Annotated in this window: 56 protein-coding genes and 1 pseudogene (1 of these 57 running past the window's edge); 18 read left to right on the top strand and 39 right to left on the bottom strand. The window is 60.8% G+C overall.

Features of this window, described 5'->3' with window-relative positions:
- From glmM to glgB, 20 genes are all read right to left on the bottom strand, one after another.
- Positions 1-1,297, bottom strand: partial view of a phosphoglucosamine mutase gene (glmM, locus tag VGI36_04465; protein ID HEY2484375.1) — the 5' portion only. It extends 137 nt beyond the left edge of the window; 1,297 of the gene's 1,434 nt are visible here — the first part of the coding sequence; the start codon lies at positions 1,295-1,297; the stop codon falls past the left edge of the window.
- On the bottom strand, positions 1,281-2,231 hold the full coding sequence (locus tag VGI36_04460; protein ID HEY2484374.1) for a CdaR family protein: 951 nt from the start codon (positions 2,229-2,231) through the stop codon (positions 1,281-1,283). The genes glmM and VGI36_04460 overlap by 17 nt, the downstream gene beginning before the upstream one ends.
- A 62-nt stretch (positions 2,232-2,293) precedes the next feature.
- The gene (gene cdaA / locus VGI36_04455) at positions 2,294-3,046 is read right to left on the bottom strand and encodes a diadenylate cyclase CdaA (protein HEY2484373.1); all 753 of its coding nucleotides are present in this window, start codon (positions 3,044-3,046) and stop codon (positions 2,294-2,296) included.
- A gap of 11 nt (positions 3,047-3,057) precedes the next feature.
- Entirely contained in the window at positions 3,058-3,894 is an 837-nt protein-coding gene (gene folP, locus VGI36_04450) for a dihydropteroate synthase (protein HEY2484372.1), read from the bottom strand.
- 183 nt (positions 3,895-4,077) lie between these two features.
- A complete protein-coding gene (ftsH, locus tag VGI36_04445; GenBank protein ID HEY2484371.1) occupies positions 4,078-6,012 on the bottom strand; it encodes an ATP-dependent zinc metalloprotease FtsH in 1,935 nt (644 codons plus the stop codon).
- A 37-nt stretch (positions 6,013-6,049) separates the two neighbouring features.
- The gene (gene tilS, locus VGI36_04440; GenBank protein HEY2484370.1) at positions 6,050-7,450 is read right to left on the bottom strand and encodes a tRNA lysidine(34) synthetase TilS; all 1,401 of its coding nucleotides are present in this window, start codon (positions 7,448-7,450) and stop codon (positions 6,050-6,052) included.
- Between the two features lie 45 nt (positions 7,451-7,495).
- Positions 7,496-7,798 carry a MerR family transcriptional regulator gene (locus VGI36_04435; GenBank protein HEY2484369.1) on the bottom strand — a complete coding sequence of 101 codons (303 nt, stop codon included), beginning with the start codon at positions 7,796-7,798 and terminating at the stop codon, positions 7,496-7,498.
- Between the two features lie 6 nt (positions 7,799-7,804).
- Positions 7,805-8,899 (bottom strand): J domain-containing protein, encoded by a 1,095-nt coding sequence (locus tag VGI36_04430; protein ID HEY2484368.1) that lies wholly within the window; start codon positions 8,897-8,899, stop codon positions 7,805-7,807.
- Positions 8,900-8,970: 71 nt separating this feature from the next.
- Positions 8,971-9,156: a CcmD family protein gene (locus tag VGI36_04425; protein ID HEY2484367.1), complete on the bottom strand. Its 186-nt coding sequence runs from the start codon at positions 9,154-9,156 to the stop codon at positions 8,971-8,973.
- Positions 9,157-9,171: 15 nt separating this feature from the next.
- Entirely contained in the window at positions 9,172-9,879 is a 708-nt protein-coding gene (gene ccsA / locus VGI36_04420) for a cytochrome c biogenesis protein CcsA (GenBank protein HEY2484366.1), read from the bottom strand.
- A gap of 4 nt (positions 9,880-9,883) precedes the next feature.
- Positions 9,884-10,555: a heme exporter protein CcmB gene (locus tag VGI36_04415; GenBank protein ID HEY2484365.1), complete on the bottom strand. Its 672-nt coding sequence runs from the start codon at positions 10,553-10,555 to the stop codon at positions 9,884-9,886.
- Positions 10,552-11,259, bottom strand: coding sequence for an ABC transporter ATP-binding protein (locus VGI36_04410; GenBank protein ID HEY2484364.1), 708 nt, complete (start codon positions 11,257-11,259; stop codon positions 10,552-10,554). The genes VGI36_04415 and VGI36_04410 overlap by 4 nt, the downstream gene beginning before the upstream one ends.
- 3 nt (positions 11,260-11,262) lie before the next feature.
- Positions 11,263-11,727, bottom strand: coding sequence for a zinc-ribbon domain-containing protein (locus VGI36_04405; GenBank protein HEY2484363.1), 465 nt, complete (start codon positions 11,725-11,727; stop codon positions 11,263-11,265).
- 3 nt (positions 11,728-11,730) lie between these two features.
- Positions 11,731-12,243, bottom strand: coding sequence for a cytochrome c-type biogenesis protein CcmH (locus VGI36_04400; GenBank protein HEY2484362.1), 513 nt, complete (start codon positions 12,241-12,243; stop codon positions 11,731-11,733).
- A 2-nt stretch (positions 12,244-12,245) separates the two neighbouring features.
- Complete coding sequence (locus VGI36_04395) at positions 12,246-14,261, bottom strand: heme lyase CcmF/NrfE family subunit (protein ID HEY2484361.1); 2,016 nt, start codon at positions 14,259-14,261, stop codon at positions 12,246-12,248.
- 6 nt (positions 14,262-14,267) lie between these two features.
- Positions 14,268-14,714 carry a cytochrome c maturation protein CcmE gene (locus VGI36_04390; protein HEY2484360.1) on the bottom strand — a complete coding sequence of 149 codons (447 nt, stop codon included), beginning with the start codon at positions 14,712-14,714 and terminating at the stop codon, positions 14,268-14,270.
- 147 nt (positions 14,715-14,861) lie between these two features.
- Positions 14,862-15,683: an acyl-ACP--UDP-N-acetylglucosamine O-acyltransferase gene (gene lpxA, locus VGI36_04385; GenBank protein ID HEY2484359.1), complete on the bottom strand. Its 822-nt coding sequence runs from the start codon at positions 15,681-15,683 to the stop codon at positions 14,862-14,864.
- Between the two features lie 425 nt (positions 15,684-16,108).
- Positions 16,109-16,357 carry a hypothetical protein gene (locus VGI36_04380; protein HEY2484358.1) on the bottom strand — a complete coding sequence of 83 codons (249 nt, stop codon included), beginning with the start codon at positions 16,355-16,357 and terminating at the stop codon, positions 16,109-16,111.
- Between the two features lie 105 nt (positions 16,358-16,462).
- Complete coding sequence (locus VGI36_04375; GenBank protein ID HEY2484357.1) at positions 16,463-17,140, bottom strand: hypothetical protein; 678 nt, start codon at positions 17,138-17,140, stop codon at positions 16,463-16,465.
- Between the two features lie 17 nt (positions 17,141-17,157).
- A complete protein-coding gene (glgB, locus tag VGI36_04370; GenBank protein ID HEY2484356.1) occupies positions 17,158-19,368 on the bottom strand; it encodes a 1,4-alpha-glucan branching protein GlgB in 2,211 nt (736 codons plus the stop codon).
- 243 nt (positions 19,369-19,611) lie between these two features.
- On the opposite strand from glgB, the gene VGI36_04365 reads away from it, so the two are divergent.
- Together VGI36_04365 and VGI36_04360 are read left to right on the top strand one after the other, a co-directional pair.
- The gene (locus VGI36_04365) at positions 19,612-20,859 is read left to right on the top strand and encodes an alkyl sulfatase dimerization domain-containing protein (GenBank protein HEY2484355.1); all 1,248 of its coding nucleotides are present in this window, start codon (positions 19,612-19,614) and stop codon (positions 20,857-20,859) included.
- Between the two features lie 245 nt (positions 20,860-21,104).
- The gene (locus VGI36_04360; protein HEY2484354.1) at positions 21,105-21,347 is read left to right on the top strand and encodes a hypothetical protein; all 243 of its coding nucleotides are present in this window, start codon (positions 21,105-21,107) and stop codon (positions 21,345-21,347) included.
- Positions 21,348-21,550: 203 nt separating this feature from the next.
- Here the strand turns inward: VGI36_04360 and VGI36_04355 are convergent, their stop codons facing one another.
- From VGI36_04355 to VGI36_04335, 5 genes are all read right to left on the bottom strand, one after another.
- Positions 21,551-22,012 (bottom strand): peroxiredoxin, encoded by a 462-nt coding sequence (locus VGI36_04355; protein ID HEY2484353.1) that lies wholly within the window; start codon positions 22,010-22,012, stop codon positions 21,551-21,553.
- Between the two features lie 56 nt (positions 22,013-22,068).
- Positions 22,069-23,523: an amidase gene (locus tag VGI36_04350; protein HEY2484352.1), complete on the bottom strand. Its 1,455-nt coding sequence runs from the start codon at positions 23,521-23,523 to the stop codon at positions 22,069-22,071.
- Between the two features lie 71 nt (positions 23,524-23,594).
- On the bottom strand, positions 23,595-24,818 hold the full coding sequence (locus VGI36_04345; protein HEY2484351.1) for a CoA transferase: 1,224 nt from the start codon (positions 24,816-24,818) through the stop codon (positions 23,595-23,597).
- Positions 24,819-25,011: 193 nt separating this feature from the next.
- Positions 25,012-26,259 carry an MFS transporter gene (locus tag VGI36_04340; protein HEY2484350.1) on the bottom strand — a complete coding sequence of 416 codons (1,248 nt, stop codon included), beginning with the start codon at positions 26,257-26,259 and terminating at the stop codon, positions 25,012-25,014.
- 221 nt (positions 26,260-26,480) lie between these two features.
- Positions 26,481-27,356: a phytanoyl-CoA dioxygenase family protein gene (locus tag VGI36_04335; GenBank protein HEY2484349.1), complete on the bottom strand. Its 876-nt coding sequence runs from the start codon at positions 27,354-27,356 to the stop codon at positions 26,481-26,483.
- A 111-nt stretch (positions 27,357-27,467) separates the two neighbouring features.
- Between VGI36_04335 and VGI36_04330 the strand changes: the two genes are divergently transcribed.
- From VGI36_04330 to VGI36_04285, 10 genes are all read left to right on the top strand, one after another.
- Positions 27,468-28,580 carry a cobalamin-independent methionine synthase II family protein gene (locus tag VGI36_04330; GenBank protein ID HEY2484348.1) on the top strand — a complete coding sequence of 371 codons (1,113 nt, stop codon included), beginning with the start codon at positions 27,468-27,470 and terminating at the stop codon, positions 28,578-28,580.
- 32 nt (positions 28,581-28,612) lie between these two features.
- Positions 28,613-30,145 (top strand): carboxylesterase/lipase family protein, encoded by a 1,533-nt coding sequence (locus VGI36_04325; GenBank protein ID HEY2484347.1) that lies wholly within the window; start codon positions 28,613-28,615, stop codon positions 30,143-30,145.
- 79 nt (positions 30,146-30,224) lie between these two features.
- Complete coding sequence (locus VGI36_04320; GenBank protein ID HEY2484346.1) at positions 30,225-30,707, top strand: Fe-S-containing protein; 483 nt, start codon at positions 30,225-30,227, stop codon at positions 30,705-30,707.
- 414 nt (positions 30,708-31,121) lie between these two features.
- Positions 31,122-32,048 (top strand): hypothetical protein, encoded by a 927-nt coding sequence (locus VGI36_04315; GenBank protein HEY2484345.1) that lies wholly within the window; start codon positions 31,122-31,124, stop codon positions 32,046-32,048.
- Positions 32,045-32,422 (top strand): copper resistance CopC family protein, encoded by a 378-nt coding sequence (locus VGI36_04310; protein ID HEY2484344.1) that lies wholly within the window; start codon positions 32,045-32,047, stop codon positions 32,420-32,422. Before VGI36_04315 ends, VGI36_04310 begins: the two co-directional genes overlap by 4 nt.
- Before the next feature lie 2 nt (positions 32,423-32,424).
- Complete coding sequence (locus tag VGI36_04305; GenBank protein HEY2484343.1) at positions 32,425-33,384, top strand: CopD family protein; 960 nt, start codon at positions 32,425-32,427, stop codon at positions 33,382-33,384.
- Between the two features lie 5 nt (positions 33,385-33,389).
- Complete coding sequence (locus VGI36_04300; protein ID HEY2484342.1) at positions 33,390-34,052, top strand: SCO family protein; 663 nt, start codon at positions 33,390-33,392, stop codon at positions 34,050-34,052.
- The gene (locus VGI36_04295) at positions 34,034-34,630 is read left to right on the top strand and encodes a rhodanese-like domain-containing protein (GenBank protein ID HEY2484341.1); all 597 of its coding nucleotides are present in this window, start codon (positions 34,034-34,036) and stop codon (positions 34,628-34,630) included. Before VGI36_04300 ends, VGI36_04295 begins: the two co-directional genes overlap by 19 nt.
- Positions 34,627-35,070 (top strand): MauE/DoxX family redox-associated membrane protein, encoded by a 444-nt coding sequence (locus VGI36_04290; protein HEY2484340.1) that lies wholly within the window; start codon positions 34,627-34,629, stop codon positions 35,068-35,070. Before VGI36_04295 ends, VGI36_04290 begins: the two co-directional genes overlap by 4 nt.
- 286 nt (positions 35,071-35,356) lie before the next feature.
- A complete protein-coding gene (locus tag VGI36_04285) occupies positions 35,357-36,124 on the top strand; it encodes a hypothetical protein (GenBank protein ID HEY2484339.1) in 768 nt (255 codons plus the stop codon).
- A gap of 108 nt (positions 36,125-36,232) precedes the next feature.
- On the opposite strand, the gene VGI36_04280 is transcribed toward VGI36_04285, so the two are convergent.
- The 4 genes and pseudogenes from VGI36_04280 to VGI36_04265 all read right to left on the bottom strand — a co-directional run bounded on the left by VGI36_04280 (position 36,233) and on the right by VGI36_04265 (position 40,049).
- Positions 36,233-37,525, bottom strand: coding sequence for a sulfotransferase (locus VGI36_04280; protein HEY2484338.1), 1,293 nt, complete (start codon positions 37,523-37,525; stop codon positions 36,233-36,235).
- Positions 37,526-37,792: 267 nt separating this feature from the next.
- The gene (locus tag VGI36_04275) at positions 37,793-38,653 is read right to left on the bottom strand and encodes a CoA ester lyase (GenBank protein HEY2484337.1); all 861 of its coding nucleotides are present in this window, start codon (positions 38,651-38,653) and stop codon (positions 37,793-37,795) included.
- Positions 38,654-38,660: 7 nt separating this feature from the next.
- Positions 38,661-39,125 (bottom strand): annotated as a pseudogene (locus VGI36_04270) (MaoC family dehydratase).
- A gap of 33 nt (positions 39,126-39,158) precedes the next feature.
- A complete protein-coding gene (locus VGI36_04265) occupies positions 39,159-40,049 on the bottom strand; it encodes a 3-keto-5-aminohexanoate cleavage protein (protein ID HEY2484336.1) in 891 nt (296 codons plus the stop codon).
- A 118-nt stretch (positions 40,050-40,167) separates the two neighbouring features.
- Here VGI36_04265 and VGI36_04260 point away from each other — a divergent pair, with 118 nt between their 5' ends.
- The 4 genes from VGI36_04260 to VGI36_04245 all read left to right on the top strand — a co-directional run bounded on the left by VGI36_04260 (position 40,168) and on the right by VGI36_04245 (position 42,640).
- Positions 40,168-40,608: a nuclear transport factor 2 family protein gene (locus VGI36_04260; protein ID HEY2484335.1), complete on the top strand. Its 441-nt coding sequence runs from the start codon at positions 40,168-40,170 to the stop codon at positions 40,606-40,608.
- Between the two features lie 50 nt (positions 40,609-40,658).
- Positions 40,659-41,423 (top strand): glucose 1-dehydrogenase, encoded by a 765-nt coding sequence (locus tag VGI36_04255; GenBank protein HEY2484334.1) that lies wholly within the window; start codon positions 40,659-40,661, stop codon positions 41,421-41,423.
- Positions 41,424-41,564: 141 nt separating this feature from the next.
- The gene (locus VGI36_04250; protein HEY2484333.1) at positions 41,565-42,017 is read left to right on the top strand and encodes a MaoC/PaaZ C-terminal domain-containing protein; all 453 of its coding nucleotides are present in this window, start codon (positions 41,565-41,567) and stop codon (positions 42,015-42,017) included.
- Positions 42,018-42,142: 125 nt separating this feature from the next.
- The gene (locus VGI36_04245; protein ID HEY2484332.1) at positions 42,143-42,640 is read left to right on the top strand and encodes a DUF992 domain-containing protein; all 498 of its coding nucleotides are present in this window, start codon (positions 42,143-42,145) and stop codon (positions 42,638-42,640) included.
- A gap of 63 nt (positions 42,641-42,703) precedes the next feature.
- On the opposite strand, the gene VGI36_04240 is transcribed toward VGI36_04245, so the two are convergent.
- Complete coding sequence (locus tag VGI36_04240; GenBank protein ID HEY2484331.1) at positions 42,704-44,170, bottom strand: carotenoid oxygenase family protein; 1,467 nt, start codon at positions 44,168-44,170, stop codon at positions 42,704-42,706.
- Positions 44,171-44,316: 146 nt separating this feature from the next.
- On the opposite strand from VGI36_04240, the gene VGI36_04235 reads away from it, so the two are divergent.
- Positions 44,317-45,534: an amidohydrolase family protein gene (locus VGI36_04235; GenBank protein HEY2484330.1), complete on the top strand. Its 1,218-nt coding sequence runs from the start codon at positions 44,317-44,319 to the stop codon at positions 45,532-45,534.
- Between the two features lie 119 nt (positions 45,535-45,653).
- Here the strand turns inward: VGI36_04235 and VGI36_04230 are convergent, their stop codons facing one another.
- Together VGI36_04230 and VGI36_04225 are read right to left on the bottom strand one after the other, a co-directional pair.
- Positions 45,654-46,352 (bottom strand): enoyl-CoA hydratase/isomerase family protein, encoded by a 699-nt coding sequence (locus VGI36_04230; protein HEY2484329.1) that lies wholly within the window; start codon positions 46,350-46,352, stop codon positions 45,654-45,656.
- A gap of 33 nt (positions 46,353-46,385) precedes the next feature.
- Positions 46,386-47,858, bottom strand: coding sequence for an amidohydrolase family protein (locus VGI36_04225; GenBank protein HEY2484328.1), 1,473 nt, complete (start codon positions 47,856-47,858; stop codon positions 46,386-46,388).
- A gap of 237 nt (positions 47,859-48,095) precedes the next feature.
- Here VGI36_04225 and VGI36_04220 point away from each other — a divergent pair, with 237 nt between their 5' ends.
- Entirely contained in the window at positions 48,096-49,175 is a 1,080-nt protein-coding gene (locus tag VGI36_04220; protein HEY2484327.1) for a zinc-binding dehydrogenase, read from the top strand.
- Between the two features lie 121 nt (positions 49,176-49,296).
- Here the strand turns inward: VGI36_04220 and tcuA are convergent, their stop codons facing one another.
- The 7 genes from tcuA to VGI36_04185 form a co-directional block, all read right to left on the bottom strand.
- Positions 49,297-50,805, bottom strand: coding sequence for an FAD-dependent tricarballylate dehydrogenase TcuA (tcuA, locus tag VGI36_04215; GenBank protein HEY2484326.1), 1,509 nt, complete (start codon positions 50,803-50,805; stop codon positions 49,297-49,299).
- Between the two features lie 102 nt (positions 50,806-50,907).
- Positions 50,908-52,413, bottom strand: a complete 1,506-nt coding sequence (locus VGI36_04210) for a sigma 54-interacting transcriptional regulator (protein HEY2484325.1) — start codon at positions 52,411-52,413, stop codon at positions 50,908-50,910.
- Positions 52,414-53,144: 731 nt separating this feature from the next.
- Positions 53,145-54,749, bottom strand: a complete 1,605-nt coding sequence (locus VGI36_04205; GenBank protein ID HEY2484324.1) for an AAA family ATPase — start codon at positions 54,747-54,749, stop codon at positions 53,145-53,147.
- 4 nt (positions 54,750-54,753) lie between these two features.
- Complete coding sequence (locus tag VGI36_04200; protein ID HEY2484323.1) at positions 54,754-55,560, bottom strand: universal stress protein; 807 nt, start codon at positions 55,558-55,560, stop codon at positions 54,754-54,756.
- Between the two features lie 364 nt (positions 55,561-55,924).
- Positions 55,925-56,353: a cytochrome c gene (locus tag VGI36_04195; protein ID HEY2484322.1), complete on the bottom strand. Its 429-nt coding sequence runs from the start codon at positions 56,351-56,353 to the stop codon at positions 55,925-55,927.
- On the bottom strand, positions 56,354-56,935 hold the full coding sequence (locus tag VGI36_04190) for a universal stress protein (protein ID HEY2484321.1): 582 nt from the start codon (positions 56,933-56,935) through the stop codon (positions 56,354-56,356).
- A gap of 123 nt (positions 56,936-57,058) precedes the next feature.
- Positions 57,059-57,211, bottom strand: coding sequence for a hypothetical protein (locus tag VGI36_04185; GenBank protein HEY2484320.1), 153 nt, complete (start codon positions 57,209-57,211; stop codon positions 57,059-57,061).
- Positions 57,212-57,671: the final 460 nt, after the last annotated feature.

Genomic DNA, 57,671 nt, shown 5'->3' with positions numbered 1-57,671 from the left:
CTTCGCCCTCGACCATCACGCGAGCGAGCATTTCGGTGCCCGAGTACCTGACCAGCAGTCGGCCGGTTCCATTGAGGCGCCGCTCCGCGGCGGCGATGGCACGCCGGATCTCGGAAACTTCTGCCAGAGGGCGGCGCTCGCTAACCTTGATGTTCTCGAGCACCTGCGGCACCCGATGCATCGCCCTGAGTTCGCTGAGAGGACGGCCGCTCTCAACCATCACGGTCAACACCAGCAGCGCAGTGATCAGTCCATCGCCGGTGGTCGAATGATCCATGAAGATAACGTGGCCGGATTGCTCGCCGCCGAGGTTGTAGGAGTGGTTGCGCATCTCGCGCGCGACCACGGGATCCCCGACATCGGTGCGCACCAGCGTAACCCCCGCCTTGCGTAGCGCGAGCTCTAGCCCGAAGTTGCTCATCACCGTCGCGACCACGGTGTTCGCATTAAGCTTTCCCTCGGACGCCATTTTGATTCCGAGCGTCGCCATCGCATCGTCGCCGTCGAAAATTTCGCCTTTTTCATCGACCAGAATCGCGCGGTCACCATCACCATCCAGCGCGATTCCGATGTTCGCGCGCTCGGCGACTACCGTCTTTGCGAGATTTTCCGGATGCGTCGCTCCGCAATTCAGATTGATATTCTTGCCATCCGGGTCGACCGCGAGAGTGACTACCTCCGCGCCGAGTTCGTCGAGCACTTCGGGTCCAATCTTGTAGCCCGCACCGTTGGCACAGTCGATCACGACCTTGAGGCCATCGAACATCACTGTTCGGGGCACACAGGCTTTCAGAAACACCAGATAGCGGCCGTGCGAGTCGTCAATCCGTGCCGCCTTGCCGATCGCGCCGCCCACCGCACGATGCTCGGTCAGCGCGCGATCATCGAAAACCAGGTCCTCGATGCGCGCTTCCGTTTCATCGTCGAGCTTGAACCCGTCGCGGGAGAAGAACTTTATCCCGTTGTCCTGAAACGGATTGTGGGAAGCCGAAATTACCACTCCAGCCTCCGCGCGCATGCTCCGGGTAAGAAAGGCGATCCCCGGAGTAGGCAGCGGTCCCACCAGCCAGACATCAACCCCCATCGAGCAGATGCCGGATTCCAACGCGGTTTCGAGCATGTAGCCCGACAGTCGGGTGTCCTTGCCGATGAGAATCTTGCGCCGTCGACCCGAGGAATTCCGAAACACGTGCGCCAGCGCGCGGCCCAGTTTCAGGGCAGTCTCGGAAGTGATCGGTTCGAGATTGGCGACGCCCCGCACTCCGTCGGTGCCGAATAGCTTAGGATGTCTTTCCATCGTTGATGTCAATTCGCTTCTCTTTGTAAATCCGCACCCTCACGTGGACGGGGCTCTGCTTCACCAACTGCATGCCGTCCGGCAGGTCGACCTGCACGGGGAACTCGTGCGCGCCCGGATCACCGCCCCTGGCGTCTACATAGACCAGCCCCTTGGGGTCGAGTCCGTCGAGCTTGACGGCGGGTCCGCGCAAGGTAATGTTCGCCTTCTGCGGCGAGATCCGGAACTTGAAGTCGGTATCCCGGACTTCGACCGGAATGCCCTTGAACTCGCGATTGGCAATTACTTCCGTGATGTCGAGATGAACCTGGACCCGGTTCGCGCCGAGATGGACGTTGGGATCGGGGCTCAGCAAGGTCAGGCGCGCTTCCACGTCGGTGGATTCGCCCTTCAGCTCGAGTGGTTCGGTGTCGATTTTCTGCAACGCGAGAACGTAGCGGCTGGGCCCGCTAACCGCCACCACCGACGGTCTCAGGTCGATCGCATTGATCTCGAAGTTCGGTCCGGGTTGTCCGTCAACCTCCAGATGCACCGGCAGCTCACGCATCACGATGCGATCCACGTCGACGTGGACTTCATCGGGAGTGATACGGGTGACGCTGGTCTGCCGCGGCACGCTGAAGATCGAGGGCGACAGCTTGAGGTCGGACCGTCCGGTCGGGACGTTGGCAAGATCGAGTCTCACGGTGAGGCGTTCGGGATCGAGCAAGGAAAGGAGGGTGCGGGGCCCGGCGACCTCAATTTTCACGAAGTCGGGGGGATGATTCACGATCACGAGGCCCGGCGGAATAGACCGATAGCTGATTGGCACCGAGAGCGTCTCGACCGCTCCGCGTTGACCCGCATTGACAAAAACCCATAGACCCACCGCGATCAACAGAGCGATTACGCGCGTTCCGGCGTTGCGCCGCATGCGACGCGCAAAGTCGCCCACGCGGATCGTCCGGAGCAGCTCTAGATTCGGTATACGCACGAGTCCTTTTGGTCTTCAGCTGCTCAGCTCGGCAGGCCGCGCAAGAATGACATGACCTCGTTTGGGGGAATCTCGCGTTTCAGTTCACCGCGGCGCGCGATGGAAGTCGTGCCATCCTCTTCGGAGACAACGATCACCACCGCATCGCTGTCCTCGGTCATGCCGATCGCCGCGCGATGCCGGGTGCCCAGCGCAAGGCTGACGTTCGGGTTCGAGGAAAGCGGCAGCACACACGCGCCCGCCAAAATCTGATCACCCTTGATGATCACTGCGCCGTCGTGGAGCGGCGAACCACGCATGAAGATGGTCTCGAGCAATTCGGGCGAGACCTTGCCATACACCAGTCGCCCGCTTTCGACGAAGTCGTTGAGACCATCATCCTGCTCGATGACGATGAGTGCACCGATTCGGCGCGCCGCTAGCCATGCGACTGCGGTGGTGATTTCCTCGGCCGCGCTGGCCGCGGGCGTGCGCGGGCCGAAAAAGGACTGTGCGCCGACGCGGGTTAGCGCGCGGCGAATATCCGCCTGAAAAATCACCACCAAGATGACGAACAGGGAGCCGAGAAAATTGTTCAGCAGCCAGTTGAGGGTAAACAGGCCGAGGACCTGCGAGATCACGAATGCGGCACCTACGATCACCAGGCCAACGATCATCTGCATGGTGCGCGTGCCGCGAATCAGCATCGCGATCCGATAAATGACATAGGCGACGATCAGGACATCCAGAATATCCTGCCATCGCGGCGCGGGAATCATCGGAACGTAATTCGGCATCGAGCTTGCCTCTACTTCGTGATGTTGCGCCCCCCCATCTCGACGGCCATCCGGACCGCGGCGCGCGCTGCGCCGGGATCGTGCACGCGCACAATCGCCGCTCCCGCCGCCACCGCAAGCGCATCCGCCGCCGCGCTTCCGAACTCAATTTCCCGCGGAGAGTCTCCCGCGACGCGGCGGATGAAGCTCTTGCGCGAAGTACCCACCAATACGGGATAGCCGAGGGTACACAGCACGGGCAAGGAGTTGAGGATCGCCAGGCTGTGCTGGGCGGTTTTGGCAAACCCGATGCCCGGGTCGAGGATGATGCGCGATGCGGGTATTCCCGCACGGATCGCATATTTTGCACGCGCCGCAAGGTAACCAGTCACGGCGATTACCACGTCGCGATAGCGCGCGAAGCGCATATGGTTTTCGGGAGAACCACGCATGTGCATGAGGACCACTGCGCTCCCGCTGGCGGCCGCCAGGCGCGCCATTTGAGGATCGTAGCCGAGCGCGGTCACATCGTTGATGATCGCGGCGCCATGCTCGAGCGCCGCGCGTGCCACCTCCGCCTTGCGCGTGTCGATAGAGAGCGGAACGCGCAAGCGCCCCTCCAAGCCGCGAAGCACGGGGAGCACCCGGCGCAGTTCCTCTTCAACCGGCACCTCACGAGCGCCGGAAGGACGGGCAGATTCGCCGCCCAGGTCGATGATGTCCGCGCCGTTCTCCTGCATTTCGAGAGCATGCGCGATCGCACGCTCAGGCTTGAGGTACTCGCCACCGTCGGAAAAGGAATCGGGGGTAACGTTCAGCACGCCCATGACGGCCGGGAAATGCACGACCCGTCCGTCATGCAGACGCATACGATCCGGAAACCTTGAATTGCTGGGAGTGGTTCGAGGCGCGCGTCGGTGCCGAGCGCGATTTTCAGAGGCGTCGCTCATTTCATGCGGCCCCCATGGCGTGGTACGGAGCGACTAAGCTCCCCATGCCATTCAAGAAACCTGTTCGAACCCGGAGCCGCCCCGTCGACGCCGGAGGGGTCGCTACACCAGAACTGGCTTGGCTGGGAGGCCCGGAGCCACGGGTGCCTCTGCGTCCACTGGCTTCGGCTTTCCGACTTCGGACGCGACACGGCCGTAACCGTCGGCCACGGGAGCGCTCGCAGGCATCGGGCGGCCTTCCTTGAATGCTCTCACCATCGCCTCGACTTCGGAGCCGTCCAGCACTTCCTTCTCCAGGAGCCGTTCCGCAACCGCCTGAAGTAAGGGAGCGTGATCGGAAAGAAGCTGCCGCGCCTTCTGATAGGCGTCATCGATGATGCGCCGCACCTCGCGATCGATTTCGATTGCGGTGTGCTCGGAATAGTCCTTGTGGTGCGCGATGTCGCGCCCGAGGAACACCTGTTCCTCGCGCTTGCCGAAGGTCATCGGGCCGAGCTCCTTGCTCATGCCGAACTCACAGACCATCTTGCGCGCGAGTTCGGTAGCTTTCTCGATGTCATCTCCGGCACCGGTGGTCATGTGACCGAAGACCAGTTCTTCCGCAGCCCGACCGCCAAACATCATCGCAAGTCTGGTCATCAGGTAGTCGCGCGAATAGGTGTAGCGATCGTCGAGGGGAAGTTGCTGCGTGACACCGAGGGCCATGCCGCGCGGAATGATAGTGACCTTGTGTACCGGGTCGGCCCCCGGCAGCAGCATTGCGACCAGCGCGTGTCCACCTTCGTGAAAAGCGGTGTTCTTGCGCTCGGCCAGTGACATCACCATCGAGCGCCGCTCCGCCCCCATCATGACTTTGTCCTTGGCAAGCTCGAAGTCTGCCATATCAACTTTGTCTTTGTTGCGGCGGGCGGCCAGCAGTGCGGCCTCGTTCACCAGGTTCTCGAGATCGGCGCCCGCAAAACCGGGCGTTGAGCGCGCGAGCTTGTCGACATTGACGTCGTCCGAGAGCGGGACCTTGCGGGTATGGACTTTCAGAATTCCCTCGCGGCCTCTTACGTCCGGCCGCGGAACCACTACCCGGCGATCGAATCGACCGGGACGCAGGAGAGCGGGATCGAGGACGTCAGGACGGTTGGTCGCGGCGACCAGGATGACACCCTCGTTTGCCTCAAACCCGTCCATCTCCACGAGCAGTTGGTTCAGGGTCTGCTCACGCTCGTCATGTCCGCCGCCCAGACCTGCGCCACGATGGCGTCCGACCGCATCGATCTCGTCGATGAAGATAATGCAGGGCGCGTGCTTCTTGCCCTGGACGAAAAGATCCCGCACCCGCGACGCGCCCACACCGACGAACATTTCGACGAAGTCGGAACCGGAAATCGAGAAGAATGGAACGCCGGCCTCGCCCGCTATCGCGCGCGCCAGCAGGGTTTTGCCGGTTCCGGGAGGTCCGACCAGAAGAACGCCTTTGGGAATTCTCCCTCCCAGGCGGGTGAAGCGCTTGGGGTCGCGCAGAAATTGAATTATTTCCTCAAGTTCATCCTTGGCTTCGTCGATGCCCGCAACGTCGGCAAAGGTGACCTTGTGGGTATTCTCGGTAAGCAGCTTGGCGCGGCTTTTTCCGAACGACATGGCCTTGCCGCCGCCGATCTGCATCTGACGCATGAAGAAAATCCACAGCGCCGCCAGCACCAGAACCGGAAACCACTGAACCAGCGCCACCATCCACCAAGGGTCACCCTCGGCGGGTTTGGCCGCGATGTTCACGTTTTTTTCGCGCAGCGTTTTGACGATGTCGGGATCGTAGGGCGCGTAGGTCTTGAAATGCTCGTTGGCGGTGGTCTCGCCCTTGATCAGGTTGCCCTGGATGGTGACGGACCTGACCTGGCCCTTATCAACCTGGTTTAGGAAATCGGAGAAAATTATCTCCGGCTCACGCGGCTGCTGCCTGCTGAAGATGTTGAACAACAGCAGGAACATCAGGCCCAGGACGAGCCACAGTGCAATACTGCGGGAAAACTGGTTCATTCCCTTCATAAAAAGCGTATCACGCTAGTTAATTCGCGCGCAATCATTACTCTGACGAATCAAGATGCCGAGCCCTCACATGCAAAACGGTTTCGCTGGCGGTTGAGACCAGCGCGCCGTCCCCGCGCAAGATGCCAGGCAGCCACACAATCCGCGTTCCCATGGCGACTACTGGAAACCTGCCACGCAATGGGGGCGGCAGTTTTCTATCGATGAACACGTCTTTCACCTTGCGGGTGCCAGTCATCCCAAGCGGCCGAATCCTATCTCCGGGCTTGAAGTTCCGGGCGGTTAGCCCGTCGGCGGCGATGGCCTCAATATCGAAGAGGGCCGATGAATGGTCCGCGGGCATGGCTACCTGCCCCGCCCCGACCAGGCTCGCCTCGAATGCAAGCCCCGCCTCTGCGATCTCGGTGGTGCCTTCGAAAGCCAGTGCGGTAGAAAATTTCGGGTGCAGAACCGGCGCGCGACTGGTAATCCGCAGCCGATCATATTGACGGACTGCGTGCCGTCCACCAGGAAGCGAAATTTCCCCGTTGGCGGGCCCCGCAAGGCACAGGTGGTTCAGACCCTCCAGGTGATCGCGGTTCAGACGGCGCAGACTTCCCAACTGCGTGGCCAGATACTGTCGCAATACGGGGATCCGCAGCGCAGCATCGACCCGCGCAAAGCGGGACAAGTCAAGTTCGCCTTCGACTGGCAACATTCCGGAGAGCTCCCGGGCGGCAGCGCGGGACAGGAAACTATCGACAGACTGCATCTCGGCGGCGAGCGCTGCGAGCCGCTTCGAGGTGCCCGGCACGTATTCGCGATTGAGTGTCGGCAGCAGATCGTGCCGAATGCGATTGCGCAGCAATGCAGAAGAGAAATTGCTAGCGTCGGTGACGAAGCTCGCGCCGATCTCCTCGAGGTAGCTCAAGATATCGCGGCGGCTCAGCGAGAGCAGCGGGCGGATCAAACGACCCGGGCCGGTTTCGGCCATCGCAGACAGCCCGGCAATCCCCGCGCCGCGCAGCAACCGCATCAAAACGGTTTCCGCCTGGTCATCGGCGTGATGTCCTACCGCGACATATTCGCTGCCGGTCTGGACTGCGGCACGGTCCAGAAATTCATGGCGAGCCTGGCGGGCGGCTTCCTCGAGGTTCGGCATCTGCGGCGCAAGCGCGGTTGCTCGTTCAAAAATGAAGTCAACGTTCAGTCGACTGCATAAGTCATGGCAGAAGCATTGATCGCGATCGGACTCGTCGCCGCGAAGGGCATGATTAAGATGTGCGGCCGCAAGCCGAAAGCCGCACGATACGCGTAATTCGACCAGCGCGTGCAGCAGTGAGACGGAGTCGGCCCCGCCCGACAGCGCGACCAGAATCGCCGACCCAGGACGCACACCAACGCGCTCGAGACTGTGCTTCATCTCGGCGAGGAATGCTTTCCGCTGCCGCTGACTCATCTTCTAGCAAGCCTATGCGCCGCCATCCGACCGAGCAACTTACCGCTAGCGGCTCATGCGGTCCAGCAACTGGAGGATGATACCGATACCGGGCAGGTTGACCTCAAGTTCCTGTTCCAAAGTGCGAATCAGGCGCGCGCGTTCCAGCGCGGAACGATCGTAAAGCGCCTGAGCCTTTCCCGCGGAATCGAGGAGTTGCGCTGGAACCAGCAATTCTTCCTGTTCCCAGACCGAGAGCTGGCGCTCAGTAACCCCGATCATGGTGCAGAACGCACTTCGACTGATCAGGACATGGGTGCCCTCAGCGGCGCGCGACGATTTACGATTGCGGACTCCGCGTTTGGGCATGAGCCATCAGCTCCTCGACATCATTTCCATCCGCGGATCTTTGACCGCCCGCGCGCGGCGGCTTTCGGCCAGCTGCTGCATGAGCTTGAGCTCGGCGTCGTTCAGATCGGTCGGCGCGAGTACCTTGATTTCGTACAGCAGGTCTCCCGCCGCTTCCTTGCCGCGGCCCGGAATCCCGCGACCCCGCAACCGCAGCACTCTCCCGGTTTGCGAGGCGGCGGGAATCCTGAGCGATACCCTGAGGCCGTCGGGGGTTGGTGCGGTGACTTCGGCACCCAGCGCCGCCTCGTAGTCCCATACCGGCAGCTCGCAGCGGATGTCCCGTCCGGAAATGTTGAATGGGGGACGCGGCTCGATGCGAACCATGAGAAATAGATCGCCGTTGAGCTCGGGGCGCGTGCCGCGGCCGCCCTGTCCCTTGAGGCGCAGCTGGGTGCCGTCAGTGACTCCGACCGGAATGGTCACTTCCAGGACGCGCGGGGTCGGTATGACGCCGGCGCCGCCGCAGGTTTGGCAGGCGCGCGCAGCCTGGATGATGCGGTTTTTCCCCTGCCGTTGCTCACTGGTGACGATACCGGAGCCGCCGCACGTGGAACATTCGTCCTGTGCCACCATCTCCAGCCGGCGGCGGGCACCCTTGATCGCATCATAAAGGTTTACTTGAACTTCTGCGCGGAGGTCGGGAGCCCGCACCGGCTCGGCGGAAAAGCCAAATCCGTGCACTCCGCCACCCGCGCGAAACCGTTCAGATGCACCCCCGAAAAACTGCTCAAAGAAATCGCTGAAATCGCCCGCTCCGAAGTGCGCATCGTCGCCGCGGCCGCCCGCGGCCGCCTCGCGCGCGTACCGGCGCATCATCTCCTCCTGGGAGACGCCGTGTTCCCAGTCCGCGCCGAGTTCGTCGTACTTCTTGCGCTTGGCCGGGTCGCTCAGGACCTGGTAGGCCTCGTTGATTTCCTTGAACTGTTTTTCGGCGTCCTTGTTTCCAGGATTGACGTCGGGATGATGTTTGCGGGCGAGTTTGCGATAGGCGCTCTTGATGTCGGCTTCACTGGCGGCACGCTCGACGCCCAGAACCTTGTAGTAGTCGCGGAACTCCATCCAGGTGGTCCGTATTCAAAGATGCGCACGAATCTGCGCCGCGCAAGTGTAGTTGAGAAATCGGGAGTCCGCTACGAGGAACGATCCGAGGGAGCCTCTTCGCCCGCCTTCAAGTCATTTAGGGCGTCGAGGCGCTTACGGAGCACGTCCAGCTCGCGTTCGAGGAACGACTGGCGACGCCAGATGAATGCGACGTACAGAAAGATCGCCGCGAAGATGATGCTGTACGCCACGAATAGGTAGCCGAGGTGTTCCATCGTGAGCTTCCCGGTTTACGCTGCGCCGGCGCGAAAACGAGCGAGGGCGATTTCCCGGGCCAGCGCCGCCAGGCGCGTGCGCATCCTGAGCTCGGAAAAGCGCAGCAGCAGGAGCCACGCAAAGAGCAGGGTGAAGGCCGCCAGCGAAACCAGCAGCGTCACCACCATGCGGGGATCCTCCAGACCGTGGCCACCCTGGCGGGTGACGAGCACGGCGGGATGAATAGTTCGCCACAGCCGCACCGAGACGATCACTACCGGCACGTCGAGCGCCGCCACGATTCCGATCACCGCGGCAAACCTCGCGATTTGCTGCGTGTCGTCCGCGATCGTCCGCAGCATCAAGTAGCCGCCATACATCAACCACAGCACGAAGGTGGTGGTGAGGCGGGAATCCCAGGTCCACCAGGTACCCCAAATGGGTTTTGCCCAAAGGGATCCAGTGATGAGCACCAGGGTACAGAACAGCATGCCGATTTCGACCGCGGCATAACCGAGATCGTCCCAAATTTGTGCGCCCATCCAGAGGTAGAAAATTCCTGCGATCGCGACGAGTCCGAAGGACGCGAATGCGACCCAGGCGCACGGCACGTGGAAATAGAAGATGCGCTGCACGATGCCCTGGTCCGCCTCGGTCGGCACCCACACGAACACCATGTACAGAGCGACCAGCATCGCGGTCAACGCGGACAGGCCGAGCGCACCGTAAAGACGCCGGTTCATCGCCCTACTCTTCTCCCACCACGTGTTCAAACAACAAATAGCCGGCAGCGATAAACAGCACATCGAAGGCGACAAGAATTCCGACCCACTCGCGCGCAGCGGCAAGAGGAGCACCCGACAACGCTGCCGCGCTGGCTTTTACACCCGCTATCAGAGCGGGCACAAAGAGCGGCACGATTAGCAGCGGCAACAACAACTCTCCGCCCCGCGCACGAATCGATATGGCCGCCAGTAGAGTCGCGAGCGCGGAGAACCCTAGCGCACCCAAGATCAGCGCGATCGCCAGGGTCACGAGTGAGTCGGAAAACTCAAGATTGAAAAAGAGCATCGCCATGATTGTCGCCGCCAGGGCAGCGGCGATCATGAAAGTGGTCGAAGCGGTCAGCTTGGCCGCATAGAGGATGGCGCGGTCGACCGGGCTCAAGAGCAGTGCACGAAGACACCCGTTTTCGTGTTCCGCAACCATCACCCTCGTCGCGCCAAGCATTCCGGCGAAAACCAGTGCAATCCAAAGCGCGCCCGCGGCGGTAGCGGGACCCCCGCCGGCAGTCCGGTCGAGCGCGAAGGTCAGTACCACCAGCACCAACAGGGCAAGCGACACCAGCGCCGTGGTGCTTCGCCCACCGCGCAGCTCGAGTATCAGGTCCTTGCGCAGGATTGCGAGAAACGCGTTCATGAAGGCCTGGGCCTGAGTAGCGAACGCAGGCGCCCCCTGCGGGGTAGGTCTTCTTCCTGGCAGGGCACGACCTGTCCGCGCACGATTTCGTAAACCTCGAACTCGATGCCCTCGACCGCGAACGGAGTATGCGCGGTTGCGACTATCGAGCATCCTTCCTCGAGAGCCGATTTGATAAGCGTTCGCACCCGGGCCGCTCCGTCTGGATCCAAGCCCGCGAAAGGTTCATCGAGCAACAGCAGTGATGGCCCGTGAATCATCGCGCGTGCGGCGGCCAGCCGCTGCTCCATCCCCCGGGAAAAAGTTCTTACGCGATCGCCGGCCGAATCAGCCAGCCCGAGCCGTGCAAGCCATGACTCCGCCACGTCGCGCGGCGCAGAAACTTCGTAGAGCCGCGCGTAAAATTCCAGATTCTCGCGCGCGGTGAGATTGGGATAGAGAAAGCTCTGATGCGACATCATTCCGATTCGCCGGCGATAACGCGGCGCGAAACGGCGGGGGTCTTCACCAAAGACCAAGGCATAGCCGTCGCTGGGCGCGACCAGTCCGGCGAAGATTGAGAGCAGCGTGGATTTCCCGCAGCCGTTGCCGCCGATCACAATGGCGCCCCGTCCCGGGCTGAGCTTGAACTCGGTCTCCTGCAAGACCGGAGTTAGGCCGAAAGTCTTGCCCAGGGCGTGGGTTTCGATAACCGGTGCGGCCATGCGTCAGCTCGCCCGGTCGTGGTCGCGCGGCCGCAACCTGACACCACATTCCCCGCAGAACTGGGAGTCGGCGGGGCAGCGGGCGCCGCATTGCGGACAAAAGTTGATCTCGCGCGGCGCGACACGCGGTGCGCCAACGGCACCTCGCGCGGATTCGATCCTCCGGACCGATCCTTTCCCACGCGGCGGGTCGACTCGGAATCTCTCCAGAGCGGCCATGGCCTTGAGGGCGCGTTGTTCCAGGGTGGTGTAGAGCGACTTATAGTCGGACTCGGAAAGCTTACCCATCTCGCGGTCGAATTCGAGTTCGCGCAGCCCCTGCACTGCCAGGCCGCGATCATGCTCGAGCCGTTCGCGGTCAACCTCGCTTGAGCCCCTTTGCCGCCGGGGGAAAAACCCGCCGCCTAGCGGAGCCGCGACAAACAACGCAACTCCAGCGATGATCATGGCGGCAGCCAGGTATGCCACGGCTCAAGTGCGCTCCCGAATCTCATGCGCGAGCCGATCTTTCAGCTCAGCATCGAATTGGGGGGCGGCGTCAGACTCGGGACTCGGCACCGCGCTGGTATCGCCTGCCGCGTGGAGCGAACGCCATCGATTTGCCGTATAGACGATGAGGGCGCCGCCCAGCACCACGACGAGGAACGGCATCACCCACGCCACCAGGTTGAAGCCCTCGGTGGTCGGAGCAGAGAGGATTTTTTCGCCGTACTTCTGACGATAGAAAGCGATAATTTGAGTTCCTGACTTGCCCTTGCCGATCATCGCTTCAATCTGCTCCCGCACGGGGACGGAAAAACTGCAGGTCGGATGGTTGCAGTTGGCGACGGTCAAGCCACATCCGCATTGGCAAGTGAGGCCTTGGCTGATGGCGGCTAGAGTCGGCCGCTCGGCCGCGCGAACGGCGAGATCACCACCCAAGGCAAATGAAAACACCAGCGCCAAACCGCCCAGCGGAGCGGCATAAAAGGCTAGCCGCTTCATGCTCAGTCTCCGCCTGGCGCCGGTTCGCCCGCTATTTGGGAATCAGCGGCACTACGCAGGGCCACGGCGATTGCGGCGCGCTCGCGGACGTTCGGCCACATCACGACTACCGTGCCCAACACCATCAGCAGTCCGCCTCCCCAAAGCCAGAACACCAGTGGAGTAAGAAACACCTCGAAAGTGGCCTGCCTTCCGCTGTCATCGAGGCCGGCTAAGACTACGTAAAGGTCCGCGAACGGCGTCGATCGGATTGCCACTTTGGTAGCGGGCTGTTGCTGACGCTTGTAGAAAAGCTTGGCCGGCGCCATCTGCGCGACTTCGCGCCCATCACGGCTCACGAGAAGGTTCGCCGTCGCGCTCTCCAGATGCGGTGTATCGATCGGAAGAACCCCGAGGTACTGGAGCCGGTAGGGACCCACCGCAAAGCTCTGCCCCTGAGTTACCGTCTTCTTCACTTCGGTCTTGAAGAACGCTGACCCGACGATTCCCACGAATGCGACAATCACGCCGACGTGAATGATGTATCCGCCGTAGCGGCGATTGTTCTTTGCAACCAGGTTGACCAGGGCGGTCGCAGGTGCCTCACCAATCATGTGCCGGCGTGCACTCACCCCGCGGCGGAACTCGACGATTATCGTACCCATCACGAACGCGGCTACCGACAGCGCCGCCAGCACGTACCAAGCGCGGATATGAAAGGCAAAAGCCAGCAGTCCGGCGGCCAGGCCGAGGGTGGCGGGAGCGGCGAAGCTTTGGATGAGATTGCGGGGCGTGGTGCGTCGCCAGGCGATCAAGGGGCCAACCCCCATCAGGAAGATCAGTGCGAGCGCGAGTGGTCCATTGACCTGGTTGAAGAACGGCGGCCCGACGGTGATCTTCACGCCGCGAACGGCTTCGGACAGTACCGGGAAAATCGTCCCCCAAAAAACCGCGAACGCGATGCCAACCAGGACTAGGTTGTTGAATAGAAACGCAGCCTCCCGCGAGAGGTACGATTCGAATTCGGCAGGGCTGCGCAAGTCGCGCGATCGGAAGATGAGCAGCCCCGTATACGCAACGACGACGAGAATGAGGAAGCTCAGGAAGTATGGTCCAAGGCCGGATTGCGTGAATGAATGAACCGATGAGATGACGCCGCTGCGGGTGATGAACGTGCCGAAGATGGTCAGGGCGAATGCCAGTCCGATAAGCGCGAGGTTCCACACCTTGAGCATGTCCTTGCGCTCCTGGATCATCACCGAATGCAGGTAGGCGGTCATTACCAGCCACGGCATGAAGGCGGCGTTCTCTACCGGATCCCAGGCCCAGTAGCCCCCCCACCCCAGCACCTCGTAAGCCCATCGCGCGCCGAACAGGTTGCCAAGCGTAAGAAAGAACCACGAAAAGATTGCCCATCGGCGGGTCGAGCGAATCCACGAATCGTCGAGCTTGCCGGTGATCAGGGCGGCGGCCCCGAACGCGAAAGGGACTGTTGAACTGACGTAGCCGGTGTAGAGGGACGGCGGATGAATCGCCATCCAGTAGTTCTGCAGCAGCGGGTTAAGGTCGGTCCCCTCGCTGGGCACCAGGCTAAGCGCATCGAAGGGCCGCGTGACGAAATTGAGCATCCCGAGGAAGAAGACCGCGACCAGGGCAAGTACGGCGCCTGCGTATGGAGCAATCTCTGGATTGCGCCGCCGATTCTGGAATGCCGCAATCGAAGTAAAGATTGAAAGGAGCCAGGTCCAGAACAGAAGCGAGCCCTGCTGTCCACCCCACAGCGCGGCGAACTTGTACGGGGTCGGAAGCGTGGTACTGGAGTAGGCTGCCACGTATTCGAGCGAGAAATCTGAACTGAGCAGTCCGGACCACAGAGCGATCACCGCCAGCGTGACCAGCGCACACATTGCCCACAGCGCATGCCGCGCACTGGCCAGAAAATCCGCGCGCTGTTTGCGTGCCCCGTAGAGATTGGCGCCAATCGAATAAACCGCAAGCAGCAGCGCGATAAGCAGTGATAAACTTCCCAGCTGCGACATCGGAACCTACTTGTTTCTCTTGGCCTGGTACTTGGACGGGCAGCTGGTCAGAACCTGGGTGGCGGCAATTTCGCCGGCAGGAAGGAGCTTTCCCTCCACGATAACGTCGCGGTTCTCGGCGAACATATCGGGCTTGGGTTCCCCGATTGAAGAGACTTTGAACGAAACCGGGTCGGTCGCCACTACCGGGGCCACGGCGCCGTCGGCCGCCGGCTCGGGAATTGGCACGATCGCGAATCTGAGGGTGAGCGAGGCGGGGTCCCAGGCGATGCTTCCGACCTTGACCCGACCCGCGACGCGAAGCGACTGACCTCCGAGCTCGGCCTGCCGTGCGGCTACTTCGCTGACGGTCAGATAGTATTCCGAGGTGCTGCGTATCGCCGTGATGATAAGGTAGGCGATCGCACCCACGATCAGCGCCGAGCCAATCACAAAGCGGAGCTTTAAGCGCATAAACCGCAGAGCCTGCGCAATTCTTTCAGGCGAACCCCAGACGAGCAACCAAACGGATGCCGGAAGATTACACCACTAGGGGAGAGGATCTAAAGAGACCACAAAAATCAACCCCGCGACCGCGCGGATTCGCACCCGTCGTTTATCCTACGGCTCGGATTCGCGGACCTGATGGGGGCCGAAGGCTACGCCGCGCCTGCTCGCCCGGATGAAGGCGAGCATCTCGGCGACTTCAGGTGACAACGGGCCGGAGCTCTCGAGACGGTCGACCGCGAGCTTCAGATTCTGGCGCCCTCCGAATAGCGCGAGAAACGCGCGGCGCAGGGCCGAGATCGCGGCAGTTTTGATTCCGGCGCGACGTAGTCCGATCGAATTGATTGCACGTAGGGTATGGGCCCCATCAACGATGCAGAACGGGGGAATGTCACGGCTCATTCGGCTTCCGCCACGGGTCAGAGCGAGCCGTCCGATGCGGGTGAATTGATGGACCACGCAATTGCCCGATACCAGTGCGCGATCACCGACCTCGACCCATCCCGCGAGCAGCGTTCCGCCGCCCACGATGATTTGATTGCCGATCCGGCAGTCGTGAGCGATATGCGCGTTGTGCATGACGAAGTTGTCGTCGCCGACGATGGTTATTTCGCCCTGCTCGCATCCACGATGAACAGTAGAACCTTCGCGAAACACGTTGCGATCGCCGATTCTCACCTTGCGCAGCGAACCCGTATACGCAAGGTCTTGCGGTTCATCGCCGATCACCGCGGTAGGATGAATCACATTATCGGCGCCGATCTCGGTATCGCCGAGAATCGTCACGTGGCCGATAAGCCGCGTCCGCGCGCCGATTTTGATTCTGCCCTCGAGCAGACAGAAAGGCCCAACCTCGACACCCGGCGCTAGTTCAACTTCGGCGCCGATGACCGACGACGAATGGATGCGGGGCGCAGCGTTCGTGGGGTTACTCAACTACCGGTGGTTTCCGGGCGAAGGAATCGAGCCCCGGATTGCTCGTCGGTCACAAAATTGCCGGGCATCGCTCCCCCGACCCGGCGCGAAGATGCGCCGCCTTGCTCTCAAACCCCCAATTTCGAAATGACGCACGGGTCCATCCCTCTTTAATGCAGGATCTTCGACTTCCTTCGATCGTCGGGATGTTCCTTGTCATCGACCTTTCCGCCTGCCAAGCGGTAATCGCCGCTGGCCCAGGTACCCAAGTCGACCAAGTGGCAGCGCTCGCAGCAGAAAGGACGGAATTGATTGCTCTTCGACATGTCCGTCGGCTTTTTGCAGATTGGACACCGCATACTTTCGAAACCTGCCAGATAGACGCCGCGCGCGCAACGCGACCCCTCCTGATTAATCACGGATTTAAGCTCATGCCGTTCATGTCACTACATGGCGCTGGATGGAAAAGCTTGGAGCAGGACACCATCTTTGGTGATCTTGACGCACTGGACGGCGTTGCGTTCGAAGTCGGGATCACAGAGCGGAGCGTCCAACCCGGGACATCGATAGAGGCTGGGCTCCAGAGTTTCGCATTTGGCCAGGTCGAACTGCGCGATTTCGCCCTTTTGTGCGGAAGTTTCCTTGGGCGGCGGAGCGCTCGAGCAAGCGCAAAAGCCGGCGAGCGCAGCGGCCATGCCAACCGCGCATAATCCCCGGTGAAACTTGCGGCCACTCGCGAGCATCCACCTCATGTGCTCCTAAGGAAGCGATCAATCAAGCACCGAAATGTGGGACCGAGGCTAGAAGATCTCGTTGCTTCTGCACTTGTTAGAGCCGCCTGCGTGACGGAATGTCGCGGTCCGGTAATCGTAGACGAAGCGCTTCGAGTCGCAATATTGAGTGTTCGGCGCGAGCCCCGTGTAGTCGATGCGCACTTCGACTCGAAGTCGCGATTTCCCGCTGACGACATCCTTGTACGAATCGGCGGTAAAATAACGATAGAAGAAGTGATCGACGTCAGGAGGGATGCCTCCGCTTTCGTGCACATCCATCGCACCAGGAAATGGATCCGGCGCAGGCTTTCCATCAATCCAAACATCCACCCTTACCAAACCATCGGCAGCCGGGATCCGTCCGAAGTTTTTGTACACCACCGTCAGGTGTGGATCGGGGGAATCAGTCGCTTCGAAATCTATTTTCGCGACTCCCATGAAGGGACGATCGGCGATGGCGAAAACCAGGCTGGTTACCTGGGCGGTCCGCCAAGTGGCAAAAGCGCTGAAGCCGGTCGCCGCCACCATCAGCACCGCGAAGAGGTCGGTAAGCCCGATCGCGTGCGAGACCCGCCGCTCTTCGGCGCGCTCCCAGCGTCGTTCGCGCTCCAGCTCCTCACGCAGCAGGTCACCTTCTTCTGTTAGTCCTCGCTTTCCCCCTTGAGCCGGTGCTCGGCCATCCGAATCCCCCTTGTCGGTCGTCACGCGGGGTGGGTTTAAGTCTAACGAGAGTCGGGCGCCACGAACCATAGCACGCTAAGCGGAGGGAGCTCGATCGCGATGGAATGACGGAAGCGACGATGGGGAACGGGCTGCGACTCTATCCCGCCCAGGTTTCCGCGATTGCCGCCGCCGTAAGCGGCGGCATCAGTGTTCAGGATTTCGCGGTACCATCCGGGCCGCGGCACACCTACTCGAAAACCTCTCCGCAAAACCGGCGAGAAATTGCAGACGCAGACTATGGTGCGACCGCTGGCGGGCGCGATCCGCAGAAAGGCGATCATATTGTCGTCGGCGGCGTCCGCATCGAGCCATTCGAACCCGGGTGGCTCCACGTCGGCTTCCCACAGCGCCGGTTGTTCACGATAGAGGCGGTTCAGGTCGCCAACCAGCGCGCGAAGCCCGCGATGGGACTCGTACTCCAGTAGATCCCAATCGAGGCTGGAGTCGTGATCCCATTCGCGCCATTGCCCGAGTTCGCTACCCATGAAGAGATGTTTCTTGCCGGGGCGCGCCCACATGTAGCCATAGAGCGCACGCAAATTGGCGAACTGCTGATCCATCGTACCGGGCATCTTTGCCAGCAACGCGCGCTTACCGTGCACGACTTCGTCGTGGGAAAGCGGCAACACAAAATTCTCGCTCCAGGCATACAGCATTCCGAAACTCAGGTTGCGATGGTGCCAGCGGCGATAGATTGGATCGAGTGCAAAATACTCAAGCACATCGTGCATCCAGCCCATGTCCCACTTCAGTCCGAAGCCCAGGCCGCCCATGAAGGTGGGCCGGCTGACTCCCGGCCATGCGGTAGACTCCTCGGCGACCATCATGATGCCCGGGTTCTGTGCGTAGACCTGCTCGTTCAGCGCGCGCAGAAAAGCGATCGCTTCCAGGTTCTCGCGGCCACCATAAGCGTTGGGGATCCATTCGCCGGCCCGGCGTGCGTAGTCACGATAGATCATAGACGCGACCGCATCGACCCGGAGTCCGTCGGCATGGAACTCCCCCAACCAGTAGAGCGCGCTGGCAATCAGAAAACTGCGCACTTCGTTGCGGCCGTAGTTGAAGATGTAGGTGCCCCACTCGGGATGGTCTCCGAGCCGGGGATCCTCGTGCTCGTAGAGCGCGGTCCCGTCGAAACGCCCCAGGCTGAATTCGTCCTTGGGGAAATGCGCCGGCACCCAGTCGAGAATCACGCCGATTCCCCGTCGGTGGAACTCGTCGATCATGAAGCGCAGATCGTCGGGACGGCCATAGCGCGAGGTTGGAGCGAAGTAGCCACTGACCTGGTAGCCCCACGAGCCGGTGAACGGGTGCTCCATCAACGGGAGAAACTCCACGTGCGTGAAACCCATCTCCTGCACATAATCTCCAAGCTGCACCGCCAGCTCGCGATACGTGAGGCTGCGGTTCCCTTCTTCTGGTACGCGGCGCCACGAGCCTGGATGCACCTCGTAAATCGATACCGGGGACTTGACCGGGTCGCGACTGCCGCGCGCCGTCATCCACGCTTCGTCGCGAAACTGATAGTCCGAGTGGTACACGACCGAAGCGGTGGCTGGCGGGGCCTCCATCTGCCTCGCAAAGGGATCACTCTTGAGCAGTAGATTTCCCTCGCGCGTGCGAATTTCAAATTTGTACAACGCGCCGGGCTCCAAATCGGGAACAAAGAGCTCCCATATTCCGGAACCGCCAAGCACCCGCATCAGGTGAATCCGTCCGTCCCAACGATTGAAGCTCCCGACCACGCTGACGCTGACTGCATTCGGCGCCCATACTGCAAACGCAATTCCGGCAATCTCGCTCATGTGGGTCGGACGCGCACCCAGGCGGTCCCAGGCGCGATTGTGTTTTTGCTCGCTCCAGAGATGCAGATCGAGATCGCCGAGGGTCGGTAGAAACGAATATGGATCGTGGAGGATAGTCACGGCGCCGTCATCGCGATGAATCTCCAAGCGGTATGGAAATACTTCGCGGCGATCGGGCACGATGGCTTCGAAGATGCCATGGTCGAGCTGCCCCATCTCGACTCGCGCTTCGTCGTAGAGCAAGTAGACCCGAACCGCATCGGGACGATAAGCACGGACGATGACGAGGTCATGCGCAGGATGCGCACCGAGAATGGAATGCGGATCCGGATGCTGGAGGGCGAGCAGGCGATCGAGGTTAGCCCGATCGACCGCCCAGGTTGCAACTTCTCCGCTGAGTGCCATCCTCAAAGCGATACGGCATCGCCGCCGTATCCTGAACCAGTCTAGACCATATGCTGAGGGTCCGCATCGTTTTGTAACTTAGCCTGCAGATACGCGATCCCGAATTTGGGGGGCGCAATCCGGAAGAAAGAGAATTATTGCGGAATCATAGAAGGTAGTTGTCAAGCTGCCGGCGTGGCACTGACGATCGCGCAAAGAACCGGGCCTGGCTAACCAGTGTGGCGGAGGTGGAAAAATAAGTGCATGGCAACAAACACGAGCGCGCATCCAGACCCTCTTGATCCGATGATGGGCCAGCTCGAAGTTATCGAGCCCGGTCTCGCGATGTTCCATGGCTTTGCGAACGTCGCTTTCGCTTACGGACGCGGCGACATGATCGCGGTCGACACCAGCTCGCGGCAGATGGGGGAGATGGCAGTCGCCGCGATTCGGAAGGTAACCGACGAGCCCGTCACGCTCATCGTTTACACCCATGGCCACGCCGATCACGCATTTGGCACCGCCGCCTTCATCAAGGATGCGGCAATGCGGGGCTATCCTCGACCCCGAATCTGGGCGCACGAGGACGTGACCGGCCGATTTCGGCGCTATGGACGCACCGAAGGGTGGCAAGCGCATATCAATCGGTTGCAATTCGGGATCGAGAGTCCACCGGGACTGTTCTCAGAAGCGTTCCACATCGAGCCGGACCTCACCTATCGCGGCATGCAGGTGCTGGAACTTATGGGTGAAGCGATCGAGCTGCACCATGCGATGGGCGAAACCGATGATGCGTCGTGGGTATGGATGCCACTGCGGCGAGTCGCGATGGTAGGTGATTTGATCATCTCCTCGCTTCCTAATACCGGCAATCCGAACAAGGTGCAGCGCTACACGCTGGAATGGGCCGAGGCTCTCGAACGTATCGCCGCGAGGAGGCCGCGCTACATTCTGCCCGGACACGGGTCCGCATATTGCGGTGAAGAGCGGTGCGAGGAAGTCTTGCGCGCAACAGCAGGTGCCCTGAGATTCATCCACGATGAGGTGGTGCGGAGATTGAACGACGGTCAATGGCCGGTCGAGATCGTGGAAGCCGACATTCAGCTCCCTCCGGAGTTGGCAGCTAAGCCATTCCTGGCTCCAATCTATGGATGCACGGCGTTCATCGTGCGCGATGTAATTCGCCGTTACGCCGGATGGTGGTCAGGGCAACCATCGCAATTGTTTCCAGTCACTCGGCGCGAGCACGCGCGCGACCTGCTCGCGCTCTGCGGACGTGAAGCGCTTTTGGACCGGGCTCGCTCGCTGAAAGATTCCAGCCAACTTAAACGCGCGCTGGCGATGGCCGAGCTGGCCATCGACGCGGACCCCGGAGATCAAGAGGCGCTGCGCTTGAACGCGGAGATTCTGGAGGCGATCGCACTCACCGAGCGTTCGTTCATAGCGCGAAATCTTTTCAGCGGGGCAGGGAAAAAACTGCTTCGGGGTTTGACCAAGCAAAACGCCCTGTAAAGACAAGCTGAGTAAGCAAATCGAGTTTCTGCATCTAAGCTGCGGCTGGAATCCAGGCGGTAAGCGTGAACACCGACCTCCCAGTTTCCTGCGTTATTTCCTGCCCTTTTCCCATCTCTTCGCCAAAGGAATGACGAAGCAGGGCGTATCGATCCCTAGGCACGAATCGTGAATCATCTGGCTTACGTTGGAAGCACGACACTCGGAGGGAACCTCAGAATCCCGAGGAAAGTGAGCAAAAACCGATGGAAACCTCGACTACCACGACCGGCACCGATAACCCAAAACGCAAATATTGCCGTCTGCTCGAGCCGGTGCGGGATCACGAAGGCCGTATCCGCTTTACCGAGGCCGTCGAGATAATCAAGGAAATAGACAATCTCGATCGGCACATGTACCTCGTCCGTTTTGAAGACGGATCGACTACTTTCGTATTTCCTCACGAGGTTGAAGTTCTTCCCGGGCCTCCACTCAGAAACGCCGCCTAGAACGGGGCACCTTTTCGCGAATCAAGTTATCCAGCTGTCTGCCGCCCCCCGCCGGCGGGATCGAAACGCGGCGGCGATGGGTTTGTCGCGGTCGATTGTTCTACTTTCCTCATGATTGGAGAACCGTTCGAGCGCAAAGACGTGATTCCAGGACGTCCGCTCGTCCATGCGGAACGCAATTTGTTGCAAACGCGTGGCTGTCGCTAGGCCGACTTAAGCTGCTTGATGTCGTCGAGCAGGACTCGCTCGTGACCCTGGGGCTTTACTTTCGCGTAGACCTTGCGCACGGTGCCCTGGGGATCGATCACGAAGCTGGTGCGCTCCCAGAACTTCATACCGTTCCATTCGGCCTGCCCGATTCCACAAGCGCCGATGAGTTCTCGCTTGGCGTCGGCTAGCAGATCGATCGTGAAGCTGAATTTGTTGCAGAAATTCTTGTGCGATGCGACATCGTCCTGGCTAACGCCCAGCACGCTGATTCCGGCCGCATCGAACTCCGCCTTGGAGGCCGTGAATGATTTGCCCTGGATGGTGCATCCGGGAGTATCGTCTTTGGGATAGAAGTAAACGACCAGCCACTTGCCCGCGTAGTCGTCGAGCTTGACGGTCTTGCCGTCCTGATTCGGGAGGGAAAAATGCGGGAACGATTTTCCGGCTTCAAGCATGACCTACTCCTTGTCGCCGTGAGACTAGCCAATTTCTCGGCTCGATTCACAACCGCTCAGCCAGCCAACCGCGGAGGTCGCGAGCTGACCCAGCGCGTGGCTTCATCGTACGCACAGGCGAGCTGCATGCAGGCCATTTCGGCGTGATTGGGACCCGCGATCTGAATTCCCATCGGCAGGCCGCGCGCATCGAAGCCGGCCGGTACATTCAAAGCAGGACACCCGGACATCGTGATCGGAATAGAGACTTCCATCCAACGGTGATAGGTGTCCATCGCGGTGCCGTTGATTTCCCTCGGCCATCGCAGCGAAGCGTCGAAAGGAAACACTTGCGCGGAAGGCAGAATCAGGAAGTCGTACTTTTCAAACATTGCGCGGACCGCCTGGTACCACATACTGCGTACAGCTGAGGCATCGGCGATGTCGTAGGCACTGACTTTAAATCCCCTTTCGATTTCCCACTGAGCTTCGGGTTTGATCAAAGCCTGCCGCGCAGGATCCGCATAGGCCTCCTTGAGGAACGCTCCTACCTGCCAGGCGCGGAGCTTGAGCCAGTTCTGCCAAACCCGATCGATTGGATAGACGGGACGCGCTTCTTCGACCACGCATCCAAGTTCCTCGAATGATCTCAGCGCGCGCCGGCATAGATCGAGCACCCCCGCCTCGAATGGAAGGTAGCCACCGAAATCACCAAGCCATGCCAGCCGGATGCCTTTCAGCTCGCGTTTCAACGGCTCTCTGAACCGTGACGGGTCCTGACGATTGGACAGCGGCACGCGCGCGTCATAGCCCGCTATTACGGAGAGCAGCAAGGCAAGGTCGGGAAGATTGCGTGCCATCGGGCCATGGACGGAGAGCGAGGGCATGAAGACCTCGCGCCAATCAGCAGGAACGCGGCCGAAAGAAGTGCGAAAACCGAAGACGTTGTTGAAGGCCGCTGGATTACGTAACGAGCCCGCATGATCGCTGCCATCCGCAACCGGCAACATCCTGAGAGCCAAAGCCACCGCGGCGCCACCGCTGCTGCCTCCGGCGGTTCGAGACTGATCGTAGGCATTGAAGGTTGTGCCGAAGACTGGATTAAACGTGTGCGACCCCAGCCCGAACTCGGGAACGTTGGTTTTGCCTATCAGGATCGCACCCGCGCGTTTGATCCGCTCGGCGACAATCGAATCGGTGCGCGGAACGAAATCGCGGAACAGTGGAGACCCAAGCGTGGTGCTGATACCATGGGTCGGTTCGAGGTCCTTGATTGCCGCTGGAAGACCGTGGAGCGGACCGCACGGTTCTCCCCGTGCCAGCTGCGCATCGCGCTGTTGCGCCTGCTTTCGAAGCAGGTCGCGCGGCTGCAGCGAGACGATCGCGTTGACGCTCGGGTTGAGCAGCTCGATGCGGTCGAGGAACGCGTCCATGACCTCGACGCACGAGAGCTGCCTGGATTTGACCGCGGCGCCTAAAGCCAGCGCGTCCAGGGAGGTTATTTCGGTGTCGTCGGACAATGGATCGGCCATGCCACGTTGAACAGCAGCTTAGCCGTCCTCCTGCGGTTGAGCATCTAACCGATTGTCGTATCGCTCGCTCCCTAGCCGATCGAGGCGGCAGCCCCGGAGCGGATCAGCTTTTCGATCGCTTCTTTCGAGTAGCCGATCTCGCTCAGGACTTCGCGTGTGTGCGCACCAACCTCTGGGGCGACCGTGGGCGTGCGCTTCTCGACTCCTTCCATAAACACGGGACTGTTGATCGTTTCGATGGTGCGCTTGGTGGGATGATCGATTTCTATCACGGCTTCTGCGGCTCGCAGTTGCGGGTCGGCGACCACGTCATCCAGCTGGGGGAGCAGTGACCATTTGATGTCGAATTGCTTGAACAGCTTGCGCAACGTGGGGATGTCGCGCGATTCAAATTGTGATTGCAGAAGAGCGTGGAGCTCCGCCGCGTTCTTGCTGCGGGCCGCGTCGTTGACAAACAGATCGCTGGTAGCCAAGTCCGGCATCCCGAGCGCCGTGCATAAGCGCGGAAACTCGTGTTCCGGATCGAGCTGCACCAGCATAAAGACCTTGCCATCGCCCGCCAGGTACCCTGCGGTGAGTGGGTTGGGCGGTGGTCCGTCGGCGGCCCGTTGGGGAAACTCGGCTTTGAGGAACTTCGCCTGCAAGTCGCAAGCGTTGGCCCAGGCGCCGCTCGCGATCAGCGAGGTGCCGACTTTCGAGCCGCGACCGGTGCGCTCGCGATTGTACAGCCCAAGCATGATCGCACCGAACATCGACATCGCGGTCGGATGATCGCCCATTCCCGGGCGTGCGCCGCCGGGAGTTCCATCCCGTCCGACCACGCTCATCATCAAGCCTGAGCGCGCCCAGTACGCAAGCGCATCGAAGGCCGGATCGTCCGCGTCCTCGCCGCGATCGCCATACCCGGTGAGATGCGCGTAGATGAGCCGCTCGTTCAGTGGCCGCAGGTCCTGCCAGGTTAGACGAAACTTTTTCAGAATTAGCGCCTGGTAGTTAGTCACGAAGACGTCTGACTTTTTGACCAGTTCCAGGAGCGCCTCGCGTCCGGCGGGATCAGCGAGGTCAAGCGCGACGCTGCGCTTGTTGCGATTGGTCAGGATCCAACACCAATCGAGGTCGGCCTTCGCAGTCCCGGGAAGACGTGAGAACAGGCGCCAGAGATCGCCGCCCTGCGGGCGTTCGATTTTGATCACATCGGCGCCGAAATCCGACATCACCGTCGCGGAAGCGGGGCCGGCGATGTAGGTGCCGCAATCGATGACGCGAATTCCGGAAAGAAGACCTTTGCTCTCCATATTGAGACCTCGACGCAAAAACTACATGGTCACTTAGTACAAAGTGCCGATTTTGGAAACGCCCAGAACTGGGGAAGCTTGAAGATCGGAGCACTGGGTGAATGCCCTGGCATGACCCTAACCGGCCTTCGCGCCTCCACCCTTCAGGTCCCACTCGGATCGGGGCAGCGGATCATCGGACCGGCCCAGGGAGTCAGGCGGCGACAGATGCGGAGGCCGTGAACTGGGCTTCTTCGCCGGCAAGCGTTCGGCAGCCGAGTAGTGCGACCGCACTCGCGATAAACATCACTACAAAAGAAGCGATCGCGATCTCGTAGCTGCCTCTGACATCGAAGATACGGCCGGCAACGATCGGACTAATGAAGGCACCCATCGTATAGAAGACACCCGTGACCCCCATCAGCGAGCCGAAGCGCTTTACGCCGAGCGACTCGATTATGACCAGCGGCATTTGCACGCCGTACGCACCGAGCGCGAATCCACCAGCGAGGATCGTCACCATCAAGCCGAGCGCGTGAGATGCGCCCATCAATCCAGCAGCGCCCAGGGCACCGAGAATGCAGGTCCCGGTCATTGCGATGCGCGCGCCGACCCGATCGGAAAAGGGACCACCGAGTAAAGCGCCTAGCGTAGTCATGACGAGAAACATGCTCACTACGGTTGCGGCAAAAGCCGCGCTGTAACCCAGTCCGGTCAAATAAGCCACATAGTGAGGACCCATGCCCAGGGTACTTCCGACCAGTATTTGCACGGCGCAGATCAGCCAAAACGAACGTGTTTTCCGTGCTTGCCCAAGCTCGAAGCCGGAGACCTGGATGGGAGCTGGCTCCGGAGCATCGGCGGTTGCAGCAGACGCACCATCGTCGCGCGAATTTGCAGGTCGAACGAGCAGAACAACTAGCGGCACCACAACCACCAGAATCGGCAGCGCGAGCGCGAAGTAGCCGGCGCGCCATCCTGCCACCGTGATGATGTAGTTAGCCAGCGGTGTCATCCCGGCGCCGCCGATCGGCGCGGCTGCGAAAGCGATTCCGATAGCCAGTCCGCGCTGGCGCTCAAACCAGCTCGCGATGAGGATCGAACATGGGATAGTCGTCGACGCGCCGACGCATATGCCGAAGAGTCCATTGATGGCGAGAAACTCCCCGAAGGTCGTGGCACGGCTCAGGAGGATATAAAGAACCCCTGTGATGGTCGCACCGACGACTATCATCCTCTTCGGGTTGACGCGGTCGGCCAGCCATCCGATGAGCGGGCCAGTCGCACCACCGGTGACCCAACCGATCGACATTGCAACGGAGAACTTCGCCCTCGTCCATCCGAAATGCTTCAGCACCGGCACGAAGAAAACCGCGGAACTGTTAATCGCACCCCAGATAAAAAACATCGTGACGCAGATCGCGCCCACGATAATCCATCCCCCCCGATCTCGATCGGTCATGCGAAGCTCCGCCTGGTGCCGGACTTGTGCGACGCGCGCATACTATCCGGAAGCTGCTGGCCAGCGCCAGCGAGTCTTGTGAACGTTGCGCGAAAACCGCTCCGGGCTTGGCACCGATTGGCGCGCTTCACACCCCCGCTCGCCTCGTCGCGGGCCGGCTTTTTCGCGCGGACCAGGCCGTTGAGACGAAATTCGGTCAACACTCGGGTTTTCCGCAGATCCTACTTAATCTCCGGGAGGGCACCGTGAATGTTCAACCGCTCCAGGACGGGGGTCAGCGGCATGCGTGGAGGCTTTGGGAAATCACCGGCCGCGCGGGGCCACACGATCGGTGTAAGATCGCTCTGGATCACTTGACCCACCTCGATTCCAGGGCGATCCACGCTCGGATGCACGTAGGGCTTGGTGCGGGTCGCGCCGTCGCGGAAGTAAATCATGGTATGCACCCGACGTGCGCGATTGCTTCGGTTGGGTTTTGCCAGGTGGACAGTGAGTCCGTGATGAAACGCCACCGAGCCGCGCGGAACCTCGACGTAAACCGGGGGAATTCCGGAGATGCTGGGGTCCTCAAGAATCTTCACTTTTTCGTCGGCAGTGAAAATGTTCACGAATTTGCGCAGCCCCGCCCGATGCGACCCGGGTATGTAACCCATGCAGCCGGTCTCCTGCGTGGAGCCATCGAACGGCACCCACGCGGTTAGCGTTTGGGTCTCGTCCATGGGCCAATACGGTTGATCCTGATGCGCCTCCGTATAGCGCCCGCCCGAATCCTTGTACAACGCCTGGTCGTGCCACAGACGCAACGCCGAAACACCGATCAGCGTCGCGGCGGCTTGAGAAATCTTCGGATGAAAGGTCAACGGCAACACGTCGGGGTGGTCTTCCCAGAGATTGATGCACTGGGTGAAGGACTGTTCGTAGGGGGACTTCTCTTCCAGCTTGCGATGATCTTTGCGGCCGCGATCGCGGACCGCGCGATCAACCGCCGCGCCAAATTTCGCCAACTCGTCTTCATTAAGCAGCTTCGGCACGACCACGAATCCGTCGCGGCGGAAGTTCTCGACCAAGGTCGGACTAACAATCTGTTTCTCGTCCACCCTCTTCGCCCTGCACACTTTTACTATGCGCGCTTCGGCATGTCATACGCGCCCGTTACCACCAACCCGCAGGGCTGAGCTAACAATCAAGATGCTTGGAGGCGGATGACGATGGGGAATACCTACCGCGCGGAAGTAATCGGCTCGATGCTGCGGCCCGGCTATCTCAAGCAGGCACGCCAGCGATGGGAAACGAAGGGCATCGCTACCCGCGAGTTCAAGGAGGTCGAGGACCGCGCAGTCGACGAGACCATCGCCCTGCAAGAACAGTGCGGCGTCGACGTGGTCACCGACGGAGAGATGCGCCGCACCCATTTCATCGCCCCTCTTACCGACGTCATCTCGGGCGTCAAACCTGTCGCGGGCTTTACCCGCGTATGGCGGCGCCCCCACGAAAAGAACCAACCGGCCGAACAAACCAGTATCCGGGTTCAGTACGCGGTGGTGGACAAGATCCGGCGCACCCGCTCGCTGACCAACGAGGAGTTCACCTACGCACGACGCCGGGCTCGCAAGCCGCTCAAGGTTACGCTGCCGAGCCCGCTGATGATGGCGCTCAGATGGTCACCGCAATACTCGCGCAGCGCATATCCGGATCCGTTTGATTTATTTCGCGACGCCGCCGCGATTGTGCATCAGGAGGCGCACGAGCTGGCGGCGTTGGGATGCGAATATATTCAAATCGATGCGCCCGAACTCGGGATGCTCTGTGATCCGGAACGGCGCAAGCAGGACTTCGCCGACCAGGGAATGAATCCCGACCGGCTGCTCAGCGAGGGAATGGATATCGTAAACTCGATCGCCAACGTTCCGGGCGTTTCTTTTGCACTCCACGTCTGCCGTGGCAACAACCGGGGCTACTACGTCGGCGAAGGCGGCTACGATCCGGTAGCAAAGGAGCTCTTCACACGGGCGCGCAACTTCGAGCGGTTTCTGCTCGAATATGACGATTGGCGTTCGGGATCATTCGAAGCGTTGCGCGAGGTGCCGAAGGACAGATCGGTGGTGCTGGGCCTTATCTCGACCAAGCGCGCCGAGCTCGAGCCGATCGACGAGATCGCCAGACGAATTGACGAAGCGGCGCGCTACTTTCCGCGCGAGCAGCTCGGGCTGTCGACCCAATGCGGCTTCGGGACCGTATGGGAAGGCAATCCGATTCCGGAGTCCACCCAGGAGGCCAAGCTGCGGCTGGTTGCGGAAATAGCACATCGCACGTGGAGATAGTAAAAGCACAGGAAACGATGGAGACATCGCATATGGAACACATAATCGCCGAGACCACGAGTGGGAAGGTTCGCGGGGTAAAGAACGAGGGTATCAACATCTTCAAGGGCATTCCTTACGGGGGAGCGGTCGACGGTGGACGCCGATTTCTCCCGCCGACCAAACCCGAGCCCTGGACGGGGGTGCGCGACGCATTGGAATTTGGCCCGCGCGCATTCCAGGACGACAACGCCTTCGCCATGCCCGCCGAGTTGCTCAAGATTTTCTCCATCGCCGAACCGCTTCCCATGAACGAGAACTGCCTGGTCATGAACGTCTGGACACCAGCCCTCAACGATGGACGCAAGCGACCGGTGATGTTCTGGTGTCACGGCGGCGCGTTCATCTCCGGTTCGGGCTCTTCACCCTGGTATGATGGCGCCAACCTGGCGCGTAAAGGCGACGTGGTCGTGGTGACGATCAACCATCGCCTGAACGTGTTCGGCTTTCTCCACCTCGATGAACTCGGCGGCGGTGAGGCGTTCGCGTCCTCCGGGAGCGCCGGCATGCTCGACATCGTCACCGCGTTGGAATGGGTGCGTAACAATATCGGGGCCTTCGGCGGCGACGCCGGCAACGTTACCATCTTCGGTGAGTCGGGCGGAGGCGCGAAGGTCAGTGTGCTGATGGCGATGCCGGCGGCGCGCGGCCTCTTTCATAAAGCGATCATGCAGAGCGGGCCCGCCGTCCAAATGGCATCCCGCCAGGACGCCACCGCGACCGCTACGCAGGTGCTCGCGGAGCTGCGACTGAGCCCATCGCAGCTGGGCGAGCTACGCCGTATTCCGGCGGAGGCGATCAACCAGGCCCAGGCGGCGGTGACCCGAAAAGTCGGCATGATGTCTTTCGCGGAGAGGCGGCGGCTCGGGTTCAACCCGGTAGTTGACGGAAAACATCTCCCCGCGGGTCCGTTTGAGCCGGATGCACCGGCCATTTCGGCGGATATTCCCCTGATGATCGGAACCAACAAGGACGAGATGACGCTATTTTTCGGTCTTACACCGTGGATCGACAAACTCGACGAGGCCTCTCTGCAGGAACGTGCACGAATGTTCGTGGGAGATCGCGCGGAGAAGATCGTGGAACGCTACCGGCGCGCGCGACCCAGCGATTCGCCGCGTGATTTGTTGCTCGCGGTGGCGACCGACCATGCGATGCGGATGCCCTCGCTGCTGATTGCCGATCGCAAGGCGGCCCAGGCGGCGCCGGTCTTCGTGTACCTGTTCACCTGGGAAACGCCGGTGCTGGGCGGCAAACTCAAGTCGCCGCACGCGTTGGAGATTCCCTTCGTGTTCGAAACCCTGCATAGCGCACCATTTACAGGTAACTCCCCAGCCCGCTTCGCGCTTGCCCACAAGATGAGCAGAACCTGGATCGCCTTCGCGCGCTCGGGAAATCCCAACAATGAGGCAATTCCAAACTGGCCGGCACATTCCACTGAGAGTCGACCCACGATGATTTTCGACGAGCAGTGCCGGGTCGAGAACGATCCGTTTGGGGAAGAGCGAGGGGCATGGGGGCCGTGAGGCGAAAAAGTTAACCAGCAAGCCCAAAGTTGGGACATTCCCGAGCTTGGGGTTTGAAGATTGACTTGCGCAGTTGTCGATGGGAGCGTTATCGGCGGTGGCGCACGCCAGGAGCAAACTTCCCGGACGGATCATGATAGCGTCGGCCGTCGTTCTGACTGCGGTGACGATGTCGCTTGTGGTGGTTGGAGTTGGCCCCCGGGTTACGCAGCTTGCCGGCCGGGACTCGGTCAGTATTCCGGGCGGTGAACTCGGCCGCGGGGAGATCCGGTTTTTTTCCTATCGCGACGATGGCGGCAAGCAAATCCGTTTCATCCTGGGACGCGATCGGGCGGGCAAAGTCCAGGGGGCTTTCGACGCGTGCCAGCAGTGCTCGCAATACCGCAAGGGCTACACCTCCTCACGCGGTTACCTGATGTGTCGCATCTGTGGCAATCGCTACCCACTCGACTCCCGTACCGGAGTCGGATCCTGCGCGCCGATTCGGCTCATCGTGCAGGACAGTGGCAAGACGGTCACCGTGGACACCAGACAGCTTAAGGAGCACGGGGCACTCTTCTAACCAACATGCGCCTGCCCTCGACTAAATACTGCTCGCGAGCACTCGCGGTTTTTCTGGCGAGCTGCCTTTTGCTTGGCAGCTTTTCGGCTGTGACCGGGCTGTGTATCAAGCCTGGACCTCAGCGGCCAGAGATTCGCCTTGATGTCTGTCATCCGCTACAGGCGGCCAACCCGGTTGCCAAAATAATCCCCGCGCGATCAGCATCGGGGATATCTCTGTCCGCGATCTTTCCGCGCCAGTCGATCGTTGAGAGACCCCTGGCGAGATTGATCGACTTTATTTTCACTCCGGATCCTCCCCCACCGAAGCCGCTCGCCTAGCGGATTCCTTGGGACATTCTTTGAGACGCGGCATCGTCGCGCCCAGCTGCGTTTAACGGCGCGCCGATTAGGTTTCGACGCAGATGAGGATTTCATGCGCAAGAGCATTGTGTTCGTGGTCGTGCTTTCGATCACGAATCTAAATCTGGCAGCACGACAAGCATGGGCGCACGGTGTGGTTGGCGACTATGTATTCCTGGAACCGTTGGTTACGCAGGACCCGACTCCCGCCAACGAACTGGACTTCATGCCCGCGTGGGTCAAGGACAGCAGCGCCAACAACTATTCGATATCCTGGTCGATCGAGAAGGTGCTTTGGATCGATGACAATCAGATGCCGCGGGTCAGCATGGGGATCGGCACCGGCTGGGAGCACCAATCACCGTACCATGGACCGAGCCAACAGGGCTTTTTCGGACTGACCACCTTTGCCAAATACGCCCTCTTCTACTCGCTGAAGCACGAGTTCCTGACTTCGCTAGCGCTGCAGCTGCAGTTGCCCACCGGGAACACCGGGATTCAATCATCCAGCCATACCGCCCTGGGCCCGGTCTTCCTTTGGGAAAAGGCAATGGGCGACCTTCCGAACTCGCCTTGGGTTAAGTACATGCGGCCGTTCGGCATCCAGAGCGATTTCGGTTACGTGCCAGCCGTCGGAGGACCTACTAACCATCATATGTTTGCTGACGCGGTCATCGAGTACTCGCTGCCCTATCTGAGCAACAATGTTCAGGACATCGGGCTCAAGTGGCCTTTTCGCAACCTGTATCTCTTCAACGAGTTTAACTACGACCAGCTGATAAGGGGGCCCCGTGGCCAAACTTTTCCCACCCTTCTGGCGACGCCTGGCATTAGCTACGTGAGTTACCATTTTGAGTTGGCACTGGGCACGCAACTCGCGCTCAACCAAGCAACGGTCTCGAGCAACCATGCGGCGATACTTGGATTGCTAGATATCTTCTACGATTCATTCATCCCACGACTGGGAAACTGGACCATCAATAAAGGATTTCCGGAATGAGAGCTTCCACTTTAATGGCGGCGACCGCGGGACTGCTGAGTGTCCTGGCCGCCAGCACGGCGCTGGTCTCGGCTCACTCCTTCCCCGAGTCGGAGGCTCCGGCCGCCGGCCAAACCCTCAATGAGCCGCCCTCCGAGGTACGGATCAAGTATGACGCGCCCATTGAGAAACTCTTCGCGCAACTCGCGGTCATCGACTCAAGCGGGCAAAATCTCGCGCAGGGAGCACCCACCGTCAGTGACGATGGTTACATCCTGGCCGTCAAGGTTCCCCGGCTCAAGCCGGGGAACTATCTCGTGAAATGGCGCGTAGTCGGAATCGACACGCATCACACCGAAGGCTCTTATTCCTTCAGCGTCGCCAGCGGCTCCTGACGATGGAAGCACTCTACGGCAGAGCACTCCTGGAGTGGCCGCTCGTGTTCGCATCGGCAGCAACTTTCGGGACGGCGACCTTCGTGCTCGCGGTACGCGGTTTCGACGGCTGCCCCGCCGACTCGACCATAGCGGCCCTGTTGCCGGCATGGCGCCTGATGGCCATCGCGATTTTTTTTGTTTCGCCGATCATGGTGCTCAAGCTTACCGCCGAAATGGCGGGAGTATCGTGGCGCGAGGCACTTCCCCTCGTCCCCGAGGTCATGACCCAAACGCACTCAGGTGAAGTGTGGCGCTGGGCACTGATAGTCGCGGCGCTGCTGCTAGTCTGCGTCTTTGCACCGCTGGCAAGCACCGCCCGGGCAGTGGCGCTGGCGAGCCTCGGCGCCGTGCTCATGTTCTGTGAAGCACAGCTCGGTCACGCGGTGGACCATGGAAGCATAGCCATTCTCATCTACCTGGTTCATGAAGCCGCGGCCGGAAGCTGGATCGGTGCGTTGCTGGGACTCTGGATAGTAACCCGCCGGGCGCAACCTTCCTCGGACTGGGTAGCGCGGGCGGCACGGGTGGTATCGACGATAGCTGCATGGAGTGTCGCAGCGCTGGTGCTCAGCGGAGCTTACACCGCGTACCAGGGACTGGGCTTCGGCGTCGACCGTTTGCTGTTCTCAAGCTATGGACGAACCCTGATAGTCAAGGTGGTAGTGTTCTGCGCGGTGCTCTCAATAGGAGCCTACAACCGTGAGCGCCTGATACCGGACGTCGCCGCCTCCAGTACCCAGCGAATCCTGTTGCGCAACGTGGGAATTGAATCGCTGGTTTTGGGGGTCGTGGTCGTGGGCCTTGCGGCGCTCCTCGCGAACACCCCGCCCGCAAGAGGCCATATGATGTCGCATCCCGGGATGGCGATGGATACTCTTTACTCACCATCCTCGGGAATTTACCGGACCTCCACGGGGTAGAAACCGTGACCAACGATTCAACTCGATTTTCGACGCGTATCGGTCTGCTCCTGGCCGCAACCCTGGTCGTGGGACTGGTTGCGGTCGGATGCAACCGTGGAGTGGAGCGGACGGGAGCGTACTCGCCTTCGAGCACCGGCGACTGCCTGCCGAATCTCACGCTTACCGACCAATACGGCAAAAAAGTCTCGCTGGCCTCGCTCAAGGGGAAACCGGTTCTGTTCGATTTTATCTACACTAGCTGTCCGGGGCCGTGCTTGATGCTGACGTCGCGGATGCGACTGATTGCGAATCGGCTTGGGCCGCTGCTCGCCAGCAAGGTCTGGTTCGTCTCAGTTACGGTCGATCCAGAGCATGACGGGCCCGCCGAGCTGCTCAACTACGCCAAGCAACAAGGGGCAAATCAGGATGGGTGGCTGTTTCTGACCGGCTCGCCCGCGGACATCGAGCAGCTGATGAATCAGTTCAAACTCGTTCGCCAGCGCGAGGCCGACGGTACGGTAGATCACGTGCTGGAATTTTTTCTGGTCGGACCGGACGGGCGACAGCTCTATCAATACGCCGCTTCGCACGCGGAGCCGGCGCTGGTGTCGAGCGACATCCGGCGAGCGGCGGAAACCGGATCGGCTTCGGCGGAAGATCACCCCCAATGGAAAGTGCATCTCTGACCGGCCAACATCCTCCTAAGCCTGCTCCGGTCGCGCACGTGGGGGAGACGGGCCCGCCCAGAAGCGGGACTTTCACGCGCGATATCGTGGGCGTGATCTGCCTCGCCCTGGCCTCGCTGCTGGCCGGCCTGACGATCAACTATCTTCGCGCGTCACCGCTGCCGCTCGTCTATCAGACTCCGGAGCAGCGCCTGGCGGCAGAACTCACCACGCTGGTCGAGGCACCCGCGTTTCGCCTGTCCGACGCGGATACGATTTCACTCGATCAGTTCCGCAACGTGGTCGGAGACCATCAGACCATCATCCTGGATGCGCGTGCGGCGCCATTCTACCAACAGGGCCACATTCCGGGTGCGTTGAATCTGTCGCGTGATGATTTCGCTGCGGATTACCGACGCCTGCGCCCGACCCTGGACGCGTCAAAGGACAAATCGATTGTCGTCTATTGCTCAGGGGGCGATTGCCACGACAGCCGGATGGTCGCTAGCGCGTTGCTGAGCCTCGGGTTCTCGCAGGTGCGCGTGTTCACCAAGGGATGGTCGGGATGGACGGAAGCCGGACTACCAGTCGAGAAATGACCCGACGATCTTCAAAGTACCTCGAATGGATGCTTCGCCTGGTAATCGGGGGGGTCTTCATCTATGCGGGTTGGGCCAAGCGCAATGAGGGCATTGAATTCGCTGACAGCGTTGCGTCATTTCGGATCCTGCCCGGCGCGGTGATTGTCCCGTTCATGCTTTCGATTGTGCCCTTCGAAATCGGGGCGGGAGCGATGGTGCTGACCGGCTGGCAGAAGCGCCTTGGCGCGCTGGGGCTGCTGTTAATGGCGAGTCTGTACTCTATCGCGCTCGCCCTGGCGCTGGCGCGCGGGATAACCGTCAATTGCGGTTGCTTCGGAACCAGCGCGGTGGGTGCGAATCCGTGGGTCGACCTGGGGCGTGACCTGCTGCTGGCTGCCGGCTGTGCGGTGCTTTACCGAATCGCGACGCGAAGCGTGGCCCCAAAGCCGGCTTTGTGACCCGCAGTCGTTCGAGGTTCGTCAGCGGCGCGGGAGCGCTCGAGGATGCCGTATCGCGCGACCACGCGTGGTGGATAGCGATAGAGGGCAGCCTGCTTGAGCGTGCGAGTTCGCGGACAGGACCGCTATGACTTGGGGCGGGCTCGCAAAGCGGACGCCGTCGTTGAGCGGTAGTAGTGAACTGGCTACGCTGTCGCCGATGGCAAGGAAACCTCGCATCGGAGCAGATCGGATTGTTCGTTCGCGCTTTCGGGAGCCGGTACATTTTCAGGATTTGACGGAGCGGATGACGATTCGTCTATCGGCGGTCTCCGCCTATACCGGGCGATCGCACTTTGCTCCGTGGACGCGGATTTTGGCTAGCGTTCATGACCATTCCAACCTGGGCGGGATCTTCGCGCCCCTGGTCTATGTCGAGTACGAAACCGCTGATGTTCCCTGCGAAGCATCCGAGCGAATCGAGGTAACCGGCAAGTCGTGGCTGGCGCGGAACGTGGACGCGAGCGGCGACACCCGCAATATCGCGCGCGAGGGCCGTCACACGTTGCGCAACGGCGAGGGGACGTTTCTGGGCAGCTCGCGCATGGTCAACGTGTTCACGCGCTACGATCCTGATCCGGCGCGCCGGCGGGTAACCGAATTGCCGGCCGATCTCGGTCTAGGAGCCCATCCGTCTCGCGAAATCAGCATTCCGGTAGTCGAATCGATGGCGGATTTTGCATGCCAGCCGGATTTTGCCGATTCGGAGAGCCACGTATGGCACTACGGCCACACTGATCCGAACCGGCACGTGAACGGGACAGCTTACCTGCGCGCCATGGAAGAATTCCTGGCCGATTCACTGAAGCGCGCGGGTCACGACCTGGCGCGTCTCTATTTCGCACGCACGCGGGTGGTTTACCGAAAGCCGTGTTTTCGCGGCGAAGGGTATCGACGCGCGGCCTGGTTTCGCAGTGAAGCACCGCTGACCCTGACGGGGGCATTCATTAAGGAAGGGGACCCCACTGGATCGCCGACCACCGCGGTCGAACTGACGCTCCTGCAACATAGCTAAGAAGCCGCGACGTCTGCCGGCGCGCACAAAAAAGGCAGAGCTCGCAGCTTCCTCGCAGAATCGCCGTATATCCAGGCTGCGCGAATCAGGGACTGCTCTGAATTTGCGCTAAACCGCCAGACGAACGCTTGAGTCGGTGACGGCGCGGCTCGAAGGCTCTTCGGGCTGCATCCGAAAATGCGCCATATAGGCGCTGTGATGTTTCCGCTCGGCAGCCGGGTTGAGGCCGTAGTCCTCGAAGCGATACGAATTGCGGCCATAACCGCCATCGGGCCGCTCAGCGATGGAGCGTTTGAGACCTTGCTCGCCCCGTCCGCTTAAAGTCATTCCAAAGTGGTGATACAGGTCGGTCACGATCGCGTACGGATCTCTCACCAGATCCTTGTAACGAATATGCACGATGCGCTCTGGCGAAGATTTGAGCCAATCGGCCGCCTCGACAAGCAGTTTCGACCCTAGCTCCCAGCGACTGCTGACCTGCCGGCCGATTTGCAGACGATCAATCTTGCGGGTGAAGGGCTGGCGGAGAATTTCGGTCAGTCGCGCGACCGACGGCAGGACTTTCATGGGATCCCGATGCACGAACACGAATCGCGCGTCCGGATAGACCTCGCACAAGGCCTTGAGGGCGAAAATGTGATCGGGGCTCTTCAGGATCCATTGCCCAGCACCGTTCTGATGCTGAAGATGCTGTAGGAAGCGTTTGTGAAACCGATACGCCTCAAGATGACCCACGTCTTCGAGCCATAGCTGGAAAGACGGTATGTAGTGGGTAGTATCGAAACGCAGGCTCCGAAACACGTGTCCGGTGATTTCGATACATTCCTGGGCCGCGTGGGCGTCAAGTGGGTGCAGGCTCGGTAGTTCCGGCGCCAGCATGAGAAACTGTGAGTACTGCCGCGCGGTCAGTTCCGGCCGTCGGTCGCGTGAGCCGTTCTTTTGCGCCCCAATCGGATAGGGAAAGACCGTCTGCCAGCAGCGAGGAGTGAGATTTCCCGGATCGTCCGCTAGCAGATTATGCAGGAAGGTAGTTCCACTGCGCGGCAACCCCAGCACGAATATGGGTCGATCTATCCGCTCCTCGAGGACCGCGGGATTTTTTTTCTCCTCCTCTCGGAGCCGGAGCAGATTGGACAGAAAACGCAACATATCCCAACGGACCGCGATCCGGCCGAAAGCGCTAAGATTCGCCTCTTCATAGTAAGACCGCAACAGCACCGCGAGCGGTTCCTCGAACGACCACTCCCCGAAATCGTCGAGACCGGACCGGCGCCGGGCCAAGTCGACAAGCTTTTCGGGCGGTACCGGCCGTCGAAACAACCCGAGATGATCGGCAAAGCGGTCGAGACCCCGAAACAGTCGGGCTGGAAGATTGAAGGAAGCTGAAGGAAGAAGCCCCACTTTTCACCAAACCTTTCTCGCGATCACCTCAATACCGGCCAGTTCAATATGCATTGACTGACCGAACCCCCAATCTCGGTCTGGAGGTCAGAAAGATTCAGTACTGTGCTAGTCTTGCGAAAATTGACTGAAACTTCTGTTTTTCTTCGCGATTGATATTACTGATGGTCCTAATGAGTCAAAACGCCCCTCAATTGGTTTAATAAACCAAACCCCTTTGCCCCAGCATATCCAGGTCGGCCCTCCTCGGAAAGTGCCCTTTGGGGATCACTTGTTCACACCTCGAAGAACCCGCTGAGCCTGTTTGAGATGCGGCATATCCAGCATCTTGCCGTCCAGTGCGACGGTTCCGGCCCCGGACGAGAATGCTTTCACGACACGTTGTGCATACTCAATCTCGTCCGCAGATGGAGTAAATGAATGGTTTATCGGTTCGACCTGGTCGGGATGGATTGCGATTTTGCCGGTGAAGCCCGCACGGCGCGCGGCCTGAGCTTCCCGCAGTAGACCCTTCGCATCCTTAAAATCGGTAAACACCGTATCTATGGGCTCAACTTCGGCAGCCACGGCGGCCAGCAGACACAGGGAGCGGGCGAGTCGATAGGTAAATTCCAACTCTCCCGATTCGTCGCGATTGGTGGTGGCACCCAGGGCGGCCGGAAGATCCTCCGCGCCCCATGTCATTCCCCACAACCGGGGCGTTATCCCACCGAAACCTCCGAGATTGAACATCGAGCGAGCGGTCTCGGTCGCCACCAGCAAGACTCGGATCGAGCCGCGCGCAACGCCTTCACGAACCTCAAGTGCGGTCAGATAGTTATCGAGCAGAGCCAGCTCGGCAGCACTATTGACCTTGGGTAGCAAGACTCCATCGGGCGCGCCTGCGACTATCGCGGCGAGGTCGGGGAGCGCCTTTTCGGTGGAGAGAGGATTCACCCGTACCCACAGACGAGTCCTCGAGCGATCGCGATGGCCCTGTAGGAAGTCGCGTACCATCGCGCGCGCGATCTCGATTCGGTCGGCGGAAACCGAGTCCTCCAGGTCAAGCACCAGTGCATCGGCGCCCACGGTCTCGCCCTTGGCGAGCTTGCGCTCGCTGTCTCCGGGAACGAACAGTAACGAACGCATGATGAACCTACTTCGTCCTCCTGTGCATCAGCGCCGATCGCTTGCAGTAGCCCACTTCCTCATCGCGCTGGTTAAGGCACTTATGCTCAAAGACCACGACGCCGGCATCGGGCCGTGACTTGCTGGGGCGCATCTCCAGCACCGTGCTTTGCGAGCGCAGGGTATCGCCGATGAAGACTGGGTGGGTGAAGCGCACATCGGTCATGCCAAGGTTCGCTATCGTGGTACCTAAGGTGGTATCGCCGACCGAAACCCCGATCATTAGGCCGAGTGTAAAGATGCTGTTGACCAGCCGCTGTCCGAACTCCGTCTGCTTGACGAACTCCACATCGAGATGCAGCGGCTGGGGATTGTGGGTCAGCGTGGTGAAGAGCAAATTGTCGGTTTCCGTAACGGTGCGGGTGATGGCGTGGTGGAATACCTGGCCGACCTTGAACTCGTCAAAATAAAGTCCGCTCATTTCATCTGTCTCCCATGACTCTAGTAGCGGAGGCCAAAGGCTCTCTCAAGCGGACGGAGGCTTGCAGAGAGCCAACGTCTTGCGCACCTCGGCGGCGGTTGCCGGCTCGCTACCGGCCCTCTGGATGGCGGTGACGGCGGCGTCTACCAACTCCACGTTGGAGCGCGCGGAACCATACGGCGCATCCTCGAGGCCAACACGGACGTGACCACCCATCGCGACCACCGCAGGTATCAGGGGGAGCACGTCGACGCCGAGCCCGGCCACCATCCAGGGCGCGCCGGGCGCGGCCTGCTCCACGAGCTTCACATATGCTTCCAGGGCCCAAACCTCGGGCGGGAAACTGAAGGTCCACGAGGAAGACAACATGAAGCGGTAGATCGGCACCGGGGTGCGCGGATGCCGGCGATGGAGCATTGCGCCGTGGCGCACGAATCCGGGCTCGTAGCAGGCAAAGGCGGGATGGAACCGATGGTTTTCCGCGAGCTGCATGGCGTATTCGACGAAGCCCGGTGAATTCGTATAAATCGCGCGATCGTCGCCGTACGCGGAGGCGGCTGGAGTATCGGCGCGCCAGAGGTTGACGGAGCCTGGATCGATAAAGCCCCACTCCGCTAGACCGCGCCTCGCCAGTTCGACGATGGTTTCGTAGCGTTGCCGCCAGTCGGTGCAATGCGGCGGGGGAACCGCTGTAGGGTAGACGATTGCATCGACCTGCGTCCTGATGCCGGAGATGAAGGCGGTACAGTTTTCGATGTCGTTGTTCTGACGGCCGGTCTGCGGGTCGAGGGTATGCGCGTGCACGATCGCCGCACCTGAGCGGACACAATCGATCCCCTCGCGCACGATCTCGTCGGCGGTAACCGGAATTCGCGGTTGCGCCCGCCGGGTCCACGCTCCATTGAGGGCGACTTCGATCCAGGTCTGGTTAGCCATAAAACACCATGGTCGGGGCGGTGCCCGTTTTTGCCGGTCCGATGCTACAATCCCGCCGCGCACCAGTGAAATGAGCGCAGCTTCGATTCCAACCTATGAACCATTGGAGGAAAAACCAATGAAAAACAACGATGAGCTGTTGAGCGAACTTCTGGACCGCGAAGCGATTCGCGAATTGCCGGTCCGCTATTGCGATTGCGTATGGCGCAACGATATGGCGGGAATCGTCAAACTGTTTGCGGAGGACGGCAGCTTCACGGTGAAGGGTCACAAGCGAACGGTGACGCAGAAGGGACGCGCGGAGCTCAAGAAAATGTACGAGGGTGCGCTGAGCAACGTGAACCCGCGGCCCTATATCCACAATCACGTAGTCGATCTGACCGGGCCGAAAAGCGGCGTGGGCCGCTGCTACGTCGAGCTGCGCAGCTTCTCGCGAAATATGGACTGGATCGGCTCGGGCTACTACGAAGACGAATACGTGAAGACCAGCGACGGATGGAAGTTCGGATCGCGGACCTTCACCAGCGTGGGCCCGGCTTTGGACGCCGACCGCAACTAGCAGTCGAGCGCGAGACCACGGAGCCAGAGAAGATCAGGGGGTGTAAACCGATGAGTGCAATACTCGAGGGAAAGGTCGCAATCATTACCGGCGCGGGCTCCGGAATCGGCCGCGCGGCAGCGCGGGTCTTCGCGCGCGAACACGCGAAGCTGGTGCTGGCCGATTGGATCGAAGAAGGCGGCACTGAAACTCTGCGCGTGGTGCAGGACCTTAACGCCGAAGCCGTTTTCATCAAGGCCGACGTTTCCAAGTGGGAGGATGCCAAATCGATAGTGACCAAAGCAGTCGCGTCCTACGGACGGGTGGACTGTGCCTTCAACAATGCGGGAATCGAAGGCGCCTCCGCCGTGACCCACGAATGCACCCAGGAGAACTGGAACAAGGTGATCGCGGTCGACCTCACCGGCGTGTGGCACTGCATGAAAGCGGAAATCGAGCAGATGCTCAAGCAGGGTCACGGCGGCGCGATCGTGAACACTTCATCGGGCGCGGGCCTGGCGGGGGTCCGCGGGATGCCCGCCTACGTGGCCGCGAAGCACGGTGTCGCGGGACTGACCAAAGCGGCCGCAGTCGAATACGGTCGCGAACGAATTCGCGTGAACGCGGTATGCCCGGGCCCGATCCGCACGCCGATGATGGCGCGGCTGCTGGGCGAGCGGCCAGATGCCGAGCAGCGTTTTGCTCGCGGCGGTCCTCTGAAGAGGCTGGGTGAGGCCGAGGAGATCGCCGAAACGGTCGCGTGGCTATGCTCCGATCGAGCATCATACGTTACCGGCGTGCCTATGCCGGTCGACGGCGGCTTCATGGCGCAGTAGGAACCGGGAATTTCGAACCGCGGCCATGGCTTGAGGGTCGGCACGGGCGCCGAGGTTCGCTGATCCGGAAGTCTCCTTATTTCTGCACTGACGTGCGCACGGCCAAATGCAAGCTGGTCATGCGTGCCTTGGTAGAAAGGAATGGAAGCGAAGTTCTTTGATGACTGGAAGGTGGGCGAGACGCTCGAGACTATGGGGCGCACCATCGGTGAGGCCGAGATAGCGCAGTTCGTGGGACTTGGCGGGTTCTTCGAGGAGCTCTTCATCGACCGTGAGTACATGGCCAAGTCGGGCCCCTATCCGGCGCGTATCGCGCCGGGAGCGATGACCTTCGCGCTCTCGGAGGGATTGATCATCCTGACCGGATGCATTCATCGGGTCGGGCTCGCGTTGCTGTCAGTCGAGAAGATGAGCTTCCAGCGGCCGCTGATGGCCGGTGACACGATCCATGTTCGGGTCAGCGTCGTCGACGCGGCGCAGACCAGCAAACCGGACCGGGGTATCGTGACGTTCGCGCATTCGGTGATAAATCAGCGGGGCGAGGAGATCATGGCGTGCACGGTAAAGCGCATGCTGCGCCGGCGATCAACGTGACCTGCACCGAACCGCATGGCGGAGGCACTCCAGCTAAATCGACTTGAGTCAGCTGCCGGCGCAGGATACATCTTGCGCGTCCCCGTACGACGGGGCGGGAGGACACCGATCTTTCCGTGATACCAATGAGCAAGAGAGCGGGGTTGGTGGTAGTGGCGAGTTTGCTGTTGGCCGCGGCGACTTCAAGCCCGGCGCGGGGGCAGGGTCTCACCACCAAGACCGGGCTTCTGACCTGCCACGTGGCGCGGGGTTTCGGATGGATCGTGGGCTCATCACGGACGGCGCAATGTGAGTATCACCCCGCCGGGGGTAACATCGAAAAGTATTCCGGCACCATCTCAAAGATCGGAATCGACATCGGCTATCTGGCTCCCATCGTTTTGGTGTGGGCGGTGGTCGCGCCGAGCAGCGTACCGAGCTCCGGAGCCCTCGCCGGCAACTATTTCGGGGGCACCGCGCAGGCGGCGTTTGGAATCGGAGCGGGAGTAAATGTGCTGCTCGGAGGATTTGACAAGTCGATTGCCTTGCAGCCAGTAAGCATCGAGGGCGACACCGGTCTTTACCTTGGCTTTGGTATCGCCGCGCTGAGCCTCACGTTCGAAGAGCAAGACCCCAACCTATAGACCAGCCAGCTCCGCGACGGAGTGAACCGCTGCTCTCTCCTCCACCGAAACGAAAGCGGCGGACTAGGCCGGCAGCTGCTCGCCGGGAATCCATAGGGCGTGGAACCCGACTGGAACACGCTGCGGAATTTTGAGTCGTCCGATCGGTCCTGCGGCGATGTCCTTCGCGTTGAGGATTACCACTTCGCCCTGATCGCCGCCGTTCGCATCTGAAACGAAGGCGACGAGGTAGCCGTCGTCTTCATCGGCTGCGCCCAGGCGAGGCGCGAACGGGCACTCGTTAGCCGCACGGCCGGGGCCAAACAGGTACCTCTCGCTGGTGTTGCGCTCCAGGTCGTACTTGACCAGTCCCTCAAAATGCGGAACCAAAGAACTATACGCATAGCGCGTCCGTCGACCCATTTTCCCGCGATGGATGGTCGGCCATTCGGTTCGCTGATCGTCCAGACGCTCTTCGCGGGCCACGCCGGTCGCGAGGTTAAAGCGCCATCGATATAGCTCCGCTTCCAGTCGCAGGAATGCTCGCATGCGCGCCAACTCGCCTTCGCCCCTGGCACTCTTGGGCTCGGGACCGATGACGCGGCACGCATCCATCACGATCTCGTCGCCGTCCTCCCACGCGTTGACCACGTGGTAAATGTAGCAGGGCGAGGTCTCGAACCATCGGACTTCCCCGGCGTCTCCATAGCGCGGGACGATCGCGAAGCGGCTTGGCAAGTGGGGGAAATAGCTGACTTTGTGGATACCGCGGGCGAGAAGGTCGGGATCCCAGAAGAGCGGCAAATCCATCAACACCGAGTAGTGCGGCGTGAATGCCATGTCATGCGGCAATCGCGGACCCGGCACCTCGATGGGAATGTGATGTTTCAATTCACCGCTGGCCGACACCACGTTGTAGGTCATCAGCGGCGGCTTGGTCGAGTAATCGAAAAACAGCAGTTCCCCGGTGACCGGGTCGACCTTGGCGTGTGCGGACACGGTCCGCTTCAGGGCGCCGCGGAAGTTTTCGATGCCGAGGGTCTGCAGGGTGCGCGCCTCGATCTTGTAGGGCACCCCGCACTGGTACCACAACGCGAGTGCGTAACCATTGTGAAATATCAAATCGGTGTTCGCGGTATCCTTGAGCCATCCGTCGGAACCCGCGCCCCGCGGCACGTAGCGATCCGGCTTGTCCATCAGCCCCGGCCAAATCGCGCGCTGCGCTTGCTGTTCGGCCAGGAACCCCTCGGTGGTGATCCACCGGTTGCGGTAGGTCGCCCTGCCCTCGCGAAATTCGATCGCGTGAATCATCCCGTCGCCGTCGAACCAATGGTAGCGGTCGCGCGGCTGGAAAATCGGGTTGGGCCCGTTGCGCAGATAGATCCCAAACAGGTCCCGCGGAATCTCGCCCTCGACTTGGAGATTGTCTGCGGTGATTTCGCGCGAGGTAGGAGCAAACATGCCGCGTAGGAAAAGGTTTTCGGTAGGAGCGATCCGGTTCGGGATTTCGCGCTCGACTTTGAACATGATGCCCTCGCCCGTCGCGCTCAACCTAGCATATCGACCGGCGCCCCACTCAAAGGGTGGCCGGCTGACTCGGGCCACCTTCCGGGTTCTTTGACGGCGAGTGCACTGCAGTCCTAAAATCAACTACAATTGTGATCGTCTTGTTGATCATACCATTCGGGGGTTAAGCGATGAGCGAACCACTCATGCACCAGATCGATGAGCCCAATCGATGGAGGCTCAGCACGCCCGGACATTCAGGATGGAAGCGCACCGCGCGTCCGGATGATCCGAACAAATTTTTCATGGTGTCGGCGGATTGCCACGCCAACGAGCCGGCCAATCTTTGGGTCGATCGAATAGACAAAAAGTACAGAGACCGCTTGCCGCGGGTCGAAGTCGATGCCGATGGGGTGAAGTGGCAAATTTCCGAGGGCTGGGCACGGTCGCGGCTACTCGACAGCAATCTGCAGGGCGAAGATCAGATTCGCGGTAAGGCCGGCGCCACTCCGGAACAACGGCTGCTCGATCACGATCGCGATGGGGTAGACGCGGAAGTCATTTTTCCAAACAAGGGACTCACGATGTGGGCGACGCCCGACCCGCTGTTCGCGCAGGCACAATGCCGCATCTACAACGACTGGGCGGCCGAGTCGTACGGACCTTATCGGGATCGGCTGGTGCCGATGGCGGCGCTGGCGACCGGCGACCTCGAGGGATCGATCGAAGAGGTCAAGCGCGTCGCCAAGATGGGATTTCGCGGATTGACCCTGCCCTGCAAGCCGATTTTCGGGGCCCACGACGCACGCCATCCGAACTACAACATGAAAAGCTTCGACCCGCTGTGGGCGGTAATCCAGGATTGCGACTTGGCGGTCACTTTCCACGTCTCGACCGGACGAGATCCACGGGCGGCACGCAAAGACGGCGGCGCGGTCATCAACTATGTCTCGCACTCGTTGGCGCCGACCATCGAACCAATCGCGAATCTGTGCGCCTCGGGCGTCGTCGAAAAATTCCCGCGGCTGCGGTTTGGCTCCATCGAAGCGGGAATCGGATGGGTTCCGTGGGCGATGCAGGCGATGGATGAGGCGTACCATAAGCATCACATGTGGGTGTTCCCGAAGTTGAAGAAGCTGCCGAGCGAGTATTTCCGGTCCAACGGTTTTGCGTCATTTCAGGAAGACCCTCCGGGACTCGACCTCGCACAGAAGTACGACCTCTGCAGAAATTTTCTGTGGGCCAATGACTATCCGCATCACGAGGGTTCCTGGCCGCATTCGGCCGAAGCCATCGAACGGCAAATGGCCCACCTAAGTGAGGACGAGCGTGCACAGATTCTTGGGTTGAATGCGGCGCGCGTGTTCAAGCTCGAGGTGAAGCGACTGGCACGGATGGCGGTTAATTAAAAAAACACAGCTCGCGGACGGGGGCCGGCGCGGAGAAAGTCCGCTCCGGCCCTTTTTTCGTACGGGCGAGTTGTAGCACCTGGTCGGAAGCCCGGGATCTCAGAATACTTTCCGGAGTCTCAGTACAGGCGACTGCCGAAGAAGAAATCGTTGATGTCGCGTTTTGATTGCGCGATCGCGGTCGCCGACTTTTTCGCGAGTGACTCTGCGAGCTCACGCGCCGTGGCCAGCAGCGCCGGGGGCTTTACCACCCGGTTTATCACACCCATCGCGAGCAGTTCTTCGGCTTTGTAATGGCGGCACTCGAGGATTGCTTCGCGCGCACGCCAGGGGCCCATGCTTGCAGCCATCAATTGTGCAGGCGCGCCCCGATAGGCAACCCCCATGTCTACTTCCGGCACCCAGAACTCCGCGTTCTCCACGGCGAGGCAGAAATCGAACGCGAGCGCGATCGACCATCCTCCTCCGACCGCGTATCCGTTGACCGCCGCGATGGTGGCGCACTCCAGGTGGGCAATCCCTTCGAACACCCGGCCAATAAGACGCGGGAGGCGCCGCCCTGCTCTTTCCTTGGCGAGCACGGCACGCTGATCCGGATCTTCGGTGCCTCTGATCGCGGATAGGTCCGCGCCCGCTGAAAAGGCGTTGCCGGTCCCGGTCACGATCAGCGCGCGGGTCTCGCGATCGTCGCGAACCTCGTAAATCAGTCGTTCCAGCTCGAGGATCACTTCGTTGTCCAGGCAATTGCGCCGCTCCGGACGGTTGAAGGTGATGGTGGTTATGACTCCGCTCTTTTCGAAGAGGAAATATTTCGGCATCGATAGCCCTCATTCACCCGCGCGGGCGGTCCACTACAGTGATGCTTTGGCCTCTGGAGCGGGTGTCGCGAGGAGGTCCCGTACCGCCCCTTCCACCACAGTGCCTTTGAAAAAATGCGGGTTTGCCCCGCAGAAGAATTGCACCGGATTGGTAAACAGGAAGTCGCGCAGATCCGTTTCGCTGACCAGCCCGTCCTCGACGAGCTCATACGCTTCGCCCAAGACCTCGGCCATGTTCACCACATCGAAATGGCCAATATCCGAACCGAGCAGGGTCTTGAGCCTCGCGCCGTACGGATTGTCCCTCGCGCGGGTCGCCCACGCGTTGAGCGGATCGTCGGCTTCGCAGCCGAAGTAGAAATTGCGGGTAAAAAGATCCCGAATCTCTTCGCCACGCTTGATGTCACAGGCCGCGAAGTCATCCAACTCCTGCGCGGTGGGTGGGCGCGGCGTGTCAAAAGCCTCGAGCTTCACATCGTTGGCGGCGTAACGATCCGCGAGCTGTTTGCCGCCATAACGCTCGATCAAATCTCGGAACACGGCGCGGTCCAGGTTGGCCGGGTTAACTTCCTCGAGCGCGGCGCGGTTGCGTTTTTTCCAATGTCCGATCAGGTCGCTGTACAGCGCGCAGGCCCAGGCGACACCGCCTTCGAGAAACGCGAGCTGAAGCTGCGGAAATCTGCGCGTTACTCCGGCCAGGAAAATCGACTTGCAGAGTGCTTCGAGCGCGGCGGCGAAATGGCCGATGTGGTTGTAGGTGAAATTGCTGGGGGATGCGCGGTAGCCAAAGCTGCGCGACCCCGCATGAAAAGAGGGCGCGACTCGCAACTCGAGGCACTTCTCCCAGACCGGGTCGTAGTCGTAGGCGCTGTCGATTCCGAAGGTGTCGATCCATCGCGCCCAACGGACTGCGTCCGGCTGTTTGCGCTGCACGTCGGCAATAGGACGTCGAATCGGATGACCCAGCATCGCGGCCTTGAGTCCGAGCGTTCCGACCGCGTACTCAAGTTCCTCGATCGCCTCGGCGGGTGTGTACATGGGGATGACCGCGGCGGGCGTGATCCGATCCGCGTAGGCGCGATACTGATCGGCGACATAGCGGTTGAAGGCCCGGCAGGTTGCCCGGCGTAGCTCTTCGTCTTCGATCGGAGTGATCAGCAGACCCGCCGACGGGTAGAGCACGGTAAAGTCGAAGCCGAGTTCATCGAGGCGCTCATAGAGAAGTCGCGGCAGCATGGCGGTCGCGCGATCGAGCGCGTTCTTTGCGGGGATGACCCAGAATGCTTCCTGCGCAATGCCCGCTTCGCGGCGCTCCGCGGGGGTCATCCGGATGGTGTTGCCCACCCAGTCGTTGGGCCGCTTGAACGCGTCGGCGACGCGTTCCCCGGCGACCTCCCTCAGGTATTCGAGAATCGACGGACCGAACTCGACGTAATGACCGTCCGCATCAATGACCGGATGTCCGAGACGATCGTGAATCGCTCTCGCGGATGGATGTCGATCCATGTTCCAACCTCCCCGCGTTGTGGCAGGATTGTAAGTCTCCCAGTGCGTTGAGTGCCAGTGCTCGAACCCACGCCGCGATACCCGCGGATGGCTTTTTAAGCGGCGTGGTGAATGCGAAGAACAAATCGCAGAGTTTGGCGATTTTGGAAGTGCACCTTCGACACAGATTTAGAGCGGCGCCGCTTGCCGCGGGGAGCGGGTTTTTCGTAGGGTCAGCGCAGGACGAGGTGGATTGTCATGAAAGGTGCCATCGGTTTTATTCCCGAAGGACACAAGATCGAATTCTTCGAGTATGAAGTTCCGGAACCGGTGCCCGGCGGGCTGGTGGCGCGGGTCACGCAGACCAATGTGTGCGGGTCTGAAGTGCACATGTGGAAGGGCGAGTTCGGACGCCGCGGGATCATGCCCGGGCACGAGATGGCCGGAGCGATTCACTCGCTCGGGCCGGGAACGACCAAAGACTGGGCAGGGGTTGCGGTCAAGGAAGGCGACCGGATCGCACCGGTCTACTACACGGTGTGCAATCGTTGCGAGAACTGTGTGGCGGGGAACCAGGCCGGATGTCTCAACCGCGTGATGGGCGCGTCCCATCCCGACAAACCGCCCCACTTCACCGCCACCTTCGCCACTCATTATTTCGTCAAGCCGGACCAGCACTTCTACAAGATTCCGGACAACGTGCCGGATTTGATCGCCGCTTCGGCGAACTGCGCGATGTCACAAGTTTACTGGGCACTCGATCGCGGACGGTTGTCCTACGGGGAGAAGCTGCTGGTGCTCGGGGCCGGCGGGCTCGGGCTGCATGCCATGGCGATCGCGAAGGCGCGCGGTGCGAGGGTGACCGCGATAGACGGGGTCGAGTTGCGGCTCTCGCAGGCCAAGCGGTTCGGCGCGGACGAAGTGATCGACCTGCGAAAATTTCCCGATTTCAAGTCGCGTCAGACGCGGGTCCGCGAGCTTACCGGCGGCGGCGGGCCGGACGTGGTGCTGGAAGTCGCGGGAATTCCGGAGGCATTCATCGATGCGGTCGGCTTCGTGCGCAATGGCGGCCGACTACTGGAACTCGGAAATATCTCGGGAGGGATGACCGCACCTATTGCACCCTCGATGGTGACCTTCAAATCAATCGAGATTCACGGCATCGCGACCTATCCCCCGCATTATTTGAAGAGGTCGCTCGATTTCCTGGCCCAGCACATCGAGCGCTATCCGTACCTGGACCTGTGCGATGCGAAATTTCCGCTTGCCAAGGCGGCGGAGGCGTTGGACAAGAGCGAACGCAAGGAAGTCACGCGCGCTGCTTTGATTCCGGGATGAGACGAGCCGGACCCTCGGCTAGAAGCCCCGGCACCAGTTCACAAAGCAGGTTCAAATGGCCTTGGCGGCGGGGCTTCCGGGGCGGTGCCGCTCCGATTTCCCGAGACCTGCAAAACTCAAATCAGCCAGTGCCCCGCCCTGCTGCATATAGCGCCGAACTGGTGCCGGCGAGTTTGCCGAATACCGCTCCAGCCATCAGGCCGGAACCCCCCGCGTAGTTGAAATAGAAGAGGCCGCCGACGAGTTCCCCGGCTGCGTACAGGCCGGAGATGGGGTCGCCTTCGGTGTCTACTACCTCGCCTTCGCGTGTGATTTTCAGCCCGCCGAAGGTGAAGGTGATACCACAAGTTACCGCAAAGGCCATGAAGGGGGGCTCGTCGATCGGGTTGGCCCAGTTGCTCTTCGCTACGGCGAGGCCGCGGGTGCATCGCCCGTCCTTTACGTTGGGATTGAACGGAATGGTGCGGTCGACAGCTTGATTAAAGGCACCGATCTCGGCGAGCGCGGCTCCGGCATCGACGTCCTCGAGTTTACGGACCAGCTCCTCGAGGCGCTCGGCGCTAACCTTGGTCACTTGTCGGATTCGATATTCGTCACGCAGGAGATGCGCAACCTTTTTGTCGAAGATCTGCCAGGCGAATTGTCCCGGTTGTTCGAGAATTGCACGCCCGTATTTTGCGTAGGTGTAGTTGCGGAAGTCCGCGCCTTCATCGACGAACCGGCAGCCTCGAGCGTTGAGCATGATGCCGAGCGGATAGCTGTGCTTCTGAAAGCCGTCGCCAACCGCGAGGTCGCCGAATTCGGGAGCGTTGCGATCCCATCCGACGGCGTGGCATCCGGACCAGTGTCCATAGGGCATCGCGCCCGCGTCGAGCGCCATCCGAATTCCGTCGCCGGTGTTGAAGCGGGTCCCGCGCACTCGGGCGAGATCCCAGTTTGGCCCAAGGTAACGTGCCCGCCACTCCGCATTCGCTTCGAAGCCACCGCTAGCTAACACGACCGCGTGGGCGGTCACGTCTATGGTCTTGCCGTTTTCGCGGACGCGTGCGCCGTGAACACCGGTGTCATCGGCAAGCAGAGCGAGCGCCCGCGCGCCGTAGCGTACTTCCACCTTCTCGCGGCGCGCGGCTTCGTGAAGCGTGTCGATGAGGCCGCGACCTCCGCCCCACGCCTCAACCGTTAGGCCGCCCCAGAATTTGAAACGGCCGTCGACCCTAAAAGCCTGGCGACCGTACATGGGGACCCAGCGCACGCCTTTGGTGCGCATCCAGAACAGCGTAGGGTGGCTGCGACGCACGAGCAGTTCAACCAGATCGGGATTGGCGCGGTATTCGGTGACGCGACCGATGTCCTCGAAGTACTGGTCCTCGGTATAGGTGCCGAACTCGGTGTTGCGCTTTTCCTCATCGGAGAGGTCCGGCATCAGTTTGATCAACTGGTCGAGATCGTTGTAGGCGACGCGAAATCCGCCGGCGGTGAAGGCGGTGTTGCCTCCGCGTTCCTTTTCGGGCGCTCGCTCCAGAACGATGACTCGGGCGCCCTGCTCGCGCGCGGCCAGCGCGGCACAGAGGGCGGCATTGCCGGCGCCCACAATCAGGACATCGCAAGCGGGGGACGATTTGCCTGGCATATCAGGGCTTGATGGTAGCTCGTTGCGGCGGCAGTTGCCTGCCCCCCTTTTTAAGTCGGCTGTATCTCGCGCACAACCAGCGCCGGGCAGGTGCGCCGCTGCTTACTCCAGTGAGTACTTAGCGATTTTTGCGTAAAGTTTCTTGCGCGAGATTTTCAGCAGCTTGGCGGCTTGGACCTTGTTGCCGCCGGTCGCTTCGAGCGCGCGGCGAATAATTACGCGTTCACTATCCGCGAACGTACCGATCGGAAAACTCGCCTCCGAGATCGTGCGATCGGCGACCACGCCTCCGGTCAGCGCAGGCGGCAGATCTTCGAGGCGGATCAGGGAAGAGCGACCGAAAGTGAAGGCGCCCTCGATCGCATTGGAAAGCTCGCGAACGTTGCCAGGCCATCGGTACTGGTACAGCGCGCGCAGCGCTGCTTCGTCGATGCCGGATACCGGAGTTAGCCTGGTCTGACGCGCGTTGAACAGGTCGACGAAGTGTTCGGCGAGCAGCGGCACATCTTCCAGCCGATCGCGCAGGGGCGGAATGGTTATCACGCCCGCTTGCAGCCGATAATAGAGGTCCTGGCGTAGCTGACCATTGCGCACTGCCTCCTCTGGATCGCGATTGGTCGACGCCACCAGGCGCACCTCGACGGGAATCTCCCGAGTCGAACCGACCGGCCGCACGGCACGTTCCTGAATAGCGCGCAGCAGCTTGCTCTGCGTGGCAGGACTCATTTCGGTTACTTCGTCGAGAAACAGGGTACCGCCTTCCGCGGCGCGGAACAGCCCGAGGTACTCCACGTTGGCTCCGCTGAAAGCCCCGCGTTTGTAACCGAACAGCTCGCTCTCGATCAGATCCTTCGGGATGGCGGCGCAGTTGAGCGCGATGAAGGGCGCGCCGGAATTTTTGCCGCATTCGTGGATGGCACGCGCGACGAGTTCCTTACCGGTTCCGCTTTCACCGACGATGAGGATAGTGCCGCGGGTTGACCCGGCAGCCTCAATCCGCTCGTACAGGCGATGCATCGCCGCGCTGGCTCCGACCAGGCCGTGAAAATGGCTGCGCCCCGCGGGCGGCAGCGTTCCGGCCTCGCGCTCCATGGCCTGGATTCGCGCGCTGGATACCGCACTCCTGGATCGGAAGTAAGTATCGGCCAGCGCGATCATCCGGATGTGGCTCAGCTTGTCGAAGGCCTGGTAGATGCGCGGCAGAGGCGGAGGAAGCAACGGAAACGCGGTGGCGGCACTCTCCTCGAACAGGTGCATCGACACGATCAGCTCGGAAAAGGGTACGCCACGTTCTGCCAGCATCTCGCCAATTCGGCGCACATCGGCGACGAACCGATCGAGATCTTTGGCGAGGAGATCGCGCAAGGTGGAGTCGAGCTCGCTGCCGAAGATCTCCATGAACTCGGCACGATTGAGGCTGCGGCTATCCGCGAAGTGCAGTTCGTACAGCTGGTACCAATTCTCGAGCACGTCGGAGCGATGCTTCCGAATGGAGTGCAGAACCGCCTGGAGCTCTTCGAGTTCCGTGTCCCAGAGCAAATGAAAATGGCGCGGGCCGCCCTGCCTCGGCGGTGCCTCAAATGCAGGGGACGCTGGCTTCGACTCCATGGCAAGCAGGCTGTTCCGTAACTGCTCCCAACGGAATCACACCGCCCAGGGTTCGTGTCGGGAGGGAGGCACCACGCTTAGCACAAATCCCACTTCTCTCAGAGTCCCATGGTTTTTCAAAGTTTTTGGGACCGGCCCCAGCTGGCATGGTTTCCTCTTGAGAAGACAGGACGGAAAGGGGCAAGCAAAGGACCGGCTGTGACTCGACCGCATGAACCAGCGGCACACCCGTGATTTTCCGGTGCGAAAGGAATCCGCTCGAACGGCAGTGGTTTTTTCCCGAGACGAGACGATTTTCGCCCTGATTATCGACGGCCTGAGCGATGCATGGCGCACGCTGCGGTGTGTGGAAGCAAGCGACGCGCGACTTTAGCTCAGAGAGACGGGAGTCGAGATCGTGGTCGTCGACGATGACGCGATCGAGGAGACTAACCGCGGATGGTTGCTTGGCCAGGCGCAACGGTGGGCGCCTCGTGCGCTGGTTGCGCATATAGCAGCGAATCACAGTTTCGAAGTCGAGCGCTGGGTGCGATCCCGTCGGGTGCAATACTATCTTTCGCGGCCAGTGGATCGGGAGCTTGCGATCCGGGTTTTGCGTTCGCTTGCGCAGACGGCTCGCTAGTGCGGTCTGGCTGAGCCGTTCAGCGGTTACGGCCGTTTCCTGGTGGCAAGCGCGCGTGGAGCCAATGGCGCGCAGCGGCGCACTTCACCCACAACCCCGCGCCAAGGAATCAAGAGATGGGGTTAGAGAGTGCGGCCTCGAAGCGCCTGATCGCGGACTCGAGGTCCTCGCTGCTGGTGTCGACAACCAGGTGGCAGCGCGCCGGCAGTTCGGTTATCGAAACGAAGTCGAGCTTGTGGCTGGCATGGATCTCCTCCGTCGCATCTGATACTTCGGCACGATTGCCCGCGCGATCGTGCAAGCGCCGAAGGGTTTCCTTTTCGTCAGCGCGACATTCGACGAATAGCACGGGCACATGCATCTCAGCGGCCAGCGCGACCGCGGCCGATCTAGTCGCAGGACTCTTGAAAGTGGCATCGAGAATTGCGCCGCGCCCGGCGGCAAGGCACCGTCGCGCTCGCTCGATCAGGGTTTCATAAGTGAGAGTGTCAAAGGCGGGAGTGTATATTCCGGCGCCATATTCGCCATGCCGGTGAAGAGTCTCCGGGATTCCCGCAAGTTGCTTGCGAACGCGATCCGAATTGAGAACCTGGAATCCGGTGCGCAGGCAGAGCCTTTCAGCCATGGTCGATTTTCCAGAGGCGACCAGACCGCATACCACCAGCAGCGCAGGTCTAGCGCTGGCCGCGTAGCGTGCGGCAAGGGAGAATTTTGCGCGGGCGCGCTCACGAGCACACTCCTGTTCCTCGGGGGACACCTCCGACTTCAGACTTTTCAGGTAGTCCACCTTGCCGCGGATGCAAGCGCGGTGGCACTTATAGAAAGAAGTCAGAGTCGCGAGTGCGGGATCGTCGGTCTCCTTCGAATACGCGCGGATCAACTCGTCGGCGAGATGGGGAGCGCCGAAAGCATCGAGGTCCATTGCCAGAAACGCAAGATCTGACGCCACATCGCTGTAGCGCAGCTTCTCATCGAACTCGACGCAATCGAAGATATCGATCTCTTCGGTCAGGCAAACGTGCTCGCAGCGCAGGTCGCCGTGTCCTTCGCACACTCGGCCTTGGAGCGCGCGGTCCTCAAGCAGCTCGCGGTGCGCCGAGATGAACCCGGATAGGTAGTCTCGGATTGGATCGAAGCCACGATCCTCGACGGTCGCCTCGATGGCCGGCCTGCACTCATCGAGATTCCCCAACACCGTACGGCTGATGGCGGCTGCAGAACCGTAGCGCGCGCCGTTCGCGATGGAAGCAGTGCGATGAAACTCGGCGAGACGGTGCGCAATTTTGTCGATCGCGTCCGGGCGCACCTCGCCGATTCGGAGGAGATGGTCGAGCATACGCTCGTCAGGAAGCCGGCGCATCCGGACCGCGTATTCTCGCACGTTTGGGTTGTGCACCTCGGCATAGTCGGCCAGCGCCAGGCGGGTGCCGCACTCCACTATCGGCACGATCCCCAAATAGGTGCCGGGAGCGAGGCGGCGATTGAGCCGAACCTCCTCACGGCAGAGGAAATAGCGCGACTCAAGGCTAGTTGCGTCGGCGAAAGCGTAGTTGACCGGTTTCTTGACCTTGTAGACCTCGCCGCCCGCGAGGAAGACCCAGGACATGTGGGTCTTTTTGAAATCGATTTGTGCAGGATGGTCCGGGTAGAACTCCGGGCTCCGCATCGCATCGATTAATCGGCAGTCGACTACGCTGGTCCCTCGGTCCTCCACCACGCTAGTCTTGATCGAGAAATGCGCGCAGCATATCGCTGTCGGTGATCACGCCGACCAGCTGTCCATTTTCCACCACCGGCAACGCATCGACTTTCTGCTCGAAGAGGACCCGCGCGGCATCGTGCACCGGCGTCGTCGGAGTCACGGTAGGCGGATTTTCGCTCATCGCGACCCTTACCTCGGTAGTATCGACCCGCCCCACCTGCCCGCGGATGTCACGATCGGTAATCAGCCCCATCAGTGTGCCATTTTCGACCACCGGCGCCGAGCGGAAATTTCCTTGCTGCATGCGCACTATGACCGCGGCTACCTTTTCCCCGGGGGCCACCGTTACCGGGCTCGGGCTCATCCAGCGGGCTACCTGGCTCTTGTCGGCATCGCCGCGCCGCACGCACAGAACCGGACAGGGAGCACTGCGCAAGACCATCTCGGCGATGCTGCCGAGCACTACGCGGGACAGCCCTCGCCGTCCATGGGTAGCCATCACGATCAAGTCAGCCGCATGACGTCGAGCGGCGCTCAGGACGGAGCCGGCGGGTTCACCCATGTGAGTGAGAAGCTCGTGCTTGACCCCGCGGAGCCGTTTGGTGGCGATCTCCTTCAGCTTCTCGCGGGCAGCATCCTCCTGGCCCTTGTAGAGATCGACGTAGATGGGCATCCCGGTCGGAGCGATGATCATAGGCACCACGTGCAACAGCAGCACCATCCCATCATTGTCGCGCGCGATTTGTGCCGCGACATCCAGGGCAGCCAGCGAATTGTCATCAAAGTCTATCGGACTCAAAATCCTTCTGAATGGATAAGACATTGGGGACCTCCTGAGATCTCCCGACGAATTGCTCCGTCTGTCGCTATAGCGATTGCCATGCCATCAAGAAGTTTCGCGGTTCGCGTGGCCCAGGCTCCGGCAAATTCGCGGGATGTATCCGATCGAGCCAGTTTCGGGGTGTGCAGACGACGTCTCGCCTCAAAAGAGCCTGCTGTATGTGAGCGGTGCGGGGCGGTCTTCGCGCGCCAAACCTGGCGCACCGATCACTAGCCAACTATCGCTGTTCTCGAGCGAGCGACTCGGATGATATGCCCGGCCTGCGAGCAAGTTGCCTGAGGGTAGTATTTCGGCAAGTCAGGATACCTGGCGAAGGGGCCAACGATAACCTGCCGGTTTTAATGCTCTATTTTTCCTGGATCGATTTTATGTAGTCCACGATCTTCATGATGCGCGCGCGCGCCGCTGCTTCGCTAGTCGGAGTAAATTCCTGCCCTTCGCGCTGGAAGGTGGTTCCCCAGAAAGGCATGTCGAAACGTTCATGGGATGGGATTCCGTTACGACCATCGATTGACTTGTAAACCCGATCGGTGGGGAACACGCCGCCGTTGGTTTTAGTCAATACGGTCAGATCGGACGGCTTTACCTGCGGAATGACGTAGAGCGCCTGTCCATGGCCTTTACCGTCGAAGCCGTGACAGGAAGCGCAGTTCGCATCGAAGTCCTGCTTGCCGGCGCTGGCGGCGTCCGCGTTCGGAGTGAGGAAGGTGTACATCAGCGCCGCAAGCAGCAATCGAGGCAGTATCCAAGCAATCACTCGATGGGACCGCAGCATTTATCGTCCTTTCACGGTGAGGACCGGACAGGTGGCGGCGCGCACCACGCGATCGGCTACGCTACCCAGGAAGAAACGCGGGACTCCGCGACGGGCGAAGGTGCCCATCACGACAAGATCAGCGCGCAAGGCCGACTGGACCTCCACGATTCGCCGTGCGGGGTCCCCGGTCACGACCAATAGTTCGTGAGGTATTTTGGCTAAATACCTGCCGGCTGCTTCACCAAGCTTCTTGCGCGCATTCGCTTCGACCTCGGGCGTCGCGGTAATCGGACCGACCAGCGGAACAGCGACAGTTGGGCACACATGCAGGAGATAGAGTGCGGCATCATTTTCGCTCGCGATACGGCCGGCCAGATCCAGTGCCTTAAGCGAGCTCTGCCCGAAATCGATCGCACAGAGAACCCTATTGAAAGCTCGCGGCGTGCGCCGTTCGGCTTTTTCCTTTGCGAGTCTTTCCTGCTTCGCCCTTTTCAGCCTGGCGAGCAAGGCTCTGTCGCTTTTGCTAGCCCATTCGTTCTGCGCCGCTCTGCTCACGCCGCCGAGCTTTTCTCCAAGCCGGTCTGTTTCATCGGTCGCCACTTGCCTTGCCTCCACTCCGGTATCAGCAAATCATTTAGGAGCGATACCAGAGCTCCAGTACTCAAGAATGCCTCCTAGATAGCGGGTCGGCGCGATGACAACCAACGCTATCCGCTGCGGTGATCAGAAACGATGTGATGGAAATTGGTCGTCGATCCACTCTTCGGCGTCCGCCTCGCGGAGGAACTCCCCTTTCACTTTCTTTTCTTTCCAGAACACTTCCCACTTTTCGCTTTCCGGATTTTTGATGATCTCGTAGCCCTGATACTCCGCCATTTCCAAGACCCTTCCGACGGCACTGTCATTTGCGCCAATTTTGCAATTCGCCTATTGATCCATGCTTTGTGCCAAGTCGGCACTATCGGCGAGGCTAGGCTGAAAAGCGCGATAGTGCCACGATGATGGTTTCGATGCATCGTTCCGATACATCCGACGTATCCTCATGAACTCGCCGAGGCCCAAATCTAACCATTCCGAGCTGGACCCGGCAGGCACGTGGCTTGCTTTTTAGTCTCCTCGGTCTGGTGTTCACACCGCGGCCTACGACGAAAATGATGCAGATGCCCGAGAGTGAAACTCTATCCGATCAGGCCGGGGTGAGGGCGCACGGCAGTCTTGGCTCCCAGCGTTCGAAGCCCGACCCTCGCTACAATATCCTGTTTCTTTGTCGCGACAATTCGGCCCTCAGCATTATTGCTCAGGCACTTCTGAACCGCTTTGAAGGGAGGGGATTCCG

This window comes from Candidatus Binataceae bacterium (assembly GCA_036495685.1).
GTDB lineage: Bacteria > Desulfobacterota > Binatia > Binatales > Binataceae > JAFAHS01.
This window is presented reverse-complemented; position numbering and strand designations above follow the sequence as displayed.

Coding starts and splice junctions, on each gene's coding strand:
- cdaA (HEY2484373.1), bottom strand. CDS start 3,046: ATGCCGAATTACGTTCCGATGATTCCCGCGCCGCGATGGCAGGATATT.
- folP (HEY2484372.1), bottom strand. CDS start 3,894: ATGCGTCTGCATGACGGACGGGTCGTGCATTTCCCGGCCGTCATGGGC.
- ftsH (HEY2484371.1), bottom strand. CDS start 6,012: ATGAAGGGAATGAACCAGTTTTCCCGCAGTATTGCACTGTGGCTCGTC.
- tilS (HEY2484370.1), bottom strand. CDS start 7,450: ATGAGTCAGCGGCAGCGGAAAGCATTCCTCGCCGAGATGAAGCACAGT.
- VGI36_04435 (HEY2484369.1), bottom strand. CDS start 7,798: ATGCCCAAACGCGGAGTCCGCAATCGTAAATCGTCGCGCGCCGCTGAG.
- VGI36_04430 (HEY2484368.1), bottom strand. CDS start 8,899: ATGGAGTTCCGCGACTACTACAAGGTTCTGGGCGTCGAGCGTGCCGCC.
- VGI36_04425 (HEY2484367.1), bottom strand. CDS start 9,156: ATGGAACACCTCGGCTACCTATTCGTGGCGTACAGCATCATCTTCGCG.
- ccsA (HEY2484366.1), bottom strand. CDS start 9,879: ATGAACCGGCGTCTTTACGGTGCGCTCGGCCTGTCCGCGTTGACCGCG.
- VGI36_04415 (HEY2484365.1), bottom strand. CDS start 10,555: ATGAACGCGTTTCTCGCAATCCTGCGCAAGGACCTGATACTCGAGCTG.
- VGI36_04410 (HEY2484364.1), bottom strand. CDS start 11,259: ATGGCCGCACCGGTTATCGAAACCCACGCCCTGGGCAAGACTTTCGGC.
- VGI36_04400 (HEY2484362.1), bottom strand. CDS start 12,243: ATGAAGCGGCTAGCCTTTTATGCCGCTCCGCTGGGCGGTTTGGCGCTG.
- VGI36_04395 (HEY2484361.1), bottom strand. CDS start 14,261: ATGTCGCAGCTGGGAAGTTTATCACTGCTTATCGCGCTGCTGCTTGCG.
- VGI36_04390 (HEY2484360.1), bottom strand. CDS start 14,714: ATGCGCTTAAAGCTCCGCTTTGTGATTGGCTCGGCGCTGATCGTGGGT.
- VGI36_04380 (HEY2484358.1), bottom strand. CDS start 16,357: ATGGCCGCTGCGCTCGCCGGCTTTTGCGCTTGCTCGAGCGCTCCGCCG.
- glgB (HEY2484356.1), bottom strand. CDS start 19,368: ATGGCACTCAGCGGAGAAGTTGCAACCTGGGCGGTCGATCGGGCTAAC.
- VGI36_04365 (HEY2484355.1), top strand. CDS start 19,612: ATGGCAACAAACACGAGCGCGCATCCAGACCCTCTTGATCCGATGATG.
- VGI36_04360 (HEY2484354.1), top strand. CDS start 21,105: ATGGAAACCTCGACTACCACGACCGGCACCGATAACCCAAAACGCAAA.
- VGI36_04355 (HEY2484353.1), bottom strand. CDS start 22,012: ATGCTTGAAGCCGGAAAATCGTTCCCGCATTTTTCCCTCCCGAATCAG.
- VGI36_04350 (HEY2484352.1), bottom strand. CDS start 23,523: ATGGCCGATCCATTGTCCGACGACACCGAAATAACCTCCCTGGACGCG.
- VGI36_04345 (HEY2484351.1), bottom strand. CDS start 24,818: ATGGAGAGCAAAGGTCTTCTTTCCGGAATTCGCGTCATCGATTGCGGC.
- VGI36_04340 (HEY2484350.1), bottom strand. CDS start 26,259: ATGACCGATCGAGATCGGGGGGGATGGATTATCGTGGGCGCGATCTGC.
- VGI36_04330 (HEY2484348.1), top strand. CDS start 27,468: ATGGGGAATACCTACCGCGCGGAAGTAATCGGCTCGATGCTGCGGCCC.
- VGI36_04325 (HEY2484347.1), top strand. CDS start 28,613: ATGGAACACATAATCGCCGAGACCACGAGTGGGAAGGTTCGCGGGGTA.
- VGI36_04320 (HEY2484346.1), top strand. CDS start 30,225: ATGGGAGCGTTATCGGCGGTGGCGCACGCCAGGAGCAAACTTCCCGGA.
- VGI36_04315 (HEY2484345.1), top strand. CDS start 31,122: ATGCGCAAGAGCATTGTGTTCGTGGTCGTGCTTTCGATCACGAATCTA.
- VGI36_04310 (HEY2484344.1), top strand. CDS start 32,045: ATGAGAGCTTCCACTTTAATGGCGGCGACCGCGGGACTGCTGAGTGTC.
- VGI36_04305 (HEY2484343.1), top strand. CDS start 32,425: ATGGAAGCACTCTACGGCAGAGCACTCCTGGAGTGGCCGCTCGTGTTC.
- VGI36_04295 (HEY2484341.1), top strand. CDS start 34,034: ATGGAAAGTGCATCTCTGACCGGCCAACATCCTCCTAAGCCTGCTCCG.
- VGI36_04290 (HEY2484340.1), top strand. CDS start 34,627: ATGACCCGACGATCTTCAAAGTACCTCGAATGGATGCTTCGCCTGGTA.
- VGI36_04285 (HEY2484339.1), top strand. CDS start 35,357: ATGACGATTCGTCTATCGGCGGTCTCCGCCTATACCGGGCGATCGCAC.
- VGI36_04275 (HEY2484337.1), bottom strand. CDS start 38,653: ATGCGTTCGTTACTGTTCGTTCCCGGAGACAGCGAGCGCAAGCTCGCC.
- VGI36_04265 (HEY2484336.1), bottom strand. CDS start 40,049: ATGGCTAACCAGACCTGGATCGAAGTCGCCCTCAATGGAGCGTGGACC.
- VGI36_04260 (HEY2484335.1), top strand. CDS start 40,168: ATGAAAAACAACGATGAGCTGTTGAGCGAACTTCTGGACCGCGAAGCG.
- VGI36_04255 (HEY2484334.1), top strand. CDS start 40,659: ATGAGTGCAATACTCGAGGGAAAGGTCGCAATCATTACCGGCGCGGGC.
- VGI36_04250 (HEY2484333.1), top strand. CDS start 41,565: ATGGAAGCGAAGTTCTTTGATGACTGGAAGGTGGGCGAGACGCTCGAG.
- VGI36_04245 (HEY2484332.1), top strand. CDS start 42,143: ATGAGCAAGAGAGCGGGGTTGGTGGTAGTGGCGAGTTTGCTGTTGGCC.
- VGI36_04235 (HEY2484330.1), top strand. CDS start 44,317: ATGAGCGAACCACTCATGCACCAGATCGATGAGCCCAATCGATGGAGG.
- VGI36_04230 (HEY2484329.1), bottom strand. CDS start 46,352: ATGCCGAAATATTTCCTCTTCGAAAAGAGCGGAGTCATAACCACCATC.
- VGI36_04225 (HEY2484328.1), bottom strand. CDS start 47,858: ATGGATCGACATCCATCCGCGAGAGCGATTCACGATCGTCTCGGACAT.
- VGI36_04220 (HEY2484327.1), top strand. CDS start 48,096: ATGAAAGGTGCCATCGGTTTTATTCCCGAAGGACACAAGATCGAATTC.
- tcuA (HEY2484326.1), bottom strand. CDS start 50,805: ATGCCAGGCAAATCGTCCCCCGCTTGCGATGTCCTGATTGTGGGCGCC.
- VGI36_04210 (HEY2484325.1), bottom strand. CDS start 52,413: ATGGAGTCGAAGCCAGCGTCCCCTGCATTTGAGGCACCGCCGAGGCAG.
- VGI36_04200 (HEY2484323.1), bottom strand. CDS start 55,560: ATGTCTTATCCATTCAGAAGGATTTTGAGTCCGATAGACTTTGATGAC.
- VGI36_04195 (HEY2484322.1), bottom strand. CDS start 56,353: ATGCTGCGGTCCCATCGAGTGATTGCTTGGATACTGCCTCGATTGCTG.
- VGI36_04185 (HEY2484320.1), bottom strand. CDS start 57,211: ATGGCGGAGTATCAGGGCTACGAGATCATCAAAAATCCGGAAAGCGAA.